Origin of the sequence: Pseudomonas sp. WS 5411 (assembly GCF_012985595.1) — a bacterium.
Taxonomy (GTDB): Bacteria; Pseudomonadota; Gammaproteobacteria; order Pseudomonadales; family Pseudomonadaceae; genus Aquipseudomonas; species Aquipseudomonas shahriarae.
Genome location: NZ_JAARMC010000002.1, coordinates 515786 through 572854, shown reverse-complemented (window position 1 = coordinate 572854; position 57069 = coordinate 515786). Strand labels below are relative to the sequence as shown.

Sequence of the window (57069 nt, the reverse complement as noted above, 5' to 3'; positions counted from 1 at the left end):
ACCGTGCCGGCGGCATCATCGCCGGGCAGCAGGTCAACCTGGTGGCCGGTGCCGACCTGCTCAACGAGCGCAGCGTCACCACGCACCAGAGCGCCAGCGACTACCGCATCGAGCGCAGCGATTTTATCGACAGCGCTGCGCGCATCGAGTCGGCCAGCACTCTGGCGATGCAGGCCGGGCGCGATATCAACAGTGTGGGCGGCGCGCTCAAGAGCGGCGGCGACACCACCGCCCAGGCGGTGCGCGACGTCAATATCGTCGCGGCACAAACCCTGGACAGCGGCGCCATTGGCAGCCGTTCGCGCCACGAGATCATCACCCAGCAAGGCTCGGTGGTTGAAGCCGGGCGTGACTTCCATGTGGTCGCCGGGCGGGATGTGAGCGCGGTGGGCAGCCAGATCGAAGCCAAGCGCGACCTGAGCGTCGGCGGCGTGCGCAATGTGACCCTGGCGGCGGCGGCCAACGAGCAGCATTCGGCGTACAACTCGAAAAAGGTCAAGAGCATCGAGGACCACGTAAGCCAGGTTTCCAGCGTGCTCAAGGCCGGTGGCAACGTGAGCTTGAATGCGGGCGAAGATTTACTGCTGCTCGCCAGTAACGTCAGCGCCGGCAATGAAGCGTACCTGGTGGCCGGCAAGAATCTGGCCCTGCGGGCCGCCGAGGATCAGGACTACAGCTTCTACAGCAAGACCAAGAAAAGCTCCTCGGGGAAAAAATTCCGTCTCGACGAGACCGACACCATCAACAACGTTGGCAGCAGTGTCAGCTCTGGCGGCAACAGCACCCTGGTAGCCGGTGAAAACCTGCTGCTGGCGGGTAGCACCGTGGCCGCCGACAAAGGCGCGGCAAAACTGGTGGCGGGCAAGGATGTGCAAATTGTCGCGGTGACTGATGCCGAAAGTGCCCGGCATGAGCGCAAGGAAAGCAAAAGCAGCTGGGGCGGGCTGAAGTCGAGCAAGGTCCAGGACAAGGTCGACGAGAAGCGCACCGTGGCCGTGGGCAGCATGGTCTCGGGCGAGACGGTCAGCGTGGTGGCGGGGCAGGATGCGACAGTGACCGGCTCGGCGCTGGTCAGCACCGGCGACCTGGCCGTGCAGGCCGGGCGTGACCTGACGATTGATGCGGCGCAGAACACCTTTTCGCGCACCGACATGCACAAGGAAAAGAACCGCGACCTGACCGGCGTGTTGACCGGCAATAAGCTGGGCCTGGACGACATCACCGGCAATCAGCACCTGTCCATCAGCAGCAGCAAACACAACGGCACCGCCCAGGAAACCACCCTGACCGGCAGCACCATTGGCTCCAGCGAAGGCAACGTTGCGTTGATTGCCGGCCGTGAATTGAACGTGGTCGCCAGTGATCTGGTGAGCACCAAGAACATGGACCTCAGTGGCGCCAACGTGACCATCACCGCCGGCGCTGAAACCGCGCGGCAAACCACCGAAGACAGCTCCAAAAGCCTGGCCGTGGGCCGGGTGATTGGCGGTGCGGTGATCGACACCGCGCGCAGCATTCACGATGCCACCGAGGCGGCGAAGAACGCCGATGACCCGCGCCTCAAGGCGGTGAAAATCGCCCAGGCCGCCCTGGCGGCCTACAACCTGGGTGGCCAGGCCTCGGACGCCAACGGCCAGAGCGCCGGCTTCAAGAACAAGCAGGGCGGCTCACCCAGCAACGGTTCGTTGATCAAGATTGGCACCGAACTGGCCAACACCCGCAGCAAGGCCAGCAGCGAGTACAACAGCCTGACGGCGCGCCAGAGCACGCTCAATGCCGGGCAGGATCTGTCGATTGTCGCCACCGGCGAAGCGCCCGGCACCCAGGGCAATATCGAGATCACCGGCAGCAGCCTGAAAGCCGCCAACACCTTGTTGCTGGCCAAGAACAACGTGTTGCTGCAAAGCGCCCAGGACACCGTCGACCGCAAGAACGATGGCTCGACCAACAAGACTGCAATTGGCGCCAGCTTCAACATCGGCGAGCAGAACGGTTTCACCCTCGACCTCGGCGCCCAGGGCGCGAAAAACAACGGCAATGGCAACTCGGTAACCCAGGTCAATACCACCCTGGACACCGGCTCGCTGCTGCTCAAAAGCGGTGGCGACACCACCCTCGCCGGTGCCCAGGTGCGCGCTGACCGCATCCAGGCCGACATCGGCGGCAACCTCAATATCCTCTCGCGCCAGGACAGCGAATCGTCGCGCAGCAAGCAGAGCAGCGCAGGCTTTGGCGCGAGTATCTGCATCCCGCCGTTCTGCTACGGCTCCACCGTGGCTGGTTCAGCCAGCATTGCCGCCGCCAAGATGAACAGCGACTACAAGGCCGTGACCGACCAGACCGGCCTGTTTGCGGGCACCGGGGGCTACGACATCAATGTCGGCAAGACCACCACCTTGCAGGGCGGGGTGATTGCCAGCGAAGCGGCGGCGGTGAAGAACCGCTTGAGCACCGATCGCTTGATCGTCAGCGATATCAAGAACACCAGCGAGATCCAGAGCCAGTCGGCGGGGCTCTCCGCTTCGTTCAGCAGCAGCGGCGGCACCTCGCCGGGTGGCAGTATTCCGGTGGCGCTCAAGGAAGACGAGCGCAGCCACACTCGCAGTGCGGTCAGCGACGGCACGATTGTGGTCCGCAATCCTGAGGGCGCCAATGACCTGGTGGGGCTGAACCGCGACACCGCTAATGCCAACCAGAAGCTCGAGCGCCCAGATGAAAAGGCCATGCAAGAGCGCATCGACCTGATCCAAAGCTCGGCGCAATTGGCCAGCGGTGTGATCAGCACGGTGGCCAAAGCCAAGGCGGATGAAGCCAAGAAGCTTGGGCAAGAGGCAAAAGACCAGGCCAGCGCGGGCTCGCCAACGGCGGGGGCTGCGGCCCAGGCGTACGAGGCGGCGAATGCCGAGGCGCTACGCTGGCAGGTGGGTGGCGACAAGAAACTGATGGCTGACATTGCGTCCGGGCTGATTGCGGCCGGGCTGGGCGGCGCTACCGGCGGCACGACGGTGGGGATCGTGGCCAATACATCGGCCAGCGATATCTTCAATAAAATCGGGAGTTTTGCCGACGAGCAGAAAAACCGCAAAGACATCGACAGTGCGACCAAGGCCGCCTGGGCCGAAGGCGGCGCAGCGCGCGTAATGTTGCACGCATTGGCGGGGGCTGCCCTGGGGCTTTCCAGCGGTAATGTGCAGAGCGGCGCGCTGGGTGCAGGCGCCTCGGCGGCGCTGATGCCCTCGATTCTGCAAGCGCTGGAAGACAGTGGCATGAAAGAGGCCGACCGTAAGGCCGTGGCTACCCTGATTGCCTCCGGCGTGGGTACGGCGGTCGGTTCCGGGCATGGCACCGGCGGCGCCATTGTGGCCGGTGGCACTGCGGCCAGCGTGGATCGGTACAACCGTCAGTTGCACCCGGACGAGATCAAGTTCGCCTCCGACAAAGAGCGCGTCGATCGCTACGCCGCCGAGCAAGGCATCACCGAGCAGCAGGCGCGCATTGAGTTGCTGCGCACCGCTGCGGCGATGGTCGATCGCGGCTGGAATACCGTGTTGGGTGCCGAGGATGGCAACACCACGACTGCCGCCAGTTTCCTGCGCAGCGAGCTTTCGCAGTCGAAAAGTGCGGACCTGTTCCAGGTCAGCCTGGCCGATTACAACAATGAGCGGTTGGGCCTGTCGCGCCTGATGAAAGACCGGAACTCGGTTGAGAACCTGGTCAAGTACATCGAACTGGTCGACCCCTACAAGTACCTGCACGACCCGAAAAACATGGCCGAAATTCTCAATGCCAAGGGCCAGGGCAGTGCCGAGGGTATTGCCAATGCCGTAGAGGATCTGGCCAGTTTCGGTTCCAAGACGGCGCTTTGGGCGATGAGTACCGTCAATTGCCCAAGCTGTGGCGGTCGGCAATTTATCGCGGCGGTAGAGGCGGTGCAGAGCTTGCCCGAAGAGCTGAGGCTCAAGGGCTATCTGGACACCCTGCATATCATGCAGGGCTATGGCGCCGACGTGCTGCGCCAGAACGAGATGATCGCCACCTCTACCGGCGTGGGCCTCGGCCTGGGCGGCGCGGGTGTCGGTAGTGCTGGCGCGACCACTACCCGCCTGACCGGCGAGCTGGCCGGGGCTGTGGGCAAACGCTTCACCGGTATCATCAACGAAGCGGCCGAGCAGGCACTGCTCAAAAGTGGCGGTATCTTTGGCCCTGATGGCAAACCGCTGATGGATCTGAGCGTGTTGACCCGGGAACAGAAAGGGGTCATGGGCGACTTGTTTGGCGAGCGTTCCGTTAAGCAAATCGTGCCGGACGGACAGAAATTGGCACGGGTACCGGGTTTGGGTGAGACGGGGGTTGATGATCTTTACAAGGTCAGCCGCCCGGATGTCGACTTTGTCGTTATCGAATACAAGTTTGTCAGCGCCGACAAAAAGTCCGGATCTTCGGGGCTGGGCAATACGCTGGATGGCAAGCAAGGCTCCACAGCCTGGACGCTGGGCGGTGATCGCCTGATCCGTGCAGTGGGCAGGGAGCAGAGCCGGGATGTTCGGGCTGCCATCGAAATGAACCGTACCGAAACATGGGTCGTCAGATCGCGGCCGGATGGCTCGACAGAAATTGAGGTGTTGGATGCGCTTGGTAAGGTCAAACCGGTAGACACCTCTAGAATACTACCTTCCAAAAATCTGAATGGGGTTCTTCCATGATTCGTGCACCGCTGGGAGATAAGCAGTATTGGGAGGGGCGTGAGTCAAAGGACCAGCAGTGGATTGAGCGGGCCCGTAAGCTGTTGGCGGAGCCCTCAGCCAACCCCGTCTATAGGCCGCAATTTGCGTTCGACGTTGCCAAGGATAGTTTGACCTCAGGCATCAGAGCCTATTCCCAAGGGCGCAATGTCGTAGAGATCGCGACCTGTTTCCCGCTCCTGCTGGACGCCTGGGAGATGTCCAATAGTGCTGCCCACGAAGTCTGTGCACAAAACAATCTTCAGGTTTGCCGAGACTGGACTTTCGAGCTGACGGATCTAAGCCACTACATCTGGTGTTTCTGGTTGGTGAGCCTGGCGCTGGCGCTGGAGATTCCCGACGACCAGTGGCGTCGACTGGTTGCCTTGATCGGCGAAGGTGGGCACGACGTTCTGCTGGATCGAATCATCGCCGCCCGCGAGCCCGGGCGGGTGATTGGGGAGCAGCTACTGCACGCCAAGCCTTACTCAAGATTGCTCAAGGCAATCGACGCACCCCAGGAACAACAGGCCTTGCTGTTGCTGGCGTTCGTAGAGCATTGGTACCCGGAGTTGAACCGGCGCGGTAAACAGCAACCCTGGTGGTACGTTTATGGTGACCCGGTAAAACACCCCCTTGAGATGGAAGGCTACTTCGGCCGCTGGTGCTTTGAGGCGGTTGCCGCTGTCAAGGCGTTCGGGCTGGATGACAGCGCTTGCATCGGGCATGAACATTACCCTGCCGACTTGCTCCACCCCAGTGAAGCCGTTATCCCCGCACCAGCTCCTGCCCGCGTAGAAAAAGCCGGCTGGCTGGCGCGGTTGTTTGGGCGCTCGGATGAATGAGCCGTCACTTGTACCAGTACCGGCATGGCATTGGCGTGGCTTTGGTACTGGCGGCGTTGTTGAACGGCTTCTTGCGATTTGATGGCAGTTGGAAGCGTTTTTTGACCATGGTGTTAGTGCAGCTGTGGTTTGGCCAGGCGGTTTACAACTATGCGCGTGGCGCCCGGGTGGCCATAGCACCGGGTGGCATGAGCAAGGACGCCGACCCGGAGTGGCGCGCGGCCTTGGCCGGCTTTGCCTTGTTTTTATATGGGGGCGTGTTCTTTTTGAGTTTTTGACTCTTGCAGGGCAACCCCAGCCCTTTATTGCCACGGAAGACCCTTTATGAAAAAAGTTGCCTTTATCCTCGCGGCCCTGGCCCTTGCGGGCTGCCACTCCACTGCCCGCGACTCGTCGCCCAGCCTGTTGAAAGATGGCGTGCAGTTGCAGCAGAACAAAGTTGTGGCGGACGCCGAACACGCCAAAGTGATCATGCGCGCCACCGGCTTTACTTACCCCGTGCAGTTCTCCGTGCGCCGTGGCGGCGATGCCGATCAGCGGCCGGAGATCCTCGGCACGGTGGTGGATTCTGGTCGGGGCAAGGTGTTTGGCTGGATCGCCAAGATGAGCGAGGTGGCCAACAGCGCTGCCGTCAAACGCTTCCCGCAGTTGGAAGTACTGGCCGATCCGGGGCAGACGATCGAGGTGTTGGGCGAGTCGCGAGTGTATGACTCGAACTACTACAGCTACGCCGAAAAAACGGTCTACGCCTGCGGCCCGATGACCTCGGCGTTCAAACCGCAAAAGCAAAAGGTTTACCTGGTGGAATTCGTGATTGTCGGCGCCGGCTGTGAGCAGCATGCCTATGACATCACCGACCCTGCGCAGCGCATCCCCGTCCCCGCGTCCTGAATCATGCACCCTACAACCGCCGGGCACATTGGCGGTGTTGTCCGTAGTAAATGGAGTTTCAAATGAAGCGCAAGCAGTTCCAGAAAACCCTGTTGGCCATGATGGTCAGCGCAGTTGCCGCACAAGTCAGCGCGGTGGAATTTGACGTCAGCACCGGGCAGAACAACGTATGGGTCTCCCAGACGTTCAACGAGCCTGTGACCCTGGTGGGCACGCGCAACGTGGTGTCGACCCAGCCCAGTGCCGATGGTGTGAATATTGCCCTGACGAATATCCAGGGCACGCTGCGCAACGACGCCAACCTCACCCTGGATGCCAGCGGCCGAGCCATCCGTGGCCTGATCGTCGATGGGGCGCTGGATCAAATGCTCACCACCACCGGCAGCAACATCACCGGCGATATCATCCAGGCCGGCAATATCCACCTGAGCAACACCATCTGGGCCGAAGGTTTTGAAGTCGGTGCCAGCAACGTGGGCGGCAGCATCATCAACTCGGGCAACATCACCCTGGTCGAAGTCCCCGGCTCCGGTGATGAGTCCGACGCCGAGGGTATCTACCTCAACGGCACCACCGTGGCGGGCGACGTGGTCAACAGCGGTGTGGTGGATGTCACGTCCTACTACGGCTATGGCCTGATCCTCGATACCCACAACAACCTGCCGGTGACCATCGGTGGCAAGCTGCTCAATTCCGGGACCCTCCGCGTTACCGGTGAAGAGGCCCTGGGGATCGAGATCGAAACCGATACCAACCCCCTGCGTATCGAAAACAGCGGCCTGGTTTCCGTCAACGGCGGGCAGGCGATTGCCGTGCAGCTCGATGCGGGCACCTACGATTACCTGCTCAACACCGGCACCATCGAAGCCAGCGGCAGCAACGCCATGGCCTTCAATGTGCAAGGCGCGACCTTTAACACCACCTCGCCGAGTGGTGAGCGCGGCCTGATCAACCGTGGCGTGATCAGCGCCGACGCGACGGCGATCAAGGTCAACCCGAAGTCCCAGTTGACGCCCTTCGAGATCAACCAGCAAGCCGGGGAAATCCGCAGCAACTCCGGCACCGCCATCGACGCGGCCAACCTGGCAAGCCTGAACTGGAGCGGCGGCAAAATCGTCGGTGATGTGCTCGGTGTCACGGCTGTGAACATCAACGGCCAGGCCGATTTTACCGGCGCGCGCATTGGCGGCCCGGTATCGGTCAACGCGGGTTCGTTGAACCTGTCCGGCACCACCATCACTGGCGACCTGAATGTAGCCAGCGGCGCTGGGGTTGATATGCGCCTGTCCAATAGCGTCGTACCGACCACGCCTTACCTCACGGTCAGCGGCGCCGCGAACTTCGCCCAGGGCTCCAACGTGACCTTGAGCGCCAAGCCCGGTGATTTCACCGCAGCGCCCAGCGGCACCGAATACACCTTGCTGCAAGCCAGCAGCGTGCAGAACAACGGCCTGACGGTCGCCAGCAGCTCGTCGTTGCTCGATGTGCTCAGCTACTCGGCCGATGCGCAGACGGTCAAGGCCGTGGTGGGCTTGAAGCCAGACGAGCAGGTGCAAACCGACCTCGGCGGCGTGGGCGCCAGCACCTCGGCAGTCACCGCCGTGAACCTGCTGAAAAACGAAGTGCTGGGGCAACTGAGCCAGGACGACGCAGTGTTCCAGGCCGTGGCCAACGCCGGCAGCGCCCAGCAACTGGCGCAGATTGGCGAACAGCTCAAGCCTGACGTAAACCGTGGCGCGCTGGACGTGGCCTTGTCTGGGCAGACCGTGATCAACGGCACGATCCTCAACCGCCTGGCCGGCCAGCGCGATGGTAGCGAGCGTGGCGGCGTGTGGGTGCAAGGCCTGAGCAGCAACATGGACCAGGACGGTCGCGGTGGCGATAACGGTTACTCGGCCAACAGCAGCGGCGTGGCCGTCGGCGTGGACGGGCGTTTGAACGACAGCACCCGTGTGGGTGTGGCGTACAGCTACCTCAACTCCAATATCCATTCGGACCTGGGCAACAAGACTGAAGTGCAGGGCAACGCGCTGTCGCTGTATGGCAACTGGTCGCTGCAGAACTGGTTTGTCGATGGCAGCCTGAGCTACGGCGTCAACGACAACGACAGCAAGCGCCACATCGCCGGCACTACAGCGAAGGGCAGCTACGACAGCCAGGCGTTGTCGGCCAGCGTGATCGGCGGCTACAGCTTCAAAGCGTCGGACAGCGTGCTGATCGAACCGCGTGTCGCCGCGCGTTACTCCAGCGTGCACATGGACAGCCTGCATGAGAAGGGCTCTTCGGCGGCGCTGAACACCGGTTCCCAACGTTACGAAGTCGGTGAGCTGGGCGCCGGCCTGCGTGTGGCAGGCAACCTGGCGCTGGGTGCTGGCACCCTGCAACCGGAAGCGACCTTGATGGCCTATCACGACCTGATGGGTGATCGCGTGGCGCAGACTTCCAGCTTTGTGAACGGTGGTTCGACGTTCAGCGTGACCGGCGCTTCGGTGGCGCGTGACAGCTATGAAGCCAGCGTGGGCGTGAACTACCAGGTCTCGGCGTTCAGCGTCGGCGCCAGCTACACCCGCCAGGCTCGCAGTGGGTTTGATGCCGATGGCGTCATGCTCAAGGCCCGTTACGCGTTCTAAACCGTCCTGGTAGGAGCGAGCTTGTGTGGGAACTGGCAAGCCTGCTCCCACATAAGCCTGCTCCCACCAGTGCGAAACAACTTGAGAACCGCTCTCAACCCCGTAAAATGCGCAGCACTTAATCAGGGATGAATTTGAAGATGCGCATTTTTGCCTTGCTGCTGGCTCTTTCCTTTCTGGCCGGCTGCGCTTCCAAACCCCCGTACTACATCTCTCCAGCACCCGTGACCATTCCCAAGACCGCCACCTTCTGGGTCGATACCTTCGACGTCAAAGTGGTGGGGCAGGGCCGAATTTTCATGTCGGACGCCAAAGTCCGCGAGCAACTGGGCGTCGACCTGGTCGACCGTCTGCTCAAGGCCAAGCGCTACGCCAGCAGCAAGCAGACCGCTGACTACCTGCTGGACGTGGATATCGTCTACGTGCGCCATATCCTCGACTCCAAGGGCGGTATCACCAGCCTGGTGGTCGACGACAACACCATCCTGCAAAGCATCGACTTCGGCTACAAGGTCAAGGTCAAGAAAGCCGACGCCGAGGTGCTGCATTTTGCCCAGGATCGGGGTGGCCTGGTGCCCAATAACTGGGGCGGCCAGGTGCAGCAATGGAAGACCATTGGCGGGGTCCTGACCAATGAAGGCAACGCCAATATCGAGCGCCATTTCACCGGTGGCTTGAGCAATTACATCGTGCACGACCTGCGCGCCATACCCTCACGTTAATACCCCGGATTTATTCACCTAGGAGCACCCTGTGAAATCACTCTGCAAAATCCTGCTGTCCGGCCTTGCCGCCACGGCACTGCTGACCCTGGCCGGTTGCGCCACGGAAAGCTCCCGCGCACTGCCGATCGAAAAAGTCGCCAGCGCCAGCGTCGCCTACTCCGGCGTACGCGTGCCGATTGCCGTGGGCAAGTTCGATAACCGCTCCAGCTACATGCGCGGGATCTTCTCCGATGGCGTGGACCGCCTCGGAGGCCAGGCCAAGACCATCCTGATCACCCACTTGCAGCAGACCAACCGCTTCAGCGTGCTGGACCGTGACAACATGGGCGAAATCTCCCAGGAAGCGAAAATCAAGGGCACCGTCCAGAACCTCAAGGGTGCTGACTACGTGGTGACCGGCGATGTGACCGAGTTCGGCCGCAAAGAAACCGGCGACCGCCAGTTGTTCGGCATTCTCGGCCGTGGCAAGACCCAGGTGGCCTACGCCAAGATCAACCTGAATATCGTCAACATCAGCACCTCCGAAGTGGTGTATTCCACCCAGGGCGCCGGTGAATACGCGCTGTCGAACCGTGAAGTCGTGGGCTTTGGCGGCACCGCCAGCTATGACTCCACCCTCAATGGCAAGGTCCTGGACCTGGCCATGCGCGAAGCGATCAATCGCCTGGTCGACGGTATCAACGCCGGCGCCTGGAACCCGCGTAACTGATTTAAGTGTTTTCAAGGAGCAGTACACGGATGAGCAAGGCAGTTAAGTTAGCGCTGATGCTGACAGCAACCGCGCTGGTTGCAGGGTGCCAGACGGCACCCAAGCCCCTGTATCAATGGGAAAGCTACCAGCCACAGGTTTACGAGTACTTCAAGGGCGAGCCCAAGGAAGCCCAGGTCGAAGCGCTGGAACGCGACCTGCAAAAGATCAACGCCAGTGGCCGCCAGGCCCCGCCGGGCTACCACGCCCACCTGGGCTTGCTGTACCTGAGCATGGGCAAGGATGACCAGATGGTGCAGCAGTTGCGCACCGAGAAGGCGCTGTTCCCCGAGTCTGCTGCCTACATGGACTTTTTGCTCAAGAACGCCAAGGCCCCAGAGGTGAAGAAATGAGCTTTTTGAAACTCACCGGCGCCTTGCTCGCCCTGGCCTTGCTGGGCGGTTGCGCAGCACCCAAGACCGTCGATTACTCGGCCTACAAGCAGGCGCGGCCGAAGTCGATCCTGGTGCTGCCACCGATCAACGAGTCCCCTGAAGTGCAGGCCTCCTACAGCCTGGTATCGCAGGTGACCTACCCGTTGGCGGAAGCCGGCTACTACGTGATGCCGATTGCCCTGGTGGACGAAACCTTCCGCCAGAACGGCCTGACCACCGCCAACGATATCCAGGGCGTGCCGCCGGGCAAGCTGCATGAGATCTTCGGCGCAGACGCGGCGCTGTACATCACCGTCAGCGAGTACGGCACCAAGTACATGCTGATCACCAGCGACACCTCCGTGACAGCCTCGGCCAAACTGGTCGACCTGCGCACCGGCACCACCCTGTGGACCGGCTCGGCACGGGCGTCCAGCGAGGAAGGCAACAACAACGGCGGCGGCCTGGTGGGCATGCTGATCACTGCGGCGGTCAAGCAAGTGATCAACAGCTCCACCGACGCGGCGCATCCGATTGCTGGTATCACCAGCGCGCGCCTGTTGTCGGCCGGGCAACGCACCGGGATTCTGTACGGCCCGCGCTCGCCCAAGTACGGCTCGGACTGATCTGGACCAGTCACTGCCGCTCCAATGTGGGAGCGGGCTTGCCCGCGATAGCGTTAGGTCAGTCACCGTATGTATTGACTCGCCCACCGCTATCGCAGGTCAAGCCAGCTCCCACATAGGTTGAGTGACCAGACGCTAACCCGAATCCCGACGCTCCTACGTCTGACCTTGTGAACGCATCATTCACACACGAGGTTCAGCCCATGTCCCATCCTCTTCTCCTCCTGCGCCCCGCTGCCCAGGGCTTTGCCGTGACCTTGCTGATGGCACTTGCCGGGTGTGGGCTGTCATCCCGTGACGAGGCCAAGGCGCCCGAAGCGGCTGCCGTCCCCGAACTGCAAAGCGTGCCTGTCCAGGCTCAGGGCGCCATGCTCAAAAGAATGGCGATGCCGGCACCGATGGCCATGCATGACGCTGTGGCGATGGAGTACCGCGCCGAGCCGCGTGAGCAGTATCAAAACCTGCCGGACAACCCGGTGCACAGCGTTGCCGAAACCCCGGTCTCGACCTTCAGCGTCGATGTCGACACGGGCAGCTATGCCAATGTCAGGCGTTTCCTCAACCAAGGCCAGCTGCCGCCCGAAGGTGCCGTGCGACTTGAGGAAATGGTCAATTACTTCCCCTACGACTACCCACTGCCGAGCGATGGCTCACCGTTCGGCGTGACCACCGAAGTCGCCGCCACCCCCCCCTGGAACCCCAACACGCGCCTGCTGCGCGTCGGCATCAAGGCCTCCGAGCGTGCGGTGGCCGAATTGGCGCCGGCCAATCTGGTGTTCCTGGTGGATGTTTCCGGCTCCATGGACCGCCGCGAAGGCCTGCCGCTGGTGAAAAGCACCCTCAAGCTGCTGGTCGACCAACTGCGCGATCAGGACCGCGTGTCGCTGGTGGTGTATGCCGGCGAGTCGCGGGTGGTGCTCAAGCCCACGTCCGGTCGCGACAAGGCAAACATCCGCAACGCCATCGAGCAACTGACCGCCGGCGGCTCCACGGCGGGCGCATCGGGCATCGAACTGGCCTATCAGATGGCCCGCGAAGGGTTTATCGACCAGGGTATCAACCGCATCCTGCTGGCCACCGACGGTGACTTCAACGTCGGCATCAGCGACTTCGACAGCCTCAAGCAGATGGCCGTGGACCAGCGCAAAAGCGGGGTATCCCTGACCACCCTGGGGTTTGGTGTGGACAACTACAACGAGCACCTGATGGAACAACTGGCCGACGCGGGCGATGGCAACTACGCCTATATCGACAACCTGCGCGAAGCGCGCAAGGTCCTGGTAGAGCAACTCAGCTCGACCCTGGCCGTGGTGGCGCGGGATGTGAAGCTGCAGGTGGAATTCAACCCGGCCCAGGTCAGCGAATATCGCCTGCTGGGCTATGAAAACCGCGCCTTGAAACGTGAGGATTTCAGCAATGACAAGGTGGACGCCGGCGAAATCGGTGCCGGGCATACCGTGACAGCGCTGTATGAAATCGTACCCAAGGGTTCAAAAGGCTGGCTGGAACCGCTGCGCTATACCCAGGCCAAGGCTGGCGAGGGCAACGCCACAGAACTGGCCATGTTGCGGGTACGCTACAAGCCGGCGGCGGGTGGCAGCAGTCGCCTGATCGAACACCCGATCAAGAGTGCTCAACACACGCCCAGCGACGACCTGCGCTTCTCGGCCGCCGTGGCCGCCTTCGCCCAACAGCTCAAGGGCGATGGCCGCTACACTGGCAGCATGAGCCTAAAAGACACCGCCGCCCTGGCCCGCTCGGCCCGGGGTGATGATCCCTACGGCCTTCGTAATGAATTCGTACAGTTGGTGGAACTGGCCCAGAGCCTCAAACACTGATCTTGCACACGATACAGCTCTAATGTGGGAGCTGGCTTGCCCGGCTCCCACAGGTAATCTGCAGTGATCCATCGAAAGGAGTTCGCCACTTAACATGGCCGTACCAGATGATCCACCCAGCGACGAATCGCTGCTGGCCCGCTACCGCAGCGGCGATGCAGGCGCCTTCGAAATCCTTTATGCCCGGCACCGCCAGGGCCTTTACCGGTTTCTCGTGGGCCTCTGCAATAAGGCCGAACTGGCTGAGGAAATCTACCAGGACACCTGGCTCAGCCTGATCCGCAGCACTACCCAGCCACAAGGCCGCGCGAGTTTTCGTACCTGGCTGTTCCAGATTGCCCGCAACCGCCTGATCGACCATTGGCGCAAGCACGGCATCCACAACCCGCTGCACGACAGCTACGACGAACAACTGCACGCCCAGCCCGACACCGGCGCCGGCCCCGAGCAGCAACTGAGCCTGAGCCGCGACCAGGGCCGTCTCGATGCAGCGTTGCAAGACCTGCCCGAAGACCAGCGCGAAGTGTTTATGCTGCGCCTGCACGGCGACCTGGAACTGCCGCAAATCGCCGCCCTGACCGGCAGCCCACTGGAAACGGTAAAAAGCCGCTTGCGTTACGCCCAGCAGAAATTGCGTCGGCTGCTGGCCGAGGAGGTACCCGTATGACTGACTCCCGACACCCCCAGGATCCGACTGACGAAGGGCTGATCCAGCACTTTCGCCAACACAGCGCCAGCGAGCCGCCTGCGTCCCTCGACGCCTTCATCCTCGCCGCCGCCCGCCGCGAAGCACCGGCTCCCGGGCCAAACCTGTGGCAACGCTGGCTGCAAGCTTGCCAACGACCACGCTGGCAGATGGCGTTTGCCACCGTGGCCGGGGTCGCACTGATGATTGGCGTGGTAATGCGCTCGCCAGTACCTGATATCGACCTGCCCGAAGCCGCCGAATATGCCGCTGCGCCACCGCCGCAGGCACTGTCTGCCCCAGCCGCCCCCGCGCCCATGGCCCGTATGGCGATGGCACCACAGGCTGACAGCGCGTCGGTCCAGGCCGAGATGGCGGCGGTCGTGGCCGATGAGCCCGTGGCGAAAATGAGCAAGCAGATAGCCGCCAAACCGCAGTCCCTGGAGCAGGGGCTTGAGGAGATTGTGCATCTGCGCGAGGCGGGAGAGAGCAGGGCGGCGGATGAGAAGCTGCTGGCGCTGCACAAGCGCTTTCCTGACGAAGACCTGCCCGCCCGGTTGGAAGCGTTGCAAAAGCGTTGAACCCGCGCCCACCAAAAAGCCCCAGGTCTTGCGACCTGGGGCTTTTCGTCTGTATCTGCGGCTCCCGGCCCGATTTGAACTAAGACCTACAGGCAGCGGTTTTATAGGCTGTCTTGATACGCCACGACTTGGTCTTTGAGCCAGCTGTGCAGGGAGGTTAATTGCGCCGAACGTTTAATCCCCAGTGGCCAGACCAGGTAGTAGCTCGAAGAATGCGCCGGTTCGATGTCGGTGAGTTTGACCAGCTCCCCACGTTGAATCAGTGAATGGGCGATCGAGCGGCGCGTCAATGCGACGCCGTGCCCGAGCCGTACCGCTTCGAGCAGCAAGGTGGAGTCGGTGAACTCCAGCGAGGCGTGAGGGCGTTGCCCCTCCACGCCTGCGGCGCACAGCCAGGTTGCCCAGCTTTCACTGGCGTGTAGCAGTGGCTGCTCGAGGATGGCGTGCGGCGTGTCTGGCAATACACCGTGGTTGAAGTCGCGAGCAGCGACCACCAGCAATGAGTCGCTCATCAGTGTTTCGCAATGCATATCGGGCCATTGGCCGTGACCGAAGCGGATTGCGCAATTGACCAGGCCCTGTTCTAAACCGGCGAACGCCATGGTCGATTCCAATTTCAGGCGCAACCCGGGATGGGCACTCATAAAACCGTGCAAGCGCGGCAATAACCAGTGCATGGCATAGGAGGGCAGCACTGACAGGGTCAGTTGCGGGAAATTGCTTCTCGCCAGAAACTTCTCTGTGACCCCGGCGATTTCACCCAGCGCCTGCCTGATCTGGTAGGCATAAATGCGCCCCTCTTCCGTCAACACCAGGGAACGTCCGCTGCGCATCACCAAGGTAATACCCAAATACTCTTCAAGAGAGCCAATCTGATGGCTGACGGCACTGTGGGTCACGTGCAGCTCAACGGCCGCCAAATTCACCTTGCCCAGCCGGGCCAAAGCCTCGAAGGCGCGCAATGCGGCGAGTGGAGGGAGCTTCAATAGGTGAATTCCTTTCACGGAAAAGTCTAATAATAGCCGCTATACGTGAAGCGAGCGAGATACCGATAATAGCGACGATTTAATTATTTAAATAATGTCATGCTAATAAAGCAGGAGTTGTTCGCCATGATCAATGAAATCCAGTCGTTTCTGAAAAACTACTTTGATGTATTGCAAACCCAGGACTTGAATCTGTTTGATCGGGTCTTTCATCGGGGTTGCGTGTTATATAGCGCACAAGACTCGACCGTGGTCGTCCGGTCTTTTGATGAGTACAGGGCCATGGTTCAAGGCCGTCAGTCGCCACAGGAAGGTGGTTTTCCACAACTTGATGAAGTGTTGATGATTGATGTGATGTCTGCGGAAATGGCCATCGTTAAAGTGCGTTTGCGCCTATTCAATAACGTCATGGTCGACTACTTGAACTTGATGAAAGTCGATGGCCAGTGGATGATCTTCGCCAAGCTCTTTCACAAGGCCGGTGAAGTGACAACTCAGTAAGCTAACGGCCAGATGCAAAATGAGAACAAACTTATGTAGTGCACTCTTCGCGTTGCCAGTTTACGCACTCCAACTTACAACGCAAAAGCGCTTTGCCTAGTTGGATATGGCCGGCAGAAGAGTCTTTGTGACAGCGCCCACAAAAAAGCCCCAGGTCTTGCGACCTGGGGCTTTTTTCTGTATCTGGTGCACCCGGCGGGATTCGAACCCACGACCCCTGCCTTCGGAGTCCTAAAAGTCGACGTTTAGAATCAATACGTTAGCGCGGATTAGCTGGGGAATCAATGGGTTGTGTTAGCTGGGGTTAGCGGGTTTTCGCCCTGATTAGTGGGACGAGTGTGGCAAATTTGTGGCATTTGGAGGTCGCAGCTGTCATGCGGTAGCAAGGACAGGTGGGAGGCTTGAAATCGACGATGATTATCAGATACTGATATGCTCGGCCTAAATTACATCTCGGGACTGAACATGAAGCGGTGCATCGTTGGTATTCATCGATCAGATGGCGCAGACCATCATCGACCGGGGAGCGAGACGCCGCAGATTTGGTTCAGTTCGTTGGCGTCGCTTGCTGCTGTGCTTTCAGACGACAACCGACGTTTGATGCGCTTAATCCATGAGAAGCATCCGAAGTCACTAACAGAGCTGGCTGAACTGAGCGGCCGTAAGGTTCCGAATCTGTCACGCACCTTGCGTCTAATGGCGGACTACGGTCTGGTTTCGTTGCAGCGCAATCTTCGGGATGTCCAACCGACCGTACTGGCTATCGAGTTCTTAGTCGTATTGGATTGATGGGCCTGAAGATGAGAGGGAACACTACAGCCAGGATGTGGATGGTTCGCGGCGAAGGTGGGAATCTGCACGAAGCTTTTCGAGAGCGCGGCGTTGCAGCCGACCGCGCCTCCATACCGCTGGCGATCTGGACGCTGGACCATGTGGTCCGCGCACTGATCGAACACTACGACGCCACCGACTCGGAGACCAACGAGTCGTTCCGTTGAAGCGGCTGTATTGGCCTGCTTGACGCTATACACATAATTTCTGCTGGCGCTTACTCCCATCTGAGCCAGGCCCTTTGAACTAGGAAAACCGTATGACCAGTGCCCAACAACGTGCCGCCCTGCAACGTCAAATCTGGGCCATCGCCAATGACGTGCGTGGCGCAGTCGACGGCTGGGATTTCAAGCAATACGTGCTCGGCACCTTGTTCTATCGCTTCATCAGCGAGAATTTCGTTGACTACATCACCGGTGGTGATGGCTCGGTCGATTATGCTGCCATGGAGGATGACAACCCGCTGATTGCCGCCGCCAAGGACGACGCAATCAAGACCAAGGGCTATTTCATCGCGCCCAGCCAGTTGTTTAGTAACGTCGCCGCCAAGGCCAGCACCAACGATAGTCTGAACACCGACTTGGTACGCATCTTTGCCGCCATCGAGAGTTCCGCCAGCGGTTACGCCTCCGAGCAGGACATCAAAGGCTTGTTCGCTGACTTTGACACCACTAGCAACCGCTTGGGCAATACCGTCGCCGACAAGAACAAGCGCTTGGCGGACGTGCTCAAGGGAGTGAGTAAGCTGGAGTTTGGCAGCTTCGATGCCAATCATATTGATCTGTTCGGCGACGCCTACGAGTTTCTCATCTCCAACTACGCGGCTAATGCTGGCAAATCCGGCGGCGAATTCTTTACCCCGCAGCATGTGTCCAAGTTGATCGCCCAGTTGGCGATGCACAAGCAGACCAGCGTCAACAAGATCTACGACCCGGCGTGCGGCTCCGGCTCGCTGCTGCTGCAAGCCAAAAAGCACTTCGATGCTCATGTCATCGAGGATGGATTCTTCGGTCAGGAGGTGAATCACACCACCTACAACCTGGCGCGGATGAACATGTTTCTGCACAACATCAACTACGACAAGTTCAACATCAAGTTGGGCGACACGCTGCGTAATCCGCACTTTGCGGATGACAAGCCCTTTGATGCCATCGTGTCCAACCCGCCCTATTCGGTGAAATGGATCGGCAATGATGATCCCACGCTGATCAATGACGACCGCTTTGCTCCGGCCGGCGTGTTGGCGCCGAAATCTAAGGCGGATTTCGCCTTTGTGCTGCATGCACTTAGTTACCTCTCTGCCAAGGGGCGCGCCGCTATTGTCTGCTTCCCCGGCATCTTCTACCGTAGCGGCGCCGAGCAGAGGATTCGCCAATACCTGGTGGACAATAACTATGTGGAAACGGTGATCTCGCTGGCACCGAATCTGTTTTTCGGCACCACCATCGCCGTCAACATACTGGTGTTATCCAAACACAAGCTGGATACCACCACCCAATTTATCGATTCCAGCGCGTTGTTTAAGAAAGGCACCAACAACAACCTACTGGAGGATGTGCATATTGAGCGGATCATGCAGGTGTTCGACAGCAAGGAGAATCTGGATCACTTCGCTCGATCGGTGCCCTTGGAAAAGGTGGCCGCCAATGATTACAACCTGTCGGTCAGCAGTTATGTGGAAGCAAAGGATACCCGTGAGGTGGTGGACATCGCCCAGCTCAACACAGCTCTAAATAAGACCGTGACCCGCATCGACCAACTGCGTAAGGATATTGATGCGATTGTGGCCGAGATTGAAGGTGAGGAGTTTGGGGCATGAGTGACCTGAACTTCTTGGAGAAGCTGCTCAACGGGGTCGGTGTGGAGTGGGCGGCGTTGGAGTCATGCGCGACTATCGAAAGGGGTCGTCGTGTGACAAAAATTGAATTGAGTCCAGAAAAGAAGTACCCCGTTTTTAGCGGGGGCGTTACCCCCATGGGGTTTTACGATGACTTCAATCAAAAAAAGAATACGATCACTATCGTTAAGTATGGCACCGCAGGGTTTGTTAATCTCATTGAGACAGACTTCTGGGCAAATGATGTCTGCTATTGCATAAAGCCAGGCGTAGCACTCAACAACCGTTACCTTTTTTATTACTTAAAAAGAAATCAGTACGACATCCAGTCACTGGCCACGGACGCTATTCCAGCACATTTGCCAACAGAGGTGATCTCGGCCTACAAAATACCTATCCCCTGCCCAGAAGACACCAAAAGGTCACTTGAAATCCAAGCCGAAATTGTTCGCATATTGGACACTTTCACTGAGCTGGCCTCCGAGCTGGCCGCCGAGCTGACCGCCCGAACAGAACAATACTATTACTATCGCGAGCAGTTGCTGAGTTTTGAAGATATGGACGGGGATGTTGAGTGGAAGGCGCTGGGGGATATTGGCAAATTCATTCGTGGGAAGCGATTTACCAAGGCTGACTACGTCGAGGAAGGCATCAGCGTTATCCACTACGGTGAAATTTACACTCTATATGGTGTGTGGGCAGATCACGCGTTTTCAAAAGTTCGAGGTGACATGGCTGGTTCGCTGCGCTATGCCGAGCCGGGTGACGTTGTTATGGCCGGTGTTGGTGAAACCGTGGTAGATGTAGGCAAGGCTGTTGCGTGGCTAGGAACTCAGAGGGTGGCCATCCATGACGATAGCTATGCTTTTCGCCACTCAATGAATCCAAAGTACATTTCCTACGCGATGCAAACAGCTTCATTCAATTCTCAGAAAACGAAGCATGTGTCTAGTGGAAAAGTTAAACGCCTAATCATCGAGGGTATAAAAAAAGAAGTGCTGATCCCTATTCCATACCCCGATGATCCTGAAAGGTCGCTGGCGGAACAGGCCCGCATCGTTGCCATTCTGGACGAGTTTGACACCCTTACAAACTCGATTAGCGAAGGCTTGCCCCGCGAGATCGAGCTGCGTCGGAAGCAATACGAGTACTACCGCGACTTGTTGCTGGGCTTCCCCAAGCCGGAAGAGGTGTCGGCCTAATATGAGTAAGACGCTGACCGAGATCGCCCAACAGCTGAAAGACGCCAACAAGAAGGTGCAACTGATCTACGCCTTCAACGGCACTGGCAAGACGCGTCTGTCGCGTGAATTCAAGCAGCTGATTGCACCCAAAGCCAATGGCGGAGAGGGCGATGAGGCAGTCGACGCGCCCGAGCTATCGCGCAACAAGATTCTCTATTACAACGCCTTCACTGAAGACCTGTTCTATTGGGATAACGACCTAGCGAGCGATGCCGAGTACAAACTGAAGATTCAGCCCAATTCATATACCAACTGGCTTCTGACGCTACTCAAGGATCTCGGGCAAGATGGAAATATCATTCGTTATTTCCAGCGTTATGCGAACGACAAGCTAACGCCACATTTCAGCGCCGACTTTGACGAAGTCACCTTCTCCCTGGAGCGCGGTAACGAGGAGAATTCCCCTCATATCAAGCTTTCCAAAGGCGAAGAGAGCAATTTCATTTGGAGTGTTTTCTACACCTTGCTGGATCAGGCGGTGACTATTCTCAATGTCGCCGAGTTGGGCGAACGCGAGACCGGCGCCTTTAATCAGCTGGAGTATGTGTTCATTGACGACCCTGTTAGCTCTCTCGATGAAAACCATTTGATTGAGCTAGCAGTGAATCTGGCCAGCCTGATCAAATCAAGCCCGTCCAATCTGAAGTTCATCGTTTCGACGCACAGCCCACTGTTCTACAATGTGCTTTTTAATGAACTGAATGGCAAGGCCTGTTACATGCTCGAGCGGTTCGAAGACGGCAGTTTTGTGCTCACTGAAAAACACGGCGACTCTAACAAGAACTTTTCTTATCACCTGCACCTGAAGCAAACCATTGAGCAGGCGATTGCTGAAAACAAGGTTGAACGGTTTCATTTCACCTTGCTGCGCAACCTCTACGAGAAAACAGCGAGCTTTCTTGGCCACCCCAAATGGTCCGAGCTTTTGCCTGATGACAAGCAGCTTTATCTGACCAGAGTTCTTAATTTCACCAGCCACAGCACGCTATCGAATGAAGCGATCGCCGAGCCAACGCCCGCAGAGAAAGCGATGGTCAAACTGTTGCTCGACCACCTGAAGAGCAACCACCGCTACTGGCAACAGGAACAACAAAATGCTTGAGTACAGCAAGGTCATCGCCGAATCTAACAACTTCATCGTCCTAGATAAATACGCCAAGGAATGGAAAGTTGCCGAGAGCTACCAGAGCGAAGGCGATCTGGAATGCGAGTTCATCCAGGATCTGGTCAATCAGGGCTATGAGCATTCCACGGGCCTTAAGACGATGCCGGCGCTGCAGGCCAATGTGCGCACGCAGTTGCAGGCGCTGAACGGGGTCGAATTTTCCGACGCCGAGTGGGCGCGCTTCGTGGAAAGTTGGCTGGACAAGCCCAGCGACGGTATCCTCGACAAGACCCGTAAGGTTCACGACGACCATGTACATGACTTCGTATTCGATGACGGGCGCATCCAGAATATTTACCTGCTGGACAAGAAGAACCTGGCCCGCAACAAGATGCAGGTCATCAAACAGTTCGAGCAAGCGGGCAGCCACGCCAACCGCTACGACGTGACTATTCTGGTCAATGGCCTGCCGCTGATTCAAGTGGAGTTGAAGAAGCGTGGCGTGGCAATCCGTGAAGCCTTTAACCAGGTGCACCGCTACAGCAAGGAGAGCTTCAACACAGAGCATTCGCTGTTCAGGTATCTGCAGCTGTTCGTGATCTCCAATGGCACCGATACACGCTACTTCGCCAACACCACGCGGCGCAACAAGCACAGTTTCGACTTCACTATGAACTGGGCGCAGGCCGACAATAGCCCGATCAAGGATCTGAAGGACTTCACCGCGACCTTCTTCCAGAAACGCACCCTGCTCGATGTACTGCTAACCTATTCGGTGTTCGACGTCAGCAACACTCTGCTGGTGATGCGTCCGTACCAGATTGCCGCCACCGAGCGCATCCTATGGAAGATTCGCAGTGCCAGGCAGGCCAAGCGCTGGAACAGCACCGAGGGCGGCGGTTATATCTGGCACACTACCGGCTCTGGCAAGACGCTGACCAGCTTCAAGGCTGCGCGCCTTGCCACCGAGCTGGAGTTTATCGACAAGGTGTTCTTCGTGGTGGATCGCAAGGATCTGGATTATCAGACTATGAAGGAGTATCAGCGTTTTTCACCCGACAGCGTCAATGGTTCGGAGAGCACCGCAGGTCTCAAGCGCAACCTGGAAAAGGACGACAACAAGATCATCGTCACCACTATCCAGAAACTCAATAACCTGATGAAGACTGAAGTCGACCTGCCGGTGTACCACCAGCAGGTGGTGTTCATCTTCGACGAGTGCCACCGCAGCCAGTTTGGCGAGGCGCAGAATAATCTGAAGAAGAAGTTCAAGCGCTTCTATCAGTTTGGCTTCACCGGCACGCCGATCTTCCCTAAAAATGCGCTGGGCGCCGATACAACCGCCAGCGTCTTTGGTCGCGAGCTGCATTCCTATGTAATCACCGATGCCATCCGTGACGAGAAGGTGCTCAAGTTCAAGGTGGACTACAACGATGTCCGTCCACAGTTCAAGGCCCTGGAAGCCGAGCAGGACGAGAAGAAGCTCAGCGCCACAGAGAACCGCCAGGCTTTGCTCCACCCCACGCGTATCAGAGAAATCTCGCAGTATCTGCTCACGCATTTTCGCCAGAAGACCCATCGTTTACAGGGAGCAAACAAGGGCTTCAATGCCATGTTCGCGGTGAGCAGCGTCGATGCCGCCAAGGCGTACTACGAGACGCTGCACACGCTGCAGGAAGGCAGCGATAAGCCGCTGCGCATCGCCACCATCTTCTCCTTCGCCCCCAATGAAGAACAGGATGCCATTGGAGACATCGTCGATGAGAGCTTCGAAGTGTCTGCGATGGACAGCACTGCTAAAGAGTTCCTGAGCGCGGCGATTGCCGACTACAACGCACTGTTCAAAAGCAATTTCGGCGTTGACAGCAAGGGCTTCCAGAATTACTACCGCGACCTTGCCAGGCGTGTGAAGGATCAGGAAATCGATCTGTTGATCGTGGTCGGCATGTTCCTGACCGGCTTTGATGCGCCAACGCTCAACACGCTGTTCGTCGACAAAAACCTGCGCTATCACGGCCTGATCCAAGCCTACTCACGCACCAACCGCATCTTCGATGCCACCAAGACTTTCGGCAATATCGTCACCTTCCGCGACCTGGAACAGGCTACGGTCGACGCCATCACTCTGTTCGGCGACAAGAATACGCGTAACGTGGTGCTGGAAAAAAGTTATAAGGAGTACATGGAGGGCTTCACCGACACGATGACTGGTGAGGCGCGGCGTGGCTTTATGGATGTGGTGACGGAGCTGGAGCAGCGTTTTCCCGACCCGGCCAACATCATCAAAGAATCGGAGAAGAAAGCTTTCGCCAAGTTGTTCGGCGATTACCTGCGCGTGGAAAATGTGCTGCAGAACTACGACGAATTTGCCGCGCTAAAGGCGCTGCAAACGGTCGATATCAGCGACCCGCGGGCCGTGGAAGCATTTAAGCTTGAACACCACTTGGATGACGAGAAGTTAGCCGAGCTGCAGACCATCCGCCTGCCTGTCGAGCGCAAGGTCCAAGACTATCGCTCCACCTACAATGACATCCGAGATTGGCTGCGGCGCGAGAAAGCGGGTAACGAAGTAGATAAGTCCACCATTGACTGGGACGATGTGGTGTTCGAGGTGGACCTGCTCAAGTCCCAGGAAATCAACCTGGATTACATCCTCGAGCTGATCTTCGATAGGAACAAGAAGGTCAAGGGCAAGGCGGCACTGGTCGAGGAGATGCGCCGGGTGATTCGCGGCAGCCTAGGCAACCGCGCTAAAGAAAGCCTCGTGGTGGACTTCATCAACCAGACCGAGCTGGATCGAATTGGTGACAAGGTTAGTGTGATCGAGGCTTTTTACACTTTCGCCCAATCAGAACAGCGGCGCGAGGCGCAAGAGCTGATCAGCGATGAGGAACTGAATGAAGGGGCGGCTAAACGCTACATCGCGAATTCACTAAAACGGGAATTTGCTAGCGACAATGGCACTGAACTTAACTCCATTCTGCCAAAAATGAGTCCGCTTAATCCGAAATATCTCCACAAGAAGCAGGATGTCTTCCACAAGATTGCCGTTTTTGTTGAAAAATTCAAAGGCGTGGGTGGAGATCTATGATGTGGCAGCAGGGCTAGTATATGGACCGGACCAAGTGCTCTCCGACAGTGTGCCCTGCGCTAAGATGTAGCGTGATTGACACTTCGCCCGAGGTGTTGGTCCCTCGGGATCGACATTGCGCTTATACCTGCGCTTTTTTAATGGTTGAGTGCGGCCTCGAAAGATTTGGTGAACCCGACAAGGTCACCACCTAAAACCAGACACAGATCACGAAGCTGAACCATATCCAGCCGCCTCACCCCCCTCTCCACATCACTCATGAACGATTGCGGCCTCCCCAGCGCAGCAGAGCACTGGGCCTGGGTCATGCCTGATTCAACACGCATGCGCTTCAGCACCTCCAAAAAAATCACGTGCTCGCGTCGATAAATAGCCTTTGTCATAGCCGTGTCCGGGCAAGGTTCGGCTGATCACGCTATATCTGCTTTTGGGATATCTGATTTTCAGTTATTTTGTTCGTGCACGTTTGGTTTAGGAGGATGCATGAGACTTATCTGGGAGTTGTTTCGCGTGGCATGGGCCGTCGGGTGTTTGCCGGTCGGTGCGCTTTTGCTAGTCGTGGTGGCTTTTTCTGGCTTCAACCTGCCATTCTTTCTGGGTTTAGCCAGCAGCGAGGATCCGGCAATTCGTTGGGTTTTCTGGGTCTTGGTTCTCTACTTCGTCGGTGGCGGATGGCTGTTCTCCCGTGTCAACCAGAGCTATGCCGATAAGCTGAGAAAAATGGTTGCCGGCTATCAGGCTGAAGGGTTCCATCCGCAGGTAGAGGTGTTCGCTAAGATCAATGACGCCTACGTTGGTGTCGACCTGCAATCGAAAAGGTTGCTTGCCTACCCCGTTGGCCGGGACGGTCATCTCTTCCGTTTGGATGAGATTCGCTCCTGGCGCATCCTTCCAGTCGGCAAGAGCAACCATCGATTGGAGCTGTTGACGAGCGACTTGGCTATTCCGACGTTCAGCCTCGCGCTTAAAACGGCGGACGTGACAAGTACGGAGGCACGGCTGCATGTAATCTTCAGCACTTAACAGGTTGATGGAGCCTTCACTTACCCGTTCGGAGTAGCCCGATGACAGACGTAACTGCAGGCAGTGTTTGGCAGGTAGATATCGCCCAACTGAAGCAAGCCAACGCCCCTATGCGTTTGGCCAATCAAGCGCTGGCCTCTGACGATGTTGCCGTCCTATCCACTCTCGGTTTTTCGCTCGCTCACATTCGAGAGCTAAGACGCAAAGGCGGCTTCAGAACCTCTTCCATTGCGCAGAACACACGAATGATCAATTGCCTACAACAAAGGGAATCTGCCGATGCTGATTAACCACACGCCATTGAGAATCGCGTCCAGCGTCCTGGCGGCGACGACCATCGACTCTGTCCGCCGATCAACTTCGTATCATGCCTGCGGCTGGCAGATTCTTGACCGCTGGGCGTTTAATTCTCCCGAGCAGCTTCGCGCACTCGAAGTGCAGGGAGAGCTGCTGCTTTTAGGGCGGTTGCTTGAACAGCAGGTCGTCGAGCATAAGGCGCTTATTTCGCCCCTTGGATTGGCGCAGCGCAGGCAAGGGCTTGCGGAGCATGAGGTTCTTGCGCTGTCAGGCATCTCTACCGAGTTGTGAGCCATCGACGGCAGCGCGTTCTACCAAAACTTTCCGGCCATTGGCCGCAGTGGGGTCTCGGGGCTTGCCCTGAGCAGGGACGGTAGGCAAAGCAAAGAAGTGAAACGACTGCCGCGTTGCCGGTTGTACGTACGCCATTCATGGCGGTAGTACAAACCCTACCCTGTCCCAGTCCTTATCCTCCAAATGGTTGCAGCTTTTGTCGACGATGTTGATGACTAAAAGTTGTCTGTACGTTGGTCCTGGATTTCTTCGCCCTCGATGAATAAAAGCATCGTTGGGGAGGGGGCAGAGGGAATCGTCCAATGACTCGATAGACACAAGAATCAGACGCCATCGGCCTAACAAAATTGATCATCAAAATATTCTGCGAAGTGAGCGCGGTAATTTTCAGAAAACACCGCAACACGACGCTGTACGAAGCAGGGCGTTGCCTGTGACGGTGTCAGTATTTTGAAGTGCGCGCGTTTGCCGTTTGTGACTGTGCGTGCATCGCTCGGGTAAGAAGAGAAAAACATCTGGGAGCACAGGGAAAGGTTGATCTGGTGATGCTGAGGGAGGCATTCGGTAGGCAAATCTGGGTACGTCATCCATATCTTGAGTAAACGCTATGAGTGAAAGCTGGCTGAAGAAGATGTGGTCGCTTGCACTGCGACGGAAATCTGTAGACGCGATGAACGGTGGTAAACCGTTTACCAGGTGCGGAACACTCATGGTCTATGCGGGAGAGCTCAAGCTGATACCTGAGCTCATTCCCGAGTCAGAACCTGCCAGACGCGCCACGCTGCCGGATTCAGATTGAGTGCAGCATCTAGATTGGCTGAACGCATGTGAGTCAAAGTGGAGCGTGTGAACTGATACGCACCTTGCGTAGCCGGAGCTCAGGGCTAGCTGCTTAGACTACTTTCCTGAATCAAACAGAGCTCTGGCATAGGGGCCATAAGTCGCGATGACATTTTCGATGTTATCCCGATCGTTACAGCTCAAACTACGGGTCAGATCAAAGAAGCTGTTTCGCTCGGTTTTCCACAAGCTGATGATTTCAGCATTCGGCTCGGCTTTCTTTCGCTCGTAGAATATTGACTCGGAGCGTAGCGCTATCAAGCAGCCCAAGACGTCCTGGGCAATTTCTAGTCTATGAGCATCTGATGGTTGGATCATCGTTGAGAACTCCTGCTGATCATGATCATTACGTCATGTGAGAGTTTCTGAATTTTGAATGGTTTCGTAATCGATGGTCATCATGACTGTAGCTCGGCTGCTGTGGACTGCATCGATTGGTAGCTGGGAAACATCCCGCGATCTAGGACACGTTTTGACAGACGCTGTTGTTAGCTGAAGAATGGCTGCATGCACAAAACAGAATCAGAAACTTTGGGTATTGAGGAGTATGAAGCATTCGAGCTTGTGGCTCGGGAGCTCCATACCCATTTTTCAAGCGGGCGGAAAAATTTTGCGGTGCGAGTGCCCTTAAATTTAGTGAGCTATTTGTTCATTGGGATTTTGCGGAAATCTCGGTTGCCGAAAATTCAGCTTGAAGAGGCCATATCGAAATTAGAGCTTGCTGTCGAGGCTAGGACGTTACGGCGGTACGTAAGCGGGCATGCCCGGATGACATGGTGGGCGTTTCAACGATTGGTTTTCTGGGCGTGGGAACAGAAGTGGATTAGCACGTGGACGTGCTGCGACTTGATGTCGAAAGCCCATCTCTGCGAGGTTGCTCAAATCAGTGCGCGCGAGCTTTTGAACGAGCGTAAGCGCCTTGTTTCACCGACTGAAATACGTAGAGAGGAAATGGTCACGCGCTTTTATGAAAACCTCGCACTCAAGGACTTAGAGCGAGAGAAAAAAGCAGTCCCATCTATTCGAAGATACGATGAAGTCAGAGAGCTCGCGCGCTCCCTAGGATTAGATACAGCTGATTAGCCTCAGGCCAGCTTGGCTACCAACGCTTCAGCATGTCTGCCTCGCGACGCTCGGTGACACTGACATGCGCTGCAATTTCACGTTTGCTCCGGGGCGCTTTTTTTGACACAAAGTCCGTATCTATTTTTATGCGCTGCCACTTGTGAAGGGAATCCTGATGTCCGTTCCGACATACGACAAATTCATTGAACCGATCTTGCGCTACTTGGCAGCTAATCCCGAAGGCGCCACAGCACGCGACACCCATGAGGCTGCGGCAAGGGCTTTAGATTTATCCGAGTCACAACTTCAAGAGATAATCGCGAGTGGGCAGGCGACTTATAAAAACCGCGCCGGATGGGCTCACGACCGCCTCAAACGTGCCGGTTTATCTTCCAGCGCCAAGCGAGGCTACTGGAAGCTTACCGAGGCTGGGACGGATTATTCCGTCCAGCACCCGTCACCGCTAACAGCCGATCAGGTGGAAAAACTTGCCATAGGTTTTATGGACGTGAGGCTGAGGAACCCTACCGATGCCGTCCCGCTTGACGTGGTAGAGCAAGGCGAAGACACGCCAGTATCAGCAACAGTTAGCCCTGACGATCGGTTGGATCAGGCTTTGCGCGAGCTACGCGATGCAACCGCAAGAGACCTACTCGATAGCCTACTTCAAGTCAGTCCAAACCGTTTTGAAGTTATTGTGCTCGACGTATTGCACAGCCTCGGCTACGGAGCTAGCCGAACAGATTTGCAGCGTGTGGGAGGTAGCGGAGATGGCGGAATTGATGGAGTAATTTCCCTCGATAAGCTCGGTCTGGAAAAAGTGTATGTCCAGGCCAAGCGCTGGCAAGGCACTGTCGGTCGGCCTGAGTTACAAGCATTCTATGGTGCTCTTGCTGGTCAAAAGGCCAAACGAGGGGTATTTATCACCACCTCCGGATTCACCAAGCAAGCTATAGACTTTGCCCGCTCTGTGGAGGGCATGGTGCTAGTGGACGGGATCCGTCTAGTTAACCTGATGATGGACCACGAGGTGGGCGTAACGTCCAGGCTTCTCAAGCTTCCAAAACTGGATAGCGATTACTTTGACGAAGAAAGAGGGTTTTGATCGCGCCATCACCTACATTTGGCAAAGCCGTCGCGGTTAAAGGTAATACCTTTACCAATCAGGCTCTAGCTCTGTGCTGAGGTGGATGCCCATGATCCTTGCTCTGCGGTACCTCAACTGCTCTGCATTGATTTCCAAGGCAACGAGGCGGCTTGCAGCGTTCACTAGGTTGTTGAAGCGGTCGTTGTGAATAGCTACATACACGACCAACTTCTTGTCAGCCGCCTTCATTGAGCCGATGCAGAGAGGTGCTGACTTGCCCTGTAGAAGTAGCGGGTCAGCGTATAGGTAGCACTCTATCGTTGGATATTTGAATGCTTCGGGATGTCGGATGGAACCGTAGAGCCTAAGCGCAGCATGCTCGAAGTAATAGTCACCGATTGGCTTGGTATCCGTAGCGGTGGCCATGCTAAAGGACCATGACATATCCCACCCCCATATCCGGGCTTGGACGATTATCCGCTCAATAGCTTCACGATTTCTTCCTGCCATAGCATCCTTCCTCTCGAAGGGGGCCGACTTCTATCACGCCCTGCCACCTGCTTTTCACCGTGGAACAGATCCACTCAAATTTTCAGCTAGATACAAGGTCAAGGCCATAGCGTTCTGCGGTTTACCTGATGCAGATCGGTAGCTCTCTGCCATCGCATTGACTACGAGCTGAGGCCCAAATCGAAGTTTTCCGCTGGTCATAGCCTTCACAATTGCCCTGTGAACATCAGTCTGATGCTCTGCGGGAATTCCAGACATATCCAGCTCGTTGGAAGCAAGATGCGACGTTTGGGTTTCAGTTAATGGTTTAGGTTGAGGTTTAGTGTTATGCCGAACATCGTCCGATACGGTATCGATACCGCATCCGTGGGGTATCGATATCTCTTCCACGCCTGGGTCCGAGGGCGGACGGAGGGCCTCATTGATCCATCGCTGCTGATCCACAGTCAGTCTTTCTTTAAAGTCGCGCATAAAATCGTCAAGCCACTCGCTCGGAATGCGGCGAATTTCTTCAAGCGCTCTCGCTCTCAGTTTTGGCCCCGTCACTTGAGTAGCGGTGTGGTGATCCCACCAGATACGTACCCAAACGACGTATCTGACATGATCGTATCTAGCCAAGCCCTCATCTTGTAGTCGATGAATGACCTGTAGCCATTGATCTGCCGTCCAGCCAATCTCGGCTCCTGCGATGCGTGGCACAAGTGGGTACACACCTGTGATGTTGCTGTCAGGAGCTGTTAGAAGGTGCAGCAACGCAACTTTGTCTTCAGTGGTGCAATTCAGCAGGCGCGGGGAGCGCCAAAAATTCTGATCCCTGATGGTTCGTTGTCTGCCCATACTCACGGCTCCTGGTGCAAACGTACGGGGATGACGTAAGAGACGATCATTACCGTGCCTCCAAATGTGCTTTCTTGGTTGGCCTCCCTATGTGTTTTGGTTTTGATGGGGCATTTGTCATGGAGGGGCGAGCAGGGCTTTCGGTATTGCCGGTGCGCATCCACGCTCTTAAGTCACCTAGCCTCCATCGCAGCCTTGATAGTCCTGGCACAGGCTCAAGCCCTGGCAACTTACGCTGACGCACCGTAAGCACGCTGAATCCCGTCAACGCAGCAACCTCATACACGCCGATCAGGACGTCGTCGCCAAGCTTCTGTATTTTTTGGATGGTTTCGTAATCTACTGGCATCAGGTTATCGCTCGATTGATCTGTTCGGCACAGATTTCCCCAGTCGAGCGATTAACAGCTAGGACATATTTTTAACAGATGGCTTATGGGGAGCGGGGGCCGTGGCCTGCTTTGGAGCCTACGTCATAGCGTTATGGGAAACCGTTTTCAGTTATGAAGCGCGCACAACACTCCCAGACTGCTATCGAAAAGAAACTGTCCGTCACGGACTACCTCTTTTGTGTAACGCTGTGCGGAAATGTGGTCATCGGCACCGTTCTTGCGAGATATGACGGCCATCGTGGCTGATTGTACTCAGTTGCTGTGCATCCTGCATATCGTAGGAGAGGCCTGGGCGCAAAACTCGTGTATCACGCTGAGGTCGCATTGACCATGCGTGGCTGCATGAAAATCAATCTGCAAATTGTCAGCACCAATGAAAGCGTCAAAAAATTATATGAAGTCTTGGGGGCATTATTTTAATAATATGTTTAAACGCTATAGTATATCCATGGGAAGCCTTGTGTATTAATATTTGCCATCCCATTTAGCTTAGTGATATCGAGGAGCGCCCCAATATCACCAAGCTATAATAAAGGAAGCTTAACGATTAAATTTATATGTAGTTCTTTTTGCCTTCCCGAGCAAGCTTTTCCTTGACTGCATCTCGAAAAGTTCGAAGACGTACAAGTTCTGCATTCTTAACCTTACCATGCTTTGAAAAATGCGCTGCTCTGCACGTGTCAAAAATTTTAATTGCTGAAGTAAAAGCTGTCACAACGAAGTCTTTCGAGATTAATCGATTAACAACTGCCTCAGAATCTTTCTCGACCGCTGCCGAATTCATCAGCCCCATATCTAACCGACCGGTACAGATTATGCGAGCAATCCAACAAATCCAGTATCGCGAGATTGTATATCTCCCGTCAATCACACCCTCTAGAGTAAGTCGGTGAAATAGATAAAGAAGTAGCGAGGCCAAGAAGTATGGGGTTTGCTTATGATCCTCGACAAATAAACGACCTCCATGCTCTTTTAATATCGTCACAGGATGATTACTCATCACCAACTGTGGCTCGCTCAGCATTATGGATGTAAAGGATCTTATTTGGGCATGCAGGTTAATAATTCTCGGCTTCTCAATTTTCGCTTCTACGCTAGAAAATTCCTTAGAACGGCGCTCGTAATAAAGAGCTTCTGGAGATGATCCGGAATACAACCTATAAAACTCTTGCAAGCGCTTATGGAATTTCTCTAATGAGACAAAAGCTTCGTCTGGAACGGGTGTCTGTCGATTCGTTGAGCGAATGAGCTTAGTGATTAGCTCGCTGCTTGTCGTATGGATAAACTTAACTGGGATTTTTAGACTTGAACTATCTCTAATGGCGTCCCTAAATCTGTATATCATATTGCTCGTTTGGCAACCATTCACAACATAATAATCACTGATTTCATATTGTATAGATCGAATATTAGAAAAACTTCTAGCAACGACCGTAACGCCATTGTTTAGAAGTATAAATTTATCCAACATGGCGACATCAGTCAGAGTCTCACTAATTTCAGTGTTAACTGCGTTCTCTGATCCTTGGAAGTCTCTGACGTTTTCATAAAAAATATTTTTACGAAGGTTTCCATCGGATCCTGTAATTAACTTTAAGAATTCTGACGACGGCAAGTATCCAATGAATGCTTGCTCAACATCTTCAATACGCTCACAAGGTACATTTTTCTCAAAATTAATCAGAACACTATAACGATTTTCAATTTCACTAAAAGAGTCAATTATGAAATCAGCATCTACATGCTTAATTGCTACGGATTGAACCTCTGGGATGACAGCATGTATATTGATCTCTTCTGCGGATATGATGCCAAGCAACGCAGTGTCTTTAATAGCATTCCCCGAAGTTGCATAATACAACTCACACTTCGGCCTTTTACTAAGCAGCCTTGCATTTTCAGTTTTAAATACCTCGTCAATCAATTCTTTTGCAGCTTGCAACTCTTCCGATAGTGGGACTTGAGGGTTGCTAGAGAATATATTCTTCACTGCAGCGGTGAATTTTAGCAACGCTCCCGAGTCGATCGAGGTAGAACGTTTTGTTTGGATAAACACAAATCGAACATCTAGCCTTTTAGACTTCCTATGCAACTCTATATCTGACTTATCTGTAATTAAATTGTCATTTACAATAAGTGCGAAAGCATCTATGCCAAAAGTACTAGTCTTGTCTACATCGATAAGATCAAAAACTGCTGGTTCTGAAAACGCTTCAGGGTCGATTTTTGATAAGACCACATAATTAACTAGCCTCTCAAATGATTTTGCCTCATCCTTATCGGAAAGGCCGAAATCTTCCTCAAACTCTTTCAATAATCCCAAAAGAATCTTATTTTGAATAATTTTGTCGCTCATTAGTAAATCCCTTTTAATAATGCATATTCCAGCTATCAGATGCATTCGGTTATTTTTCAGTCATACCGCCGCCAGATGATAGCCCGAAGCCATACTCACTTGGAATGGTGTTTTTTTGGTACAGATGAATAACCCTGCGTTCTAGTCAATGCATCGCAAAAATGTCGGGATAGGGGGCGCACCAATTTTTTGGTGTTGCACTAAAATCAGACTTTGATCAACCGCGTATTGTGGATTGATGTGCGCAATTAGCCGATTTCTGCCGGTCGAGGTCCTTAACTGTACTGGTCAAGTCGGACGCAAACGACTGGCCAAGTCGAGTGCAACTGATGGCCCGTCTGTGGAGTTAACAGCCGACGGGTGTGGTTCGATCAAGCTAGTTTTGCTGCTAGCTCTTCGGCTGTGATGTTGTAATAGCGCTTCAGCATGTTCACCTCCCGATGCCCCGTCACACTGGCAAGCTCAATCAAATTCGGCAGTTTGGTCGCAAGCCGACAGGTCGCCTCATGCCGCAGATCGTGAAAGCGTAGATTGATCAGGAAGTCTTCCTGGGGCGTTACCTGCGCTGTACTGCAATCCTCTATGTATTTGAGCCTCGCTCGTTCCAGTCCTCGCACGAATGCCTTCTTGAGGGCGTCTGCGGTGGTGGGGAAGACCCGACCGCACAGCGAGCGCGGCAAGTCCTTCAGCAACTGAATAGCCTTTGGAGAAAGCGGGACCGTTCTGGGCAATCCGTTCTTCGTTGCTGGGAGGTGCACCGTTCTACGATCTAGGTTCACATGCTTCCAGCGCAACTCGAAGATCTCGCCTCGACGCATGGCCGTCTCAATCGCCAGTTGAACGATGGGCCGTATCCAGGGGTTGTGTGAGGCTTCGGCGTAGGTCCCATCCGCTCGTCGCTCACGAAGCTCTAACGCGCCGAGCATGTATTGCTCCTCAATCGGGTCTAGTCGTCGCGAGCGTTCATCGTTATAGCTTGGACGGCTGACCATCCTGACCGGATTTTCTGCGAGATGAATTCCCCACTCGCGTCGAGCGACTTCAATCACGCACTGAAACAGCGCGAGTTCACGCTTGACCGTATTGCCCTTCCGGATCTTCAGGCGCTCGTCACGGTAGCGTGCAAAATCTGAAGAGGTGAGGGTGGCAACGATACGTGTTGCCAATGGATGACGCTTAAGTGCTTCGAGACGTTTGATTTCCGAGTACGCGCCTTTGTGCTTCGGAGCAATATCAGAGATATAGCGATCAATGAGTTGGTGAAAGGCAGTGCGTTCAGCCTCGACCCGAGAGACAAAAATCCCCCGGTCGATTTCGCTTTCGATCATGCGTGCCCAGGCCTGGGCATCGGATTTGGTTTCGAAGGTTTTGCGCTGGGCTGGGTAGCCCTTACGGCGGATTTGCGCTTCCCACTGATACTCGCCGCGATTCCTGATTGTTGCCATTTCGACCATTCCCGCCACGTTCAAGTGTGGCAAATTTGTGGCAAAAACGACTTTCAGGACTAGGACAGGTTTCTGTCAGGAGCGCTATCCCCTTGTAATATAAGGGAAAGAAGATGGTGCACCCGGCGGGATTCGAACCCACGACCCCTGCCTTCGGAGGGCAGTACTCTATCCAGCTGAGCTACGGATGCTTGTGCGGGCGCCATCATACCCATGTCGACCTTGGGCGTCCATGCTGGTTTTTGGCCGTCTGCCGGTAGGATTCTGGAGCGGCGAGGCTCTGTACCGGGCGGTGTGTGCCCTTGGCGCTGAATCCGGTTGTTGTGCGCCTGTCAGAATAATTCGGCTAATGCGCCGTTTTCGTTCTTTTTTTCGAACAGACTATTGCCCTGCCCCCCCATTGATCCTAGGATTCGTTTGAGATTTCAAACGCTCTGTCTCCCGTGCGCGATGTTTCAGCTTGCGCCCAGTGACTGATTTCCCTGACGGCAGCCTTCGAGGCGCCTTTCAACAACTCTAATTTGCCCCGCGCGCGCGCGGTGCTGTTAAGGAAAGCCGACATGCAGCTTAAAGACACCCAGTTGTTCCGCCAGCAAGCCTTTATTGATGGCGCTTGGGTCGATGCGGACAACGGTCAAACGATCAAGGTCAACAACCCCGCGACTGGCGAGATCCTGGGCACCGTGCCGAAGATGGGCGCCGCCGAAACCCGTCGTGCCATCGAAGCCGCCGACAAGGCCTTGCCGGCCTGGCGCGCACTGACTGCCAAGGACCGTGCAAACAAGCTGCGTCGCTGGTTCGAGCTGATCATCGAGAACCAGGATGACCTGGCGCGTCTGATGACCCTGGAGCAGGGCAAGCCGCTGGCCGAAGCCAAGGGCGAAATCGTCTACGCCGCTTCGTTTATCGAGTGGTTCGCCGAAGAGGCCAAGCGTATCTACGGGGACGTGATCCCTGGCCATCAGCCAGACAAGCGCCTGATCGTGATGAAGCAGCCGATCGGCGTCACCGCCGCCATCACGCCGTGGAACTTCCCGGCCGCGATGATCACCCGTAAAGCCGGCCCGGCCCTGGCTGCCGGTTGCACCATGGTCCTCAAGCCTGCGTCGCAAACCCCGTTCTCGGCGTTTGCCCTGGCTGAGCTGGCCCAGCGTGCCGGGATTCCAAACGGCGTGTTCAGTGTGGTCTCCGGCAGCGCTGGCGATATCGGCAGCGAGCTGACCAGCAACCCGACCGTGCGTAAATTGTCCTTCACCGGCTCGACCGAAATCGGTCGCCAGTTGATGGCCGAATGCGCCAAGGACATCAAGAAAGTTTCCCTGGAACTGGGCGGCAACGCGCCGTTCATCGTGTTCGACGACGCCGACCTGGATAAGGCCGTCGAAGGCGCGATCATTTCCAAGTACCGCAACAATGGCCAGACCTGCGTGTGCGCCAACCGTCTGTACATCCAGGATTCGGTGTACGACGCGTTCGCTGAAAAACTCAAAGTGGCCGTAGCCAAATTGAAGATCGGCAACGGTCTGGAAGAAGGCACCACGACTGGCCCGCTGATCGACGAAAAAGCCGTGGCCAAGGTCCAGGAACACATCGCCGATGCCTTGAGCAAAGGTGCGACCCTGTTGGCGGGCGGTAAGGTTATGGAAGGCAACTTCTTCGAGCCGACTATCCTCACCAACGTGCCGAAAAACGCTGCCGTGGCCAAGGAAGAAACCTTCGGCCCGCTGGCGCCGTTGTTCCGCTTCAAAGACGAAGCCGAAGTGATCGCGATGTCTAACGACACCGAATTTGGCCTGGCCTCCTACTTCTATGCCCGCGACCTGGGCCGTGTGTTCCGTGTGGCCGAGGCCTTGGAATACGGCATGGTCGGCGTCAACACTGGGCTGATCTCCAACGAAGTGGCGCCGTTTGGTGGTATCAAGGCGTCGGGCCTGGGCCGTGAAGGCTCCAAGTACGGCATCGAGGATTACCTGGAAATCAAATACCTCTGCCTGGGTATCTAACCGGCAAGGTATCGCTGCAAACGCAAAGGGCACGAGAGCGCTGTCCCTTTGCGTGCTTCAAACCGTTATTCGAAGTGGCCGGGAAAGCTGTGGCAGTCGATCATCGCATGCTGCCGTAGTTGCCTCCCCGTCACGTATTCCTTGGACCACGCCACCCGATGAGTGGCGAATGAGGACTTTATGAGCAACAAGACCAACGCTTCCTTGATGAAACGCCGCGAAGCCGCTGTACCGCGCGGTGTTGGCCAGATTCACCCGATCTTCGCCGAATCCGCGAAGAACGCCACCGTGACTGACGTTGAAGGTCGCGAGTTTATCGACTTCGCCGGCGGCATCGCCGTACTGAACACCGGTCACCTGCACCCGAAAATCATCGCGGCCGTGACCGAGCAGTTGAACAAGCTGACCCACACCTGCTTCCAGGTCCTGGCTTACGAGCCGTACGTGGAGCTGTGCGAAAAAGTTAACGCCAAGGTGCCAGGTGATTTCGCCAAGAAAACCCTGCTGGTCACCACCGGTTCCGAAGCCGTGGAAAACGCCGTGAAAATTGCGCGTGCCGCGACTGGCCGTGCCGGCGTGATCGCCTTCACCGGCGCTTACCACGGCCGCACCATGATGACCCTGGGCCTGACCGGCAAGGTTGTACCGTACTCCGCTGGCATGGGCCTGATGCCAGGCGGTATCTTCCGTGCGCTGTACCCGAACGAGTTACACGGCGTGAGCATCGACGACTCCATCGCCAGCATCGAACGCATCTTCAAAAACGATGCCGAGCCGCGTGATATCGCTGCCATCATCATCGAGCCGGTACAGGGCGAGGGCGGTTTCTATGTCGCGCCTAAAGCCTTCATGAAGCGCCTGCGCGAACTGTGCGACAAGCACGGCATCCTGCTGATCGCCGACGAAGTGCAAACCGGTGCCGGCCGTACCGGGACCTTCTTTGCCATGGAGCAGATGGGCGTTGCTGCCGACCTGACCACCTTTGCCAAATCCATCGCGGGCGGCTTCCCGCTGGCTGGCGTGTGCGGCAAGGCAGAATACATGGACGCCATTGCCCCAGGTGGCCTGGGTGGCACCTATGCCGGTAGCCCGATCGCGTGCGCCGCGGCCCTGGCCGTGATGGAAGTGTTCGAAGAAGAGCATCTGCTGGACCGCTGCAAGGCTGTTGGCGAGCGTCTGGTCACTGGCCTGAAAGCCATCCAGGCCAAGTACCCGGTGATCGGCGAAGTGCGTGCCCTGGGCGCGATGATCGCGGTCGAGCTGTTCGAGGACGGCGACAGCCACAAGCCGAACGCTGCTGCGGTGGCCGCGGTGGTTGCCAAGGCGCGTGACAAGGGCCTGATCCTGCTGTCGTGCGGCACCTACGGCAACGTGTTGCGCGTGCTGGTCCCGCTGACCTCGCCGGACGAGCAGTTGGACAAAGGTTTGGCGATCATCGAAGAGTGCTTCTCCGAGCTGTAAGCGCAGGTTGGCTGGATCGAAAAAAACCCGCTTCGGCGGGTTTTTTTGTGGGCTATGCACGGACTCAGGCCTTGTACGCAGGCGCTTCCTTTGTCTAATGTGCAAGGATTGCCGATGGAGCGTGCTGCATGACTGCTGTTGATTTACCTGCTGTGCCCCGTGTGCTGATTGCCGAGCCCGACCCCTGGTCGCGGGATCTGCTCAAGCAGGTGTTGTTGAATGTGCGCTGCGACGCGCGGCTGGATGTGTGCGCCGACGGGCAGCACGCCGCCGAGCTGCTGCGAGACAAACCCTACGATTTGATCATTGCCGATTGGGAGCTGCCGGGCGTTGACGGCCTGAGCCTGTTGCGCAGTGTGCGTCAGCGTCGGCGGGTGCCCGTGTTGCCGTTCATCCTGCTGAGTACGCGCAATGACGGCGCCAGCGTGCGCGAGGCATTGCCGCTGGCGCCCACCGCCTACCTGACCAAGCCACTGAACATGGAGGGTCTTACGCAACGCCTGCAGGATTTGTTGCTCAACGAAGGCGAAACCGTGTATTGCGAACCCCCCGCCCTGGCGGCGGGCATGTCCTTGCCGGTGTTCCTGGAGCAGCGTCGCGAGCTGTCGGACGGCGCGCCGCTGCGGGTTGACGTCAAGGCGGCCGTGCAACGCAGCCTCACGCCGCAGGGGCTGGATCTCAAGCAATTGGAAGAGCAGGTCAAGGTTGATCCACAGATCACCGCGGTGCTGATCGCCGCCGCCAACAGCGCCGGCCAGCACGGCACACCGGTGCAGACCCTGTCCATGGCGCTGCACAAACTGGCCGCCGGGCAGAGCATGAACCTGATCCTCGGCCTGGCCCTCAAGCACAACGTGATCCTCAGCGATGCCAGCCTGATGGAATACGCTGAGCGTTATTGGCAGTTGTCCCAGCGAACTGCGCAATACGGTCGTTCACTGGCGCGCATGCTCGACCTGGAACACGAACGCTGTTACAGCGCCGGTATTCTCCATCGGTTGGGCGACCTGGCCCTGCTGCGCAGCTTGCAGGAGTGGCGCCAGGGCGGTGGTGAACTGGATGAGGCGTTGATTGGCGAGTCATTGTCCACCTTTGGCGCCAGCTATGGCTCGGCGCTGCGCACGCGCTGGCGCTTGCCCCTGGAGCTGCGCCAACTGATCGCGGCGACCTACTCCCTGGAAGGCGGGGTGTATTCCCGTGAGGCGCTGGTGATGAACATCGCGGCGCAACTGGCAGGGCTGACCGAGCATGAAGGGGTCGAGGTGTTAGCCAAGGGCAAGACGGCGAGGTTGCTCAAGGTCGGGTTTGCAGAGCTGACGCGCATCCGCAAGCCTGGGTAGGCGCTGTGTCTGGCAGCAACAATGCTGAATGTGCCGCCGCCATCGTAGCCTCGCTAAAGCTCGACAACTCCCACATTTGATTTGTGGTGTGTCCAGAACTCCCAGCCTGGTCGAGCTCCCACATGAGGTTTGCGGGGTATCCAGAACTCCCAGCCTGGTCGAGCTCCCACATGGGGTTTGTGGGGTATCCAGAATTCCCAGCCTGGTCGAGCTCCCACATGGGGTTTGCGGGGTATCCAGAATTCCCAGCCTGGTCGAGCTCCCACATGGGGTTTGTGGAGTATCCAGAACTCCCAGCCTGGTCGAGCTCCCACATGGGGTTTGTGGGGTATCCAGAATTCCCAGCCTGGTCGAGATCCCACATGGGGTTTGTGGGGTATCCAGAATTCCCAGTCTGGTCGAGATCCCCTGTGGGAGCGGGCTTGCCCGCGATGGCGGTGGTCCAGGCGCTATTTTTTAGGGCCGTGAAAGGGCAGGCATTCAGCCGACAATCACCCGGTTCTTGCCCTGGCGCTTGGCTTCATACATGGCCGCATCAGCCCGGGCGAACAGGCTGTCCAGGGTTGCATCTGCGCCGGTGAGGCTGGCCAGGCCCTGGCTGACGGTCACGCCATAGGGCCGGCCGTCATGGCTGAATTCCAGTTGGCGCACTTCCTGCCCCAGGCGTTCGGCGACCTGCATGGCCCTTTCCGGTTCGCACCCCGGCAGCACCGCAGCAAATTCCTCGCCGCCAATGCGCCCGAACAGGTCGCCACGGCGCAATACCCCGCGGCCGCTCTCGGCGATACGCAATAACACCTGATCGCCCTCCAGGTGGCCGTAGGTGTCGTTGATGGCCTTGAAGTTATCTATATCCAGCAACAGGAAGGCCAGGGGCAGGCCTTGGGTGCAGGCACGTTCGAATTCGTGATGGGCGCACTCGAAGAAATGGCGACGGTTGCTGCTGCGGGTTAGCACGTCGGTGGTGGCCAGGCGCTGCAGCTCGAGTTCCAGGTGCTTTTTTTCGGTGATGTCCTCAGCGATGCCCACCACAATCAACGGTTTCCCTGGGGTGGCCTGTTGGTTGGTAAAGCACTTGTCGCTGAGCCAGCGGATCTGCCCGTCTGCGGTGATGATGCGGTACTGGCGATTCTCGACCGCCCCCAGCTCCAGCACCTGGGCCAGGCTGTGCTCGGCGTAATGCTGGTCTTCAGGGTGGATGCTGTCGCGCCAGCCACGGTGCTCGGCCAACAGTAGGCTGGCCGAGCGCCCGAAGATGCGCTCATAGGCCGGGCTTACGTACAGCACGCGGCGGGTCTCCCACTCGATGGCCCAGAGCACGGCGTTCACACTGACCAGCAGCGAGCTCAACAGCTGTTCACGCTGGCTCAGACGCTCCACTTCGCCCTGGGCATGCATCAACGCCAGCAAGGTAGCGGCAGCCGGCCGTGACGTATCCGTTGAGTCAGGTGTGGTGGGGATCGGGGAGTCCGTTTCGTGGACCATCGGCACAATTCTCTCTGGACATGCCGCAGCATTGAACAGCAGTCAAAACAAGGCCCGCCAGGATGGCGAAGTGTTGTTTGAGAGAGGGGAATTGCAGCTAAGTTCCGTTATCAGTCGCGATTGAGACGGAATGTTCGGTGACTGTGAAATGGCGCCAAAAAACTGTGGAGCCGGTAAGGACTGGGCGTCCTCCCGGCTCCTGCAACACCTAGGCGTTTGCGGGGCGCAACGAATAGGTTTTCAACTGGTGGGCAAAGTCGCGCAGGGATTGGATCCCGCTGGCCTCGGCCTCGTGCACCCACTCCTTGATGGCCGCGAGCATGTCATGCCCGTTGCTGCTGGTCTTGAGCCAGATCTGTTGCAGCGCCAGGCGCTTTTCGTAGATCACCTTCAAGGCCTGGCTGTGCTCCAGCATGCTCTGGATGCGCACATGGTGGCGCTCATCCAGCAGACTGGTTTCCCGTGACAGCAGGCGCTTGGCCCGGTGGAACTGGTGGCGTACCGAATGATCGACCTTCTCCAGCTCCTGCTTGACCAGCGGCGCAATCACCAACTTGCGGTACTGGGCCATGATCTGGAAGCGGTTGTTGAGGATCGCCATGGCGGTGTCCATGTCCAGGTGGCCCTTGCCTTCCACTCGATGGGCAATCGGCGCCACGCGCTGCACCTTGGCCAGGCGCAGGAAGCTGAACACTTGGATCCAGGCCCAGCCCAGGTCGAATTCCCACTTCTTCACCGACAGTTTGGCGGAGTTGGGGTAGGTGTGATGATTGTTATGCAGCTCTTCGCCACCGACGATGATGCCCCACGGCACCAGGTTGGTCGCCGCGTCGCGGCATTCGAAGTTGCGATAACCGATGGCATGCCCCAGGCCGTTGATCACGCCGGCGGCCCAGAACGGGATCCACATCATCTGGATCGCCCAGATGGTGATGCCGATGGTGCCGAACAGCAGCACGTCGATAACGCCCATGAGGGCCACGCCCAGCAGCGGATAGCGGGTATAGAGCTTGCGTTCGATCCAGTCGTCCGGGCAGTTCTTGCCGTAGATGCGCAGGGTCTCGGGGTTTTCCGCCTCGGCGCGGTACAGCTCGGCACCTTTGCGCAGGACCGTGGACAGGCCCTTGATCACCGGGCTGTGGGGATCGTCGACGGTTTCGCACTTGGCGTGGTGTTTGCGGTGGATAGCGGTCCATTCGCGGGTATTCTGCGCCGTGGTCAGCCACAGCCAGAAGCGGAAGAAGTGTTTCAGGCCAGCATTGAGCTCCAGGGAGCGGTGGGCTGAATAGCGGTGTAGATAGACCGTGACACCGATAATGGTCACGTGGGTCATCAACAGAGTGACTGCCACCAGTTGCCAGGCTGACAAGTCAAGAAAACCGTTGTACCACATAGGCTGTATGGCCCTCAGATAAAGATAAGAACAACTGACGCATTATCACTTAGCCTACAGATAAAACCAGTCACCCTTTCAGATAGGAGTGACGAGATGTTACTTGTCCTATAATCCGCAGCCTCTGTAGGGCGATTCTGTTTTTTAGTAAGGATTACTAGTCATATGCTGCTTTCATACCGAGGTGCCCTACGTGCAGGGCTGGTGTACTTGTTGCTTTCGGTCTTGTGGATACAGCTCAGTCAGCAGGTATTTAACAATTTTATCGATGAACCCAAGGAAATGATTCACTGGCAGATGCTGCGCGGCTACCTGTGGGTGACCCTCAGCGCCCTGTTTATTTTCCTGTTGTGCGCCCGTAGCGCCCGCAACCATCGCATCCAGCAACCCTTGACGGAAAATCGCGAGCGCCTGCGCCAGGCGGCGGCGGTGTTCGATTGCACCCGCGAAGGGGTGCTGGTCACCGACGCCCGCGGGCAGATAGTCCACGTCAACCGCGCGTTTATTGAAATCACCGGTTACCAGGTGGAAGACGTGATGGGCCACCAACCGAGCCTGTTCAAGTCCGGGCGCCATTCGCCGGATTTTTATGAGCAGATGTTTCGCGCCCTCAACCAAGAGGGCGAGTGGAGCGGCGAGATCTGGAACCGCCGTAAAAGCGGGGAAATTTATCCACAGTGGCAAACCATCCGTGTCATCCACGATGACCAGGGCCAGGTCAGCCATTACGTGGCGGTGTTTTCCGACATCAGCGCCATCAAGCATTCCGAGCACGAACTGGCGCACCTGGCCCACCACGACCCGTTGACCGACCTGCCCAACCGCCTGTTGTTCACCGACCGCGCCGAGCAGGCGCTGGCCTCGGCGCAGATTCACAAGCGTGGCTGTGCGCTGTTGATGCTGGATCTGGACCACTTCAAGATCATCAACGACAGCCTGGGTCACAATGTAGGCGACCAGTTGCTCAAGGCCGTGGGCGAGCGCCTGCAGGGCTTGTTCGGTCCCGGCGTGACTTTGGCGCGCCTGGGCGGCGATGAGTTCGCGGTGCTGGCGGAAAGTTGTCCACAGGTGGTCCAGGCGGCCGCCCTGGCCCAGCGCATCATTGACAGCATGAAGCAGCCGTTCGTGTTCAACGGCCACCAGCTGTTTGTCAGCGTGAGTATCGGCATCAGCCTGTTCCCCAGCGATGCCCTGAGTGCCGAACAGCTGCTGCGCAACGCCGACTCCGCGTTGTTCAAGGCCAAGAGTTCCGGGCGCGAAGGCTACGCCCTGTACACCGAGGAACTGACCGCCCACGCCCAGCACCGGATCGAGATCGGCAATGAGCTGCGTCGCGCCCTCGATCAGCAAGAGCTGCGGGTCTACTACCAGCCGGTCCACGACCTGCAAACCAGCCGGATGATTGGTGTGGAAGCCCTGGTGCGCTGGCAGCACCCGCTGCGCGGCCTGGTGTCACCGGCAGAATTTATCCCGATTGCCGAACGCACCGGGTTGATCGCCGAGATTGACGGCTGGGTCATGGAGCAGGCCTGTCGCCAGATGTGCCAGTGGCTGGCAGACGGCAAGAACCTGTCCTTTATGGCGGTCAATATCTCCAGCCGCCTGTTTGCCCGCCACGAATTGTTCGAGCAGGTGGCCAAGGTGCTGCACGACACCGGCCTGGACCCGGCGAAGCTGGAACTGGAAGTCACCGAAAGCGCAGTGATGGACGACCCGGAAGTGGCCCTGGAACAACTGCACCGCCTGCGCGAACTGGGCCTGAGCCTGGCTATCGACGACTTCGGCACTGGCTATTCGTCACTGCTGCGCCTCAAGCGGTTGCCGGTGCAGAAGCTGAAAATCGACCAGGGCTTCGTCGCCGGCCTGCCGTGGGATGAAGACGATGCGGCGATTGTGCGGGTAGTCATCGCCCTGGCGCAGAGCATGGGTATGCAGGTGCAAGCCGAGGGTATCGAGCAGATGGAACAGGCGCGGTTCCTGTTGAATCACCAATGCGACCTGGGCCAGGGCTACTGGTTTGGCCGGCCGATGCTGGCGGCAGAGATTGATTGGGCCCTAGCCCCCGCCATCCACTAACCCCACCCCCCGGGGTTGGAATGCAATAAAAAATGTGGGAGCGGGCTTGCCCGCGATGACGGAGTGTCAGCCAGTAAATCTGGTACTGATACACCGCTATCGCGGGCAAGCCTGCTCCCACATTTTTATCTGCGCACGCCTTAACGTCGTGTCCTGCCTGAAAATTCTTTCTGGTTATATAAACATTCTTAAATAGTATTTTTAAGAATATCCGCGCTTATCTACTATCGCCCTCACGCCGCAAGCAGTGCCGCCACTGCCAGGCACTTCTCATTTCAGGAGCACGACCATGAGCGCATCTCTACGCAGCGTTGACGGCCAGGACGAAGCAGCCATTTTGCGCGAGATCCAAAGCGCATTGCGTGACCTGCGTTTCGGCGCAGTGGAAATCACCGTACACAACGCCCAAGTGGTGCAGATCGAACGTAAAGAGAAATTCCGCTTGCAGAGCCCGGGCAACAAAACGAGCTGAGCCAAGACGGCGCTTCGATTGCAGGACCCGTACTTATAAGAAAAGCCAACACCCAAGAATTTCAGGAGCTTGTCTATGTCGTCGATTCGCCGTTACGCCCTGGCCGCCCTGGCCAGCGCCGTGTTTGCCGGTTCCGCAGTGGCCAAGGATTACGAGCTGCTTAACGTTTCCTACGATCCGACCCGTGAGCTGTACCAGGAGTACAACGCCGAATTCACCAGTTTCTGGAAAAAGGCGCACCCTGGCGACAACGTCAAGATCCAGCAATCCCACGGTGGTTCGGGCAAGCAGGGCCGGGCGGTGATCGACGGCCTGCGTGCCGACGTGGTGACCCTGGCCCTGGCCGGCGACATCGACGAAATCGCCAAGCTGGGCAAGACCCTGCCAGAGAACTGGCAGACCCGCCTGCCCGAAGCCAGCACACCATACACCTCGACCATCGTGTTCCTGGTGCGCAAGGGCAACCCCAAGGGCATCAAGGACTGGGGCGACTTGATCAAGAACGACGTCTCGGTGATCACGCCGAACCCGAAAACCTCCGGCGGCGCCCGCTGGAACTTCCTCGCCGCCTGGGCCTATGGCCTCAAGGCCGGTGGCAGCGAAGCCAAGGCCCAGGAATACGTGAAAGCGCTGTTCAAGCACGTGCCGATCCTCGACACCGGTGCGCGTGGTTCGACCATCACCTTCGTCAACAACGGTCAGGGTGACGTGTTGCTGGCCTGGGAAAACGAAGCGTTCCTGGCCCTCAAGGAAGATGGCGGCGCTGACAAGTTCGACATCATCGTGCCGTCCCTGTCGATCCTCGCCGAGCCGCCCGTGGCCGTGGTCGACAAGAACGCCGAGAAAAAGGGCAACACCGAAATCGCCACGGCGTACCTCAACCACCTGTACAGCCCGGCTGGCCAGGAAATCGCGGCGAAGAACTTCTACCGCCCGCGTGACAAGGATGTGGCCGCTAAGTACGCCCAGCAGTTCCCGAAACTGGAGCTGGTGACTATCGACAAAGACTTCGGCGGCTGGAAAACTGCCCAACCGAAATTCTTCAACGACGGTGGCGTGTTCGACCAGATCTACACTGCCCAATAACCAACACGGCCTCCCTGTGGAATGCGGCTTGTGTGGGAGCGGGCTTGCTCGCGAAAGCGGTATGTCAGTCACTAAATGCGTTGACTGGCACACCGCTTTCGCGAGTAAGCCCGCTCCCACATGAGTTCGTTCCTGCAGTGGTATTGAACTGTTAACCAAGGACTTTTATGTCGCGTCGTATCTCCCCCGTCATACCCGGCTTCGGGCTGACGCTGGGCTACACCTTGGTGTACCTCAGCCTGATTGTGCTCATACCGCTGGCGGCCATGTTCGTCCACGCCGCCCAACTCACCTGGGATCAGTTCTGGGCCATCATCTCGGCGCCGCGGGTCTGGGCAGCCTTGAAGTTGAGCTTCAGTACCGCCCTGTATGCCGCGCTGATCAACGGCGTGATCGGTACGCTGCTGGCGTGGGTGCTGGTGCGCTACACCTTCCCTGGGCGCAAGATCATCGACGCGATGATCGACCTGCCGTTTGCCCTGCCCACCGCCGTGGCCGGTATTGCGCTGACTGCGCTGTACGCGCCGTCCGGCCTGGTCGGCCAGTTCGCCACCGACATGGGCTTCAAGATCGCCTACACCCCGCTGGGCATCACCCTGGCCCTGACCTTCGTCACGCTGCCTTTCGTGGTGCGCACGGTGCAGCCGGTGCTGGCCGATATCCCCCGGGAAATCGAAGAAGCCGCCGCCTGCCTGGGCGCCAAGCCCTGGCAGGTGTTTCGCTACATCCTCGTGCCGGCGCTGCTGCCGGCCTGGCTGACCGGGTTCGCCCTGGCGTTCGCCCGAGGTGTGGGTGAGTACGGTTCGGTGATTTTCATCGCCGGTAACATGCCGATGAAAACCGAGATCCTGCCGCTGCTGATCATGGTCAAGCTCGACCAATACGACTACACCGGCGCTACCTCCATCGGCGTGCTGATGCTGGTGGTTTCCTTTGTCCTGCTGCTGCTGATCAACTTGTTGCAGCGGCGCATCGAACACCCATAAGGAGGCGCGGAACATGTCCCAATCGTCTATTTCCGCCGCGTCTTCGGCCAACGCTGCCCGCCGTGGCAGTGCGGTGTCGCGACGCATCCTGATCGGCCTTGGCTGGCTGATCTTCGCCCTGTTTTTGCTGTTGCCGCTGTTTATCGTGGTGTCCCAGGGCCTCAAGCTCGGCCTGGGCGCGTTCTTTGCCGCGATCTTCGAGCCCGACGCGCTGTCGGCCTTGAAGCTGACGGTGATTGCGGTGCTGATTTCGGTGCCGCTCAACCTGGTATTCGGCGTCAGTGCGGCCTGGTGCGTGAGCAAGTACTCATTCCGTGGCAAAAGCATGCTGGTGACCCTGATCGACCTGCCGTTCTCGGTCTCGCCGGTCATCGCCGGTCTGGTCTATGTGCTGATGTTCGGTGCCCAGGGGTTCTTCGGCCCGTGGCTGCAGGATCACGATATCCAGATCGTCTTCGCCTTGCCGGGCATCGTGCTGGCGACGATCTTCGTCACCGTGCCGTTCGTGGCCCGTGAACTGATCCCGCTGATGCAGGAGCAGGGCACCCAGGAAGAAGAAGCCGCACGCCTGCTGGGCGCCAATGGCTGGCAGATGTTCTGGCATGTCACCGTGCCCAACATCAAGTGGGGCCTGATCTACGGCGTGGTGCTGTGTACCGCGCGGGCGATGGGTGAGTTTGGCGCGGTGTCGGTGGTGTCCGGGCACATTCGCGGCGTGACCAACACCCTGCCGCTGCACGTCGAGATTCTCTACAACGAATACAACCACGTCGCCGCGTTTGCGGTGGCGAGTCTGTTGCTGATCCTGGCGCTCTTCATCCTGCTGCTCAAGCAGTGGAGCGAGAACCGTATTAACCGCCTGCGCGCCGGTGCGGCTGAGGAATAAGTCATGTCGATCGAAGTCCGTAACGTCAGCAAGAACTTCAACGCCTTCAAGGCCCTGGACAGCATCAACCTGGATATCCAGAGTGGCGAGCTGGTGGCTTTGCTTGGCCCCTCCGGCTGCGGCAAGACCACCTTGCTGCGCATCATTGCCGGCCTGGAAACCCCGGATGCCGGCAGCATCGTGTTCCACGGTGAAGACGTGTCCGGCCACGATGTGCGTGATCGCAACGTCGGCTTTGTGTTCCAGCACTACGCGCTGTTCCGCCACATGACCGTTTTCGACAACGTCGCCTTCGGCCTGCGCATGAAGCCGAAGAACCAGCGCCCGAACGAAACCCAGATCGCCGCCAAGGTCCACGAACTGCTGAACATGGTGCAACTGGACTGGCTGTCGGATCGCTACCCGGAACAACTCTCCGGCGGCCAGCGCCAGCGGATCGCCCTGGCCCGTGCCCTGGCGGTGGAGCCCAAGGTACTGCTGCTCGACGAGCCTTTCGGCGCCCTGGACGCCAAGGTCCGCAAGGAACTGCGCCGCTGGCTGGCACGCCTGCACGAGGACATCAACCTGACCTCGGTGTTCGTGACCCACGACCAGGAAGAAGCTATGGAAGTCGCCGACCGCATCGTGGTGATGAACAAAGGCGTGATCGAGCAGATCGGCTCACCGGGTGACGTCTACGAAAACCCGGCCAGCGATTTCGTCTATCACTTCCTCGGCGACTCCAACCGCCTGCACCTGGGTGAAGACCAGCACCTGCTGTTCCGCCCCCACGAAGTGTCGTTGTCACGCCATGAACTGGAAGACCACCATGCCGCGCAAGTGCGCGACATCCGCCCGCTGGGCGCCACCACGCGGGTCACGCTGAAGGTCGAAGGCCAGAGCGAACTGATCGAAGCGGAAGTGGTGAAGGATCACGACAGCCTGACCGGGCTGGCGCGGGGCGAGACGTTGTTCTTCAAGCCCAAGGTCTGGCAAAAGGCTTAAAAAAATTGCAAAAAATCTGTGGGAGCGGGCTTGCTCGCGAACGCGCAGTGTCAGTCACTGGATGTACCGACTGAACCACCGCTTTCGCGAGCAAGCCCGCTCCCACATTTAGATTACCGGTGCTTCTCAGACCGTGGCGTTCTTGTGACGCGCGCGCACCGGCCCCGCCCGCTCTTCAATCTGCCGCTTGAGCTCATGGCGTAACCCCAGCAGAAACGCCAGCTCCGCCACCACAAACAACGGCCCCACGATCAGCCCGGACACGTCATCGACGAACGCAGGCTTGCGCCCCTCGTAGTAGTGGCCGACAAACTGGATCACCCAGCCCAGCACAAACAGGCCGATACCACTGCTGAGCCACACCAGCGTGCTTTGCGCCGCCAGCACATGCCCGGCCCACACCGACAGGCCCATCAGCACGCTCATCAACACCCCCAGCGCCAGTTCCAGGCGCAGGTAGAACCCCGCAGAAAACAGTGCCAGCAGCACCGCCGGTGACAGCCACAGGCCGGCCACTTGCCATTCGGGGCGTGACAGCAGCACGGCGACGGCCACCACGATCATGGGGATGCCGATAAAGTGGCTGGCGATGTTGCGGGGGTCGCGGTGGTAGGCGGCGTATTGGCTCAGATGGTCGACGAGGCTTTTCATTGTTATTCCTCCTGTAGGATGCTTGATCATGCCCTGTAGGACTGCGACAAACTGTCAACTGGGCGACAATCTTTGGAGTTCTCATGGACGCAGAGTCTTGGCATGGGCGCCTGTCCAGCGGCCACTGGTACCGCCATCTGCCTGCTCCCTTGCAGCATAGCTTGCTGGCCAACGCCCGCGTGCGGCAACTGGCGGCGGGGCAGGTGCTGTTCAAGCGCGGCGACCCACCGTGCGGCTTGTATGCGGTGCTCGATGGCAGCCTGCGCATCAGCGCGGTGAACGAGCAGGGCAAGGAAGCGTTGTTGAGCCTGGCGCAAGCGCCTTTCTGGTTTGGCGAAATCGCCGTGTTCGACGGCCTGCCACGCACCCACGACGCTTGTGCGGTCGGGCCTTGCACGCTGTTGCAGGTCCCGCAGTCGGCGATCCTGCACTTGCTTGCGCACAGCCCGGCCTATTGGCGGGACATGGCCTTGCTGATGAGCCAGAAGTTGCGGCTGACCTTTATCAATATCGAGCAGTTGAGCCTTGCGCCCGCGTCGGTGCGGGTGGCCCATCGGTTGTGGATGATTGCCGAGGGTTATGGCGAGATCGACGGCTCGCGGCGTGTGGTGCAATTGGCGCAGGAGGATTTGGCGGCGATGTTGGGTGTGTCGCGCCAGACCACCAATACGCTGCTCAAGGCGTTGCAAGAGCAGGGCGTTGTGCGGTTGGGGTATGGGGAGATTGAGATACTCGATGCCCAGCGGTTGCGGGAGATGGCGCAGGGGTAGGCGGTGCCTGTAGCGGTCCTTTCGCGAGCAAGCCCGCTCCCACATCCGACCACATTCCAAAGAATGTACTCGGTCAAATGTGGGCGCGGGCTTGCTCGCGAAAGGGCCCTCCCAGGCACTAAATAACCTCAGTCCGGCTGGCTCGACGCCAGATCATGGATCTCCCCAGGATCCCTGCCCAAGTCATACAACTGCCAGGTCGCCGGCCCCACGGGCCCGGGGATGTACACCGCCTTCCACTGCCCCTGGCGAATCGCCCGGCGCCCGAACAGCTCCCAACCGGTGACGGTGTGTTCATCGTGCACCTGGCGCGCTACGACTTCTAGCCAGGGACGGTGGCGCTGCGGTAGGTGGCCGGGCTGAAGACCCGGGTCACCACCAGCATCGCGATCACCGTCACGGCCAGCACCACCCAGGCGCTGACAAAACTGCCGGTGAGTTCGCGCAGCCAGCCGGTCATCCACGGCGACACGGCATTGATCAGAAAACCCACGCCCTGCACGAATGCCGCCAGTTGCCCGGCTTCCCGTGGGTCGCGGCGATGGTCCAGGGTCAACAGCAGGCTCAGGGCAAAGCACGCCCCCAGGCCGAAGCCGATCAGCGCCACCCACAGGTGCGGGTATTGCAGCGGCGCCAGCAGCAGGCCGAGGTAGCCCACTGTCTGGGCCAGCAGGCTGATGGTCAGCAAGGGCCTGCGGTCGATACCGCGTTGCGCCAGCGCCGGCATCAACAGCGCGGCGATCACCTGGAAAATCGTCATGAACGCCAGCAGCGAGCCGCTGGGCAGCACGCCCCAACCCAGTTGCTGGTAGTACGCCGGCAGCCACGCCACCATGCTCATGTACCCGCAATTCACCAGGCCGAAATACAGCGCCAGCAACCAGGCACGGCGATTGCGCAGGCCCTTGAGCGGCGCCGTCGCCTGCAGGTTTTTCGCCGCGCCCAACGGCAGCCATGCCCACAGCAGCAACGCGCCGAGCGCCGGCAGCAGCCAGATGCCGAGGCCGGCCTGCCAGTGCTGGAAATGGCTGGCCACCAGCGGGCTGAGCAGCGCCGCCAAGCCACCGCCCCCCATCAACGAGGCCGAATACACCCCCATCGCCAGCGGCACCCGGTGGTGGAACTGGCGCTTGATCATCGCCGGCACCAGCGCCTGGATCAGCGCCACCCCGGCCCCGCCCAGCAAGGCCGTGGCCAGCAGCGCCGGTGCCTGACCCAGCAGCCAGCGCGCCAGGCACGCCAGCAGGATCATCATCAAGCCCAGGGCAATCCCGCGCCGCTCGCCCAACTGCGCTTCGACGCGGATGCCCACCAGCGCCACCAAACCCATGCACACCACCGGCAGGCTGGTGAGCAGGGCACTGCTCTGGAAACTCAAGCCGGTGGCCAGGCGGATTTCCCCGAGCAACGGGCTGATAGAGCTGAGGATCGGCCGCAGGTTGAGGCCCAGCACGACCAGCAGGCCCCAGCCGGCGAGGGATTTATTCAGGGTCATGCAGGGTCTTCCATTGGCGGTAAAGGGCTTGCATGGCCGGCACAGGCAGGTGCTCGACGGGCAGTTGCTGGGCGGTCAATGGCAGGCTCATCTGTTGGTAAATCGCTGCGGTCGACAGGCCAAAAGGTGCCGCCATTTCATTGCTCGCGGCAAACACCACGCGGGACACGCCGCACAGGTACATCGCGCCCAGGCACATCGAGCACGGCTGGCCGCTGGCGTAGATCACACAGCCTTCAAGGCGCGTACCGAGTTGTTGGCTGGCGCGGCGCATGGCGAGCATCTCGGCATGGGCGGTGGGGTCCTGGTCGAGGTGGATTTGGTTGACCGCTTCCACCAGCACTGCACCGTCCTTGACCAGGACGGCGCCAAACGGCCGTCCACCCTGGGCCACGTTGTCCTGCGCCAGGGCCACGGCGCGCTGCAGCCAGGCTTGATCGCTCTGTGAACTCATTGCGCACCGGCTGCTTGCAGGCGTTGGGCGATGGCGACCTGACCACGTTTTTGCGCCTGTTGCAGTGGGCTGACGCCGTCGCGGTCGGGCAGGTTCACGTCGGCGCCGGCAGCGATCAGCATGGCGACGATTTGCTGATGCGGCGGCCCGCCGTCCGAGAGCACGATGGCTTCCATCAGGCCGGTCCAGCCCAGGCGGTTTACGTGGTTGACGTCGACTCCAGCGTCGATCAGCAGGCGCACGGTTTGCACGTGCCCGCGCTCACAGGCAGGAATGAGGGCGGTGCCACCGTAGCGATTGGTGCTCTTGAGATCGGCGCCATGGGCCAGGGTCATGGCCAAGATCTGATCGTGGCCGCTGGCACCGGCCAGCAGGTAGGGGCTGTCTTGCATCAGGTTCTTGCGGTTCACGTCGGCCCCGGCTTCGATCAGGGCGCGGGCGATGTCGATGCGATTGGCCTGGGTGGCCAGCAACAGCGGGGTGCTGCCATCCATGGCGCGGACATCAAGGTCAACGCCCTTGGCCAGCAACTGTTCGACCTGTGCCAACTGCCCGCCGCGCACGGCGTCGAGCAGATCTTTATCGGCCGCCATGGCGCTACTCGCCACCATCAACCCCAGCGCCAGCACGGCGGTTTTGAAAGGAATGGGCCATGCCATGGGAACCTCGCTTCAGTGCAATGAACGCGAAGTATGGCCACCGCCTGGGGTATTCTGAAATTAAATATAACCATGCCAACCAGTGGCAAATGAGATGGTGGTGCCCATGTTCGACCCCGTGCTGTTGCGCAGTTTTGTCGCCGTTGTCGATTGTGCGAATTTCACCCGCGCCGCCGAACGCCTGCACCTCACCCAATCCACGGTCAGCCAGCAATTGCGCCGCCTGGAAGACAGTGTCGGCTGCCGCTTGCTCGACCGCGATCAGCGCCGGGTGGTGGCGACGGTCGAGGGCGAGCGTTTGCTGGCCTATGCACGGCGCATCCTGGCACTCAACGAAGAAGCCGCCGATGTGCTGATCAACCAGCAGAGCGACGGCGTGCTGCGCCTGGGCGTGCCCGAAGACTTCGCCGCCGAGCGCCTGATGCCGTTGCTCTCGGCGTTTGTCGTGGCCTATCCACGGGTGCGCCTGGAGGTCACCAGCGGCCTGGGGCCGGCGCTGCTGCGCCAGTATCGCGGCGGTGAGTTCGATGTGTTGCTGGTCAAGCAGATGGGCGACAGCGACGACTGCCTGGCTTCCTGGCCGGAGCCGTTGTGCTGGGTCGACAGTCGCCACATGCCGGCCCTGGGCCGCGACCCATTGCCCTTGGTGGCGTTCCCGGTGGGCGGTCTGTACCGCAATGAAATGCTCCAGCATCTGGAGGTCGGTGGCTGGCGCTGGCGCATTGGCTATTCCAGCGCGAGCCTGGCCGGTGTGTGTTCGGCGGTGGCGGCGGGGTTGGGCATCAGCCTGCTGCCTGAGCGAGTGGTGCAGGCCGGGCATGTGGTGCTCGGCGCCGACAGTGGTTTGCCCGCGGTGCAGGGCGTGCGGCTGGCGTTGTATGGGCGCAATGGGATGGGGGCGGCGGGGCAGAGCCTGCAGGGGCAATTGTGGGATTTATGCGAGGCCAACCCGCGCTGAGGCATGCCTTTGAGGAATATTTTGCAGGCGCGTAAAGCATCCTGAAGTCGCCGTGAAGGCATTTTAGTGGGCCTGTTGACGCTGGCGCTGCATGGCGCGGTGATCTACTGGGTCAGCCAGAAACCGGTGCCGGTACTGCCGATTGTGCCGCCGGAAGTTCCACCGATGAGCCTCGGTTTTTCCCTGCCGGCGCCGGGTCTTCGGCCAACGCCGCGTACCTGAAGACCCCGGCTTTATTGAAGTGACTGTGTTTTTGGTTATTAATAAATAGCTTCTTATTCCTTAACGAATATATGCCCCGTCCCTATACTGGTCAGCAACGTTAAACGCTGCAGGAGGGCACACCCATGCACAGCGAGTTGATCCGTTACCTGATCGTGCCGGGCTGGCAAGGATCGCCAGAAGATCATTGGCAAACCCATTGGCAGAACAGCCTGCCCAACAGCGCCCGCGTGGAGCAGGCCGACTGGTTGACCCCGCGCCGTGAAGACTGGGTGGGGGCCCTGGCCGAAGCCATTGCGGCCGACAGTACCCCGGTGATTCTTATCGCCCACAGCCTGGGTTGCATCACGGTGGCGCACTGGGCGGCCAGCGCGCCGTTGCAGTTCCTGCGCCAGGTGCGTGGGGCCTTGCTGGTGGCCCCGGCAGATGTCGAGCGCCCGGCGTGTGCGCCGGCGTTGCGCAACTTTGCACCGATTCCCCGTGACCTGTTGCCGTTTCCCAGCCAGGTCGTCAGCTCCGACAACGACAGTGCGGTCAGCGCCCCTCGGGCCCTGGAGCTGGCGCGTAACTGGGGGGCTGAAGCCGGGATTCTCGCAGGTGCCGGGCATATCAACGTGAAGTCCGGCCACCAGCGCTGGGAGCAGGGTTTCGCCTACCTCTATCGCCTGCAAAACCGTCTGGAGCATCACTCCCGACGCCGCGCCTAAGACCTTTTCAACGCCCCGTCTTTTGAATGGAAACGGGGCGGGAGCCTGCCATGAGCCTGCATGAAACCTTCGGCCAGCCGTTGCTGACCTTCCCCGACGCCGAAAAAAGCCCCTTGAGCATCCGCGCCAAGGCGCTGGTATTTGTCGACCCCCGTTCCCGGCAACTGCGCGAAGACCTCGAAAGCCTGGCCCCGCGTGCCTTGCCCGTACTGATTCGCGGCGAAACCGGCAGCGGTAAAGAGCTGCTGGCGCGCCATGTCCATCGCGGCAGTGACCGCAGCGGCTTGTTTGTGTCGGTCAACTGCGGTGCGATCAGCCCGACTTATGCCGATGCCGAACTGTTCGGCTATGCCGCCGGCAGCCACAGCGGCGCGGCCAGCAGCCGGGCCGGTTGGTTCGGCTCGGCCAACGGCGGCACCTTGTACCTCGATGAGATCGGCGACTTGCCGCTGCCGATCCAGATCAAGCTGCTCGCCGCCCTGGAAAACCACGAAGTCACCCGCGTAGGGGCGCATCAACCGAGCCCGGTGGATGTGCGCCTGGTCGCCGCCACCAGCATCGACCTGGCCCAGGCCGTGGCCGTCGGCAAGTTCCACGAGCGCCTATTCCATTACCTCAGCGAAGGCCAACTGGAGCTGCCGGCGCTGCGCGAGCGCGTAGGCGACATCCTGTCCCTGGCCGAGTACTTCCTGGGCATCTACAGCCAGCGCCTGGACTTGCCGGTGCCGCTAATCAGTGAGGACGCGCAGCGGCTGCTGGAGCAACACAGCTGGCCGGGCAATACGCGGGAGCTGGAGAACGTGATCCACTTTGCGCTGCTGGTCAGCAGTGGCGATGAGATCCTGCCGGAGCATCTGAACCTGCCGGTGGCGTCGGTGGCGCAGATTGAGCAGCAGGTGCGACAGATCCTGAGCAGCGGCAGCGAAGTCGAGCGCGCAGCGTTGACGCGTCTGTTTCGGGGCTTGGGCTCTGTATGAACAAAATGGAATATCAACGTGAATAAAAGGTATTGTTCGGGAATAAAAAATATCGGTATTGTCCATTCCACGCCGCGATAGCACATCGCTGGCACCCCCATAAGAAGTGGCCGTCACCGACGTCCCGGATTTTCGATTAAGGACACTGCATGAAAAAGGTTCTGTTGTTCACCGCCCTGGCGGCTGCCCTGACTGCCGGTATCGCTCAAGCCAACGAAAAACTGGTGATCGCGGCCACGCCGGTGCCGCACGCCGAGATCCTTGAGCTGATCAAGCCGACCCTGGCCAAAGAAGGCGTGGACCTGGAAATCAAGGTCTTCACCGACTACGTGCAACCGAACGTGCAAGTGGCCGAGAAGCGCCTGGACGCCAACTACTTCCAGACCCTGCCGTACCTGGAAAACTTCAACAAGGGTAAAGGCACCAACCTGGTCACCGTGATTGGCGTGCACGTAGAACCGTTTGGCGGCTACTCGAAGAAAGTCACCAAGCTTGAAGACCTGAAAGACGGCGCCACCGTGGCCATTCCCAACGAAGGCTCCAACAGCGGTCGCGCCCTGTTGCTGCTGCAAAAGGCCGGCCTGATTACCCTCAAGGACCCGAAAAACGCCCTGTCCACGCCAAAGGATATCGCCAGCAACCCGAAGAACCTGAAGTTCAAGGAGCTGGAATCGGCCCTGCTGCCGCGCGTCCTGGACCAGGTTGACCTGGACATGATCAACACCAACTACGCCCTGGAAGCCGGCCTGAACCCAGCCAAGGATGCACTGATCATTGAAGGCGCCGACTCGCCGTACGTGAACTATCTGGTGGCTCGTCCAGACAACAAGGACAGCGCCGCGATCCAGAAACTGTCCAAGGCCCTGACCAGCCCTGAAGTCAAAGCCTTCATCGAGAAGAAATACAGCGGCGCGGTCTTGCCAGCGTTCTGATTTGCCAAACCCCCTTCAAGAAATGTGGGAGCTGAGCTTGTGTGGGAGCTGGCTTGCCTGCGATAGCATCACCTCGGTAATACTGATAAACCGAGGTGTCTGCATCGCAGGCAAGCCAGCTCCCACACAAGCCTGCTCCCACGTTGGGTTGGTGTTATGCCTGTTAATCCCGGCGGTTGATCGCCCGCCGCAGCGCCACCAGCCACTTCACCAAGTCCTGCGGATCAATCGGTTTCGCCTCGTTCATCTGTCATTCCCTCGCTGGTTAACTGGCCCTCAGTCTGGCCATGCGCTGTCCTTCCTTGTGGTTCAGCGCTGAAAAAAGACCCTTCCTACATCCCCCAGAACAATAGCTGTCACCTGCCATCCCGGCGAATCCGCAGGTTAGCTTTTTGGGTGATATCAATATGCTATTTCGGTATTTAAATTTTGGTTTTTATACCTTTAAAGTCAGCGTCTGCCGACGTTACCGCGTCGAACCGGACTGCGTTTACGCCGCATTACCCCTGCGGCGCCCAGGACTTGAAATGACCTTAGACTACGCGTTTATCCTCAGCACCCTGCCGGCGTTTCTCAAGGCCGTGGGGGTAACCCTGCAAGTGGGCTTGATCGCCATTGGCACCTCGCTGCTGGTGGCGCTGATCAACGCGGCCCTGCTGGTGTTTCGC

53 protein-coding genes, 1 tRNA gene and 2 pseudogenes (2 of these 56 only partly in view) are annotated in these 57069 nt (G+C 58.2%); 41 read left to right on the top strand and 15 right to left on the bottom strand.

Annotation, left to right across the window (positions count from 1 at the left end):
• From HBR93_RS06380 to HBR93_RS06325, 12 genes are all read left to right on the top strand, one after another.
• On the top strand, window positions 1-4703 hold the 3' portion of the coding sequence (locus HBR93_RS06380; RefSeq protein WP_169960010.1) for a hemagglutinin repeat-containing protein. It extends 4327 nt beyond the left edge of the window; the window shows 4703 of its 9030 coding nt (coding positions 4328-9030); its start codon lies off the left edge, out of view; it ends in the stop codon at window positions 4701-4703.
• Window positions 4700-5566, top strand: coding sequence for a PoNe immunity protein domain-containing protein (locus HBR93_RS06375; RefSeq protein ID WP_169960009.1), 867 nt, complete (start codon window positions 4700-4702; stop codon window positions 5564-5566). The genes HBR93_RS06380 and HBR93_RS06375 overlap by 4 nt, the downstream gene beginning before the upstream one ends.
• Window positions 5563-5844, top strand: coding sequence for a hypothetical protein (locus HBR93_RS06370; RefSeq protein WP_152987907.1), 282 nt, complete (start codon window positions 5563-5565; stop codon window positions 5842-5844). The genes HBR93_RS06375 and HBR93_RS06370 overlap by 4 nt, the downstream gene beginning before the upstream one ends.
• A gap of 46 nt (window positions 5845-5890) precedes the next feature.
• A complete protein-coding gene (locus HBR93_RS06365; protein ID WP_169960008.1) occupies window positions 5891-6457 on the top strand; it encodes a hypothetical protein in 567 nt (188 codons plus the stop codon).
• 62 nt (window positions 6458-6519) lie between these two features.
• On the top strand, window positions 6520-9087 hold the full coding sequence (locus HBR93_RS06360) for an autotransporter outer membrane beta-barrel domain-containing protein (RefSeq protein WP_169960007.1): 2568 nt from the start codon (window positions 6520-6522) through the stop codon (window positions 9085-9087).
• Between the two features lie 140 nt (window positions 9088-9227).
• Window positions 9228-9809, top strand: a complete 582-nt coding sequence (locus tag HBR93_RS06355) for a hypothetical protein (protein ID WP_057437666.1) — start codon at window positions 9228-9230, stop codon at window positions 9807-9809.
• 31 nt (window positions 9810-9840) lie between these two features.
• Window positions 9841-10521 (top strand): CsgG/HfaB family protein, encoded by a 681-nt coding sequence (locus tag HBR93_RS06350; protein WP_057436965.1) that lies wholly within the window; start codon window positions 9841-9843, stop codon window positions 10519-10521.
• A gap of 29 nt (window positions 10522-10550) precedes the next feature.
• The gene (locus HBR93_RS06345; protein WP_057957961.1) at window positions 10551-10913 is read left to right on the top strand and encodes a DUF4810 domain-containing protein; all 363 of its coding nucleotides are present in this window, start codon (window positions 10551-10553) and stop codon (window positions 10911-10913) included.
• Complete coding sequence (locus HBR93_RS06340; protein ID WP_057436967.1) at window positions 10910-11560, top strand: DUF799 domain-containing protein; 651 nt, start codon at window positions 10910-10912, stop codon at window positions 11558-11560. Before HBR93_RS06345 ends, HBR93_RS06340 begins: the two co-directional genes overlap by 4 nt.
• Before the next feature lie 203 nt (window positions 11561-11763).
• The gene (locus tag HBR93_RS06335) at window positions 11764-13398 is read left to right on the top strand and encodes a VWA domain-containing protein (RefSeq protein WP_169960006.1); all 1635 of its coding nucleotides are present in this window, start codon (window positions 11764-11766) and stop codon (window positions 13396-13398) included.
• Between the two features lie 94 nt (window positions 13399-13492).
• A complete protein-coding gene (locus tag HBR93_RS06330; RefSeq protein ID WP_120731200.1) occupies window positions 13493-14065 on the top strand; it encodes an RNA polymerase sigma factor in 573 nt (190 codons plus the stop codon).
• Complete coding sequence (locus HBR93_RS06325) at window positions 14062-14664, top strand: hypothetical protein (RefSeq protein WP_169960005.1); 603 nt, start codon at window positions 14062-14064, stop codon at window positions 14662-14664. Before HBR93_RS06330 ends, HBR93_RS06325 begins: the two co-directional genes overlap by 4 nt.
• 101 nt (window positions 14665-14765) lie before the next feature.
• On the opposite strand, the gene HBR93_RS06320 is transcribed toward HBR93_RS06325, so the two are convergent.
• A complete protein-coding gene (locus tag HBR93_RS06320) occupies window positions 14766-15668 on the bottom strand; it encodes a LysR substrate-binding domain-containing protein (RefSeq protein WP_225923829.1) in 903 nt (300 codons plus the stop codon).
• A gap of 108 nt (window positions 15669-15776) precedes the next feature.
• Here HBR93_RS06320 and HBR93_RS06315 point away from each other — a divergent pair, with 108 nt between their 5' ends.
• The 7 genes from HBR93_RS06315 to HBR93_RS06285 all read left to right on the top strand — a co-directional run bounded on the left by HBR93_RS06315 (window position 15777) and on the right by HBR93_RS06285 (window position 24259).
• On the top strand, window positions 15777-16151 hold the full coding sequence (locus HBR93_RS06315) for a nuclear transport factor 2 family protein (protein WP_057436977.1): 375 nt from the start codon (window positions 15777-15779) through the stop codon (window positions 16149-16151).
• A gap of 432 nt (window positions 16152-16583) precedes the next feature.
• The gene (locus tag HBR93_RS06310) at window positions 16584-16940 is read left to right on the top strand and encodes a MarR family transcriptional regulator (protein WP_169960004.1); all 357 of its coding nucleotides are present in this window, start codon (window positions 16584-16586) and stop codon (window positions 16938-16940) included.
• Between the two features lie 35 nt (window positions 16941-16975).
• A complete protein-coding gene (locus tag HBR93_RS26890; RefSeq protein WP_262377257.1) occupies window positions 16976-17149 on the top strand; it encodes a hypothetical protein in 174 nt (57 codons plus the stop codon).
• A 92-nt stretch (window positions 17150-17241) separates the two neighbouring features.
• Window positions 17242-18801 (top strand): type I restriction-modification system subunit M, encoded by a 1560-nt coding sequence (locus HBR93_RS06300; RefSeq protein WP_169960003.1) that lies wholly within the window; start codon window positions 17242-17244, stop codon window positions 18799-18801.
• Window positions 18798-20021: a restriction endonuclease subunit S gene (locus HBR93_RS06295; RefSeq protein WP_169960002.1), complete on the top strand. Its 1224-nt coding sequence runs from the start codon at window positions 18798-18800 to the stop codon at window positions 20019-20021. The genes HBR93_RS06300 and HBR93_RS06295 overlap by 4 nt, the downstream gene beginning before the upstream one ends.
• A 1-nt stretch (window position 20022) precedes the next feature.
• Window positions 20023-21165 (top strand): AAA family ATPase, encoded by a 1143-nt coding sequence (locus HBR93_RS06290; protein WP_169960001.1) that lies wholly within the window; start codon window positions 20023-20025, stop codon window positions 21163-21165.
• Window positions 21158-24259, top strand: a complete 3102-nt coding sequence (locus tag HBR93_RS06285; protein ID WP_169960000.1) for a type I restriction endonuclease subunit R — start codon at window positions 21158-21160, stop codon at window positions 24257-24259. Before HBR93_RS06290 ends, HBR93_RS06285 begins: the two co-directional genes overlap by 8 nt.
• 137 nt (window positions 24260-24396) lie before the next feature.
• Here HBR93_RS06285 and HBR93_RS06280 read toward each other — a convergent pair whose 3' ends face one another.
• Window positions 24397-24642: a helix-turn-helix transcriptional regulator gene (locus HBR93_RS06280; protein WP_169959999.1), complete on the bottom strand. Its 246-nt coding sequence runs from the start codon at window positions 24640-24642 to the stop codon at window positions 24397-24399.
• Window positions 24643-24742: 100 nt separating this feature from the next.
• On the opposite strand from HBR93_RS06280, the gene HBR93_RS06275 reads away from it, so the two are divergent.
• Genes HBR93_RS06275 through HBR93_RS06265 form a run of 3 tightly spaced genes read left to right on the top strand, consistent with a single transcriptional unit; the run spans window position 24743 to window position 25870 of the window.
• Window positions 24743-25282, top strand: a complete 540-nt coding sequence (locus HBR93_RS06275; RefSeq protein ID WP_169959998.1) for a hypothetical protein — start codon at window positions 24743-24745, stop codon at window positions 25280-25282.
• Between the two features lie 41 nt (window positions 25283-25323).
• The gene (locus HBR93_RS06270; protein ID WP_169959997.1) at window positions 25324-25572 is read left to right on the top strand and encodes a hypothetical protein; all 249 of its coding nucleotides are present in this window, start codon (window positions 25324-25326) and stop codon (window positions 25570-25572) included.
• Entirely contained in the window at window positions 25562-25870 is a 309-nt protein-coding gene (locus HBR93_RS06265) for a hypothetical protein (RefSeq protein WP_169959996.1), read from the top strand. The genes HBR93_RS06270 and HBR93_RS06265 overlap by 11 nt, the downstream gene beginning before the upstream one ends.
• Window positions 25871-26770: 900 nt before the next feature.
• On the opposite strand, the gene HBR93_RS06260 is transcribed toward HBR93_RS06265, so the two are convergent.
• A complete protein-coding gene (locus HBR93_RS06260; RefSeq protein ID WP_169959995.1) occupies window positions 26771-27031 on the bottom strand; it encodes a hypothetical protein in 261 nt (86 codons plus the stop codon).
• A 189-nt stretch (window positions 27032-27220) separates the two neighbouring features.
• Between HBR93_RS06260 and HBR93_RS06255 the strand changes: the two genes are divergently transcribed.
• Together HBR93_RS06255 and HBR93_RS06250 are read left to right on the top strand one after the other, a co-directional pair.
• Window positions 27221-27796 (top strand): hypothetical protein, encoded by a 576-nt coding sequence (locus HBR93_RS06255; protein ID WP_169959994.1) that lies wholly within the window; start codon window positions 27221-27223, stop codon window positions 27794-27796.
• Between the two features lie 157 nt (window positions 27797-27953).
• The gene (locus HBR93_RS06250; protein ID WP_122561817.1) at window positions 27954-28883 is read left to right on the top strand and encodes a restriction endonuclease; all 930 of its coding nucleotides are present in this window, start codon (window positions 27954-27956) and stop codon (window positions 28881-28883) included.
• 51 nt (window positions 28884-28934) lie between these two features.
• Here the strand turns inward: HBR93_RS06250 and HBR93_RS06245 are convergent, their stop codons facing one another.
• Together HBR93_RS06245 and HBR93_RS06240 are read right to left on the bottom strand one after the other, a co-directional pair.
• Entirely contained in the window at window positions 28935-29291 is a 357-nt protein-coding gene (locus HBR93_RS06245; RefSeq protein ID WP_262377256.1) for a hypothetical protein, read from the bottom strand.
• A 138-nt stretch (window positions 29292-29429) separates the two neighbouring features.
• Window positions 29430-30212 (bottom strand): hypothetical protein, encoded by a 783-nt coding sequence (locus HBR93_RS06240; RefSeq protein WP_096143929.1) that lies wholly within the window; start codon window positions 30210-30212, stop codon window positions 29430-29432.
• Between the two features lie 465 nt (window positions 30213-30677).
• Here HBR93_RS06240 and HBR93_RS06235 point away from each other — a divergent pair.
• Window positions 30678-31023: pseudogene (locus tag HBR93_RS06235) on the top strand (GNAT family N-acetyltransferase); the annotation flags it as partial.
• 133 nt (window positions 31024-31156) lie between these two features.
• Here HBR93_RS06235 and HBR93_RS06230 read toward each other — a convergent pair.
• The 3 genes from HBR93_RS06230 to HBR93_RS06220 form a co-directional block, all read right to left on the bottom strand.
• Window positions 31157-32959, bottom strand: a complete 1803-nt coding sequence (locus HBR93_RS06230; RefSeq protein ID WP_169959992.1) for an AIPR family protein — start codon at window positions 32957-32959, stop codon at window positions 31157-31159.
• A 371-nt stretch (window positions 32960-33330) separates the two neighbouring features.
• Complete coding sequence (locus HBR93_RS06225) at window positions 33331-34413, bottom strand: site-specific integrase (protein ID WP_262377255.1); 1083 nt, start codon at window positions 34411-34413, stop codon at window positions 33331-33333.
• 105 nt (window positions 34414-34518) lie between these two features.
• Window positions 34519-34595 (bottom strand) — tRNA-Arg (locus HBR93_RS06220).
• A gap of 369 nt (window positions 34596-34964) precedes the next feature.
• Here HBR93_RS06220 and gabD point away from each other — a divergent pair.
• The 3 genes from gabD (at window position 34965) to HBR93_RS06205 (ending at window position 39208) form a co-directional block, all read left to right on the top strand.
• Window positions 34965-36407, top strand: a complete 1443-nt coding sequence (gene gabD, locus HBR93_RS06215) for an NADP-dependent succinate-semialdehyde dehydrogenase (RefSeq protein ID WP_057957966.1) — start codon at window positions 34965-34967, stop codon at window positions 36405-36407.
• A 180-nt stretch (window positions 36408-36587) separates the two neighbouring features.
• The gene (gene gabT, locus HBR93_RS06210) at window positions 36588-37868 is read left to right on the top strand and encodes a 4-aminobutyrate--2-oxoglutarate transaminase (RefSeq protein WP_057436980.1); all 1281 of its coding nucleotides are present in this window, start codon (window positions 36588-36590) and stop codon (window positions 37866-37868) included.
• Between the two features lie 128 nt (window positions 37869-37996).
• A complete protein-coding gene (locus tag HBR93_RS06205; protein WP_169959991.1) occupies window positions 37997-39208 on the top strand; it encodes an HDOD domain-containing protein in 1212 nt (403 codons plus the stop codon).
• A 480-nt stretch (window positions 39209-39688) separates the two neighbouring features.
• Here the strand turns inward: HBR93_RS06205 and HBR93_RS06200 are convergent, their stop codons facing one another.
• Window positions 39689-40693 carry a sensor domain-containing diguanylate cyclase gene (locus tag HBR93_RS06200; RefSeq protein ID WP_057436982.1) on the bottom strand — a complete coding sequence of 335 codons (1005 nt, stop codon included), beginning with the start codon at window positions 40691-40693 and terminating at the stop codon, window positions 39689-39691.
• A gap of 208 nt (window positions 40694-40901) precedes the next feature.
• Window positions 40902-42086, bottom strand: coding sequence for a delta-9 fatty acid desaturase DesA (gene desA, locus HBR93_RS06195; protein WP_057436984.1), 1185 nt, complete (start codon window positions 42084-42086; stop codon window positions 40902-40904).
• Window positions 42087-42251: 165 nt separating this feature from the next.
• On the opposite strand from desA, the gene dibA reads away from it, so the two are divergent.
• The 6 genes from dibA to HBR93_RS06165 all read left to right on the top strand — a co-directional run bounded on the left by dibA (window position 42252) and on the right by HBR93_RS06165 (window position 48576).
• Complete coding sequence (gene dibA / locus HBR93_RS06190; protein WP_057436986.1) at window positions 42252-44162, top strand: phosphodiesterase DibA; 1911 nt, start codon at window positions 42252-42254, stop codon at window positions 44160-44162.
• A 289-nt stretch (window positions 44163-44451) separates the two neighbouring features.
• The gene (gene oscA / locus HBR93_RS06185; protein ID WP_057436988.1) at window positions 44452-44634 is read left to right on the top strand and encodes a sulfur starvation response protein OscA; all 183 of its coding nucleotides are present in this window, start codon (window positions 44452-44454) and stop codon (window positions 44632-44634) included.
• Window positions 44635-44709: 75 nt separating this feature from the next.
• Window positions 44710-45720, top strand: a complete 1011-nt coding sequence (locus HBR93_RS06180; RefSeq protein ID WP_057436990.1) for a sulfate ABC transporter substrate-binding protein — start codon at window positions 44710-44712, stop codon at window positions 45718-45720.
• Between the two features lie 167 nt (window positions 45721-45887).
• Window positions 45888-46706, top strand: coding sequence for a sulfate ABC transporter permease subunit CysT (cysT, locus tag HBR93_RS06175; RefSeq protein WP_057436992.1), 819 nt, complete (start codon window positions 45888-45890; stop codon window positions 46704-46706).
• 13 nt (window positions 46707-46719) lie between these two features.
• Window positions 46720-47592, top strand: a complete 873-nt coding sequence (gene cysW, locus HBR93_RS06170) for a sulfate ABC transporter permease subunit CysW (RefSeq protein WP_029299486.1) — start codon at window positions 46720-46722, stop codon at window positions 47590-47592.
• Window positions 47593-47595: 3 nt separating this feature from the next.
• Window positions 47596-48576, top strand: coding sequence for a sulfate ABC transporter ATP-binding protein (locus tag HBR93_RS06165; RefSeq protein WP_057436996.1), 981 nt, complete (start codon window positions 47596-47598; stop codon window positions 48574-48576).
• Between the two features lie 126 nt (window positions 48577-48702).
• Here the strand turns inward: HBR93_RS06165 and HBR93_RS06160 are convergent, their stop codons facing one another.
• Complete coding sequence (locus tag HBR93_RS06160; RefSeq protein ID WP_057957972.1) at window positions 48703-49227, bottom strand: Mpo1-like protein; 525 nt, start codon at window positions 49225-49227, stop codon at window positions 48703-48705.
• Window positions 49228-49310: 83 nt separating this feature from the next.
• On the opposite strand from HBR93_RS06160, the gene HBR93_RS06155 reads away from it, so the two are divergent.
• Window positions 49311-49997 (top strand): Crp/Fnr family transcriptional regulator, encoded by a 687-nt coding sequence (locus HBR93_RS06155; RefSeq protein WP_169959990.1) that lies wholly within the window; start codon window positions 49311-49313, stop codon window positions 49995-49997.
• A 134-nt stretch (window positions 49998-50131) separates the two neighbouring features.
• Here HBR93_RS06155 and HBR93_RS06150 read toward each other — a convergent pair.
• From HBR93_RS06150 to HBR93_RS06135, 4 genes and pseudogenes are all read right to left on the bottom strand, one after another.
• Window positions 50132-50299: pseudogene (locus HBR93_RS06150) on the bottom strand (arylsulfatase); the annotation flags it as partial.
• A gap of 20 nt (window positions 50300-50319) precedes the next feature.
• Window positions 50320-51492, bottom strand: a complete 1173-nt coding sequence (locus HBR93_RS06145) for a CynX/NimT family MFS transporter (RefSeq protein ID WP_115127135.1) — start codon at window positions 51490-51492, stop codon at window positions 50320-50322.
• Window positions 51479-51946: a nucleoside deaminase gene (locus tag HBR93_RS06140; protein WP_169959989.1), complete on the bottom strand. Its 468-nt coding sequence runs from the start codon at window positions 51944-51946 to the stop codon at window positions 51479-51481. The genes HBR93_RS06145 and HBR93_RS06140 overlap by 14 nt, the downstream gene beginning before the upstream one ends.
• Window positions 51943-52557 (bottom strand): ankyrin repeat domain-containing protein, encoded by a 615-nt coding sequence (locus tag HBR93_RS06135; protein ID WP_232544877.1) that lies wholly within the window; start codon window positions 52555-52557, stop codon window positions 51943-51945. The genes HBR93_RS06140 and HBR93_RS06135 overlap by 4 nt, the downstream gene beginning before the upstream one ends.
• Window positions 52558-52711: 154 nt before the next feature.
• On the opposite strand from HBR93_RS06135, the gene HBR93_RS06130 reads away from it, so the two are divergent.
• The 6 genes from HBR93_RS06130 to HBR93_RS06105 all read left to right on the top strand — a co-directional run.
• Window positions 52712-53563 (top strand): LysR substrate-binding domain-containing protein, encoded by an 852-nt coding sequence (locus HBR93_RS06130; RefSeq protein ID WP_115129341.1) that lies wholly within the window; start codon window positions 52712-52714, stop codon window positions 53561-53563.
• Between the two features lie 66 nt (window positions 53564-53629).
• Window positions 53630-53785 carry a hypothetical protein gene (locus HBR93_RS06125; protein WP_262377254.1) on the top strand — a complete coding sequence of 52 codons (156 nt, stop codon included), beginning with the start codon at window positions 53630-53632 and terminating at the stop codon, window positions 53783-53785.
• Window positions 53786-53910: 125 nt separating this feature from the next.
• On the top strand, window positions 53911-54492 hold the full coding sequence (locus HBR93_RS06120; RefSeq protein ID WP_169959988.1) for an alpha/beta hydrolase: 582 nt from the start codon (window positions 53911-53913) through the stop codon (window positions 54490-54492).
• Window positions 54493-54542: 50 nt separating this feature from the next.
• Window positions 54543-55469, top strand: coding sequence for a sigma 54-interacting transcriptional regulator (locus HBR93_RS06115; RefSeq protein WP_057957978.1), 927 nt, complete (start codon window positions 54543-54545; stop codon window positions 55467-55469).
• Between the two features lie 149 nt (window positions 55470-55618).
• Window positions 55619-56401: a MetQ/NlpA family ABC transporter substrate-binding protein gene (locus HBR93_RS06110; protein WP_057437018.1), complete on the top strand. Its 783-nt coding sequence runs from the start codon at window positions 55619-55621 to the stop codon at window positions 56399-56401.
• A 527-nt stretch (window positions 56402-56928) separates the two neighbouring features.
• A protein-coding gene (locus HBR93_RS06105) for an amino acid ABC transporter permease (protein ID WP_169959987.1) crosses the window boundary here: on the top strand, window positions 56929-57069 show its start. The gene runs 525 nt beyond the window's last position; the window shows 141 of its 666 coding nt (coding positions 1-141); the start codon lies at window positions 56929-56931; its stop codon lies off the right edge, out of view.

Bases quoted from the DNA above. Each gene is read 5' to 3' on its own strand.
- HBR93_RS06375 (WP_169960009.1), top strand. From the start codon at position 4,700: ATGATTCGTGCACCGCTGGGAGATAAGCAGTATTGGGAGGGGCGTGAG.
- HBR93_RS06370 (WP_152987907.1), top strand. From the start codon at position 5,563: ATGAGCCGTCACTTGTACCAGTACCGGCATGGCATTGGCGTGGCTTTG.
- HBR93_RS06365 (WP_169960008.1), top strand. From the start codon at position 5,891: ATGAAAAAAGTTGCCTTTATCCTCGCGGCCCTGGCCCTTGCGGGCTGC.
- HBR93_RS06360 (WP_169960007.1), top strand. From the start codon at position 6,520: ATGAAGCGCAAGCAGTTCCAGAAAACCCTGTTGGCCATGATGGTCAGC.
- HBR93_RS06355 (WP_057437666.1), top strand. From the start codon at position 9,228: ATGCGCATTTTTGCCTTGCTGCTGGCTCTTTCCTTTCTGGCCGGCTGC.
- HBR93_RS06345 (WP_057957961.1), top strand. From the start codon at position 10,551: ATGAGCAAGGCAGTTAAGTTAGCGCTGATGCTGACAGCAACCGCGCTG.
- HBR93_RS06340 (WP_057436967.1), top strand. From the start codon at position 10,910: ATGAGCTTTTTGAAACTCACCGGCGCCTTGCTCGCCCTGGCCTTGCTG.
- HBR93_RS06335 (WP_169960006.1), top strand. From the start codon at position 11,764: ATGTCCCATCCTCTTCTCCTCCTGCGCCCCGCTGCCCAGGGCTTTGCC.
- HBR93_RS06330 (WP_120731200.1), top strand. From the start codon at position 13,493: ATGGCCGTACCAGATGATCCACCCAGCGACGAATCGCTGCTGGCCCGC.
- HBR93_RS06325 (WP_169960005.1), top strand. From the start codon at position 14,062: ATGACTGACTCCCGACACCCCCAGGATCCGACTGACGAAGGGCTGATC.
- HBR93_RS06315 (WP_057436977.1), top strand. From the start codon at position 15,777: ATGATCAATGAAATCCAGTCGTTTCTGAAAAACTACTTTGATGTATTG.
- HBR93_RS06310 (WP_169960004.1), top strand. From the start codon at position 16,584: ATGCTCGGCCTAAATTACATCTCGGGACTGAACATGAAGCGGTGCATC.
- HBR93_RS26890 (WP_262377257.1), top strand. From the start codon at position 16,976: ATGTGGATGGTTCGCGGCGAAGGTGGGAATCTGCACGAAGCTTTTCGA.
- HBR93_RS06300 (WP_169960003.1), top strand. From the start codon at position 17,242: ATGACCAGTGCCCAACAACGTGCCGCCCTGCAACGTCAAATCTGGGCC.
- HBR93_RS06295 (WP_169960002.1), top strand. From the start codon at position 18,798: ATGAGTGACCTGAACTTCTTGGAGAAGCTGCTCAACGGGGTCGGTGTG.
- HBR93_RS06290 (WP_169960001.1), top strand. From the start codon at position 20,023: ATGAGTAAGACGCTGACCGAGATCGCCCAACAGCTGAAAGACGCCAAC.
- HBR93_RS06285 (WP_169960000.1), top strand. From the start codon at position 21,158: ATGCTTGAGTACAGCAAGGTCATCGCCGAATCTAACAACTTCATCGTC.
- HBR93_RS06280 (WP_169959999.1), bottom strand. From the start codon at position 24,642: ATGACAAAGGCTATTTATCGACGCGAGCACGTGATTTTTTTGGAGGTG.
- HBR93_RS06275 (WP_169959998.1), top strand. From the start codon at position 24,743: ATGAGACTTATCTGGGAGTTGTTTCGCGTGGCATGGGCCGTCGGGTGT.
- HBR93_RS06270 (WP_169959997.1), top strand. From the start codon at position 25,324: ATGACAGACGTAACTGCAGGCAGTGTTTGGCAGGTAGATATCGCCCAA.
- HBR93_RS06265 (WP_169959996.1), top strand. From the start codon at position 25,562: ATGCTGATTAACCACACGCCATTGAGAATCGCGTCCAGCGTCCTGGCG.
- HBR93_RS06260 (WP_169959995.1), bottom strand. From the start codon at position 27,031: ATGATCCAACCATCAGATGCTCATAGACTAGAAATTGCCCAGGACGTC.
- HBR93_RS06255 (WP_169959994.1), top strand. From the start codon at position 27,221: ATGCACAAAACAGAATCAGAAACTTTGGGTATTGAGGAGTATGAAGCA.
- HBR93_RS06250 (WP_122561817.1), top strand. From the start codon at position 27,954: ATGTCCGTTCCGACATACGACAAATTCATTGAACCGATCTTGCGCTAC.
- HBR93_RS06245 (WP_262377256.1), bottom strand. From the start codon at position 29,291: ATGGCCACCGCTACGGATACCAAGCCAATCGGTGACTATTACTTCGAG.
- HBR93_RS06240 (WP_096143929.1), bottom strand. From the start codon at position 30,212: ATGGGCAGACAACGAACCATCAGGGATCAGAATTTTTGGCGCTCCCCG.
- HBR93_RS06230 (WP_169959992.1), bottom strand. From the start codon at position 32,959: ATGAGCGACAAAATTATTCAAAATAAGATTCTTTTGGGATTATTGAAA.
- HBR93_RS06225 (WP_262377255.1), bottom strand. From the start codon at position 34,413: ATGGTCGAAATGGCAACAATCAGGAATCGCGGCGAGTATCAGTGGGAA.
- gabD (WP_057957966.1), top strand. From the start codon at position 34,965: ATGCAGCTTAAAGACACCCAGTTGTTCCGCCAGCAAGCCTTTATTGAT.
- gabT (WP_057436980.1), top strand. From the start codon at position 36,588: ATGAGCAACAAGACCAACGCTTCCTTGATGAAACGCCGCGAAGCCGCT.
- HBR93_RS06205 (WP_169959991.1), top strand. From the start codon at position 37,997: ATGACTGCTGTTGATTTACCTGCTGTGCCCCGTGTGCTGATTGCCGAG.
- HBR93_RS06200 (WP_057436982.1), bottom strand. From the start codon at position 40,693: ATGGTCCACGAAACGGACTCCCCGATCCCCACCACACCTGACTCAACG.
- desA (WP_057436984.1), bottom strand. From the start codon at position 42,086: ATGTGGTACAACGGTTTTCTTGACTTGTCAGCCTGGCAACTGGTGGCA.
- dibA (WP_057436986.1), top strand. From the start codon at position 42,252: ATGCTGCTTTCATACCGAGGTGCCCTACGTGCAGGGCTGGTGTACTTG.
- oscA (WP_057436988.1), top strand. From the start codon at position 44,452: ATGAGCGCATCTCTACGCAGCGTTGACGGCCAGGACGAAGCAGCCATT.
- HBR93_RS06180 (WP_057436990.1), top strand. From the start codon at position 44,710: ATGTCGTCGATTCGCCGTTACGCCCTGGCCGCCCTGGCCAGCGCCGTG.
- cysT (WP_057436992.1), top strand. From the start codon at position 45,888: ATGTCGCGTCGTATCTCCCCCGTCATACCCGGCTTCGGGCTGACGCTG.
- cysW (WP_029299486.1), top strand. From the start codon at position 46,720: ATGTCCCAATCGTCTATTTCCGCCGCGTCTTCGGCCAACGCTGCCCGC.
- HBR93_RS06165 (WP_057436996.1), top strand. From the start codon at position 47,596: ATGTCGATCGAAGTCCGTAACGTCAGCAAGAACTTCAACGCCTTCAAG.
- HBR93_RS06160 (WP_057957972.1), bottom strand. From the start codon at position 49,227: ATGAAAAGCCTCGTCGACCATCTGAGCCAATACGCCGCCTACCACCGC.
- HBR93_RS06155 (WP_169959990.1), top strand. From the start codon at position 49,311: ATGGACGCAGAGTCTTGGCATGGGCGCCTGTCCAGCGGCCACTGGTAC.
- HBR93_RS06145 (WP_115127135.1), bottom strand. From the start codon at position 51,492: ATGACCCTGAATAAATCCCTCGCCGGCTGGGGCCTGCTGGTCGTGCTG.
- HBR93_RS06140 (WP_169959989.1), bottom strand. From the start codon at position 51,946: ATGAGTTCACAGAGCGATCAAGCCTGGCTGCAGCGCGCCGTGGCCCTG.
- HBR93_RS06135 (WP_232544877.1), bottom strand. From the start codon at position 52,557: ATGGTGGCGAGTAGCGCCATGGCGGCCGATAAAGATCTGCTCGACGCC.
- HBR93_RS06130 (WP_115129341.1), top strand. From the start codon at position 52,712: ATGTTCGACCCCGTGCTGTTGCGCAGTTTTGTCGCCGTTGTCGATTGT.
- HBR93_RS06120 (WP_169959988.1), top strand. From the start codon at position 53,911: ATGCACAGCGAGTTGATCCGTTACCTGATCGTGCCGGGCTGGCAAGGA.
- HBR93_RS06115 (WP_057957978.1), top strand. From the start codon at position 54,543: ATGAGCCTGCATGAAACCTTCGGCCAGCCGTTGCTGACCTTCCCCGAC.
- HBR93_RS06110 (WP_057437018.1), top strand. From the start codon at position 55,619: ATGAAAAAGGTTCTGTTGTTCACCGCCCTGGCGGCTGCCCTGACTGCC.